Genomic DNA, 50,732 nt, shown 5'->3' with positions numbered 1-50,732 from the left:
TTAATGACTGAATAAGCCTCCGACAAACTTCGTCGGCCACATGAATCAGACAGGCCCAAAGAGGATCAGGACACAGTAAATATACGGACCCTGAGAACCAAATCTTCTAATCTAAAACAATTGAATCAATTATTGCCAGGGTATTCAGCATGGCACCGATTGTTTCAAGAGGGAGTATATGGTCGGCTTCCACCACCTCCAATGCAGCACGGGGCATCCTGTCAACAAATGCTGTTTCCGGATCCTGCACAATAGCAATACCACCCTCCTCCTTGATTTTTTTAAGACCGGCGCTGCCATCCTGATTTGCGCCGGTAAGAATTACACCTATCAAACCCGGGCAATACACATCGGCGGCTGATTCGAATAAAACATCGATTGCCGGACGAGCATAATTGACCCGTTCATCTCCAGAAAGAGACAAAATACCCTCATCATCCACCAGAAGATGATAATTGGGCGGAGCAAAATATACCACCCCTTCCCGCACCTTCTCCTTATCCTCGGCTTCTTTGACCTTAATATCTGACAATTCATTCAATCGTTCAATTAAATAGCTGTCGGAGTCCGGACTCATGTGCTGTACGATCAAAACCGGTACGGGCAGATCAGGGGACAATTGGGGAATAATAGTACTCAGCGCCTCCATACCGCCCGCCGAAACTCCTATTACGATTGCATTATATTTCATGATTGTGCTCGGGTGACAGACTTCAGATTTTGGATATCGGCCCTTGGGTTTCCGGCACCGGTTGCTTTTTCAAAGGAGCGATAATATCTCCGTATTTTTTACGATAAATCTTCTCTTTTTCCAAAACGGCAGTGAAACTATCATAATATTTTGAAAACCTCAGACTTTCCTTGGAACCAAGGCATAAAAAACCGCCGGGGCAAAGGCTTTCCAGAAAAAGTTTATGAACATTGCCCTGGAGTTCCTGATTGAAATAAATGAGAACGTTGCGGCAGATAATCATATTCATTTCACCGAATACACCGTCGGTGACCAGATTATGGTCGGCAAAAACCACTCTCTCGCGCAACGCCTTTTTCATGATTACATAATCATAATGTGCGCTGTAGTAATCTGAAAAGGAGCGGGTGCCGCCGGCCTGTTGATAATTGACCGTGTAATCCTTGATAAAATCAATGGGGTATATTCCCTCTTTCGCTTTTTCAAGAACAACTTCGTTAAAATCAGTGGCATATATCTGTACTCGGCCATAGAGACCCTCTTCCTGGAGAAGAATAGCGAGAGAATATATCTCTTCCCCGGTGGAGCAACCGGCATGCCATATTTTCAAAAAGGGATAGGTGCGTAAAACCGGTATGATCTCTTTGCGCACCGTCATGTAAAATGAGGGGTCGCGAAACATCTCGGTGACGTTGATGGAAAGGTCGAGAAGCAGTTTATCAAAAAAATCAGGGTGATACAGAACCTCCTTTATCATATCGGAAACGGTTTCAAGGTCGGTCATTGCAAGACGACGCAGTATTCGGCGTTTGACATGAGCCCGTGAATAGCTCCGGAAGTCATAACCGTACTTCTGGAAAATCGCGTCCAGTAATAACTGAATTTCTATGTTCTCTCTCTTAATATTTCCCATAGTAAAACGTCATAAATCACGTTGGGAATCAGGAAACAAGGCAAAGTATCGGTGACGCACACCGGCTCCTTTCAACGATTTTCATGCCTGCCCAGAGACTTAATTATAATTTCCAGCGGTCAGTGTTGTTTATACAGCCACACTCTCAACAACGAAAGAAGCTTGTCTATGTCCACAGGCTTTGCCAGATAATCATTGGCACCGGCTTCAATGCATTTATTTTTATCACCCTTCATTGCCTTGGCGGTGAGAGCGATAATCGGCAGATCCTTGAACCTTCCCTGCTCCCGAATGCGCTGCATGGCTTCATAGCCATCCATTTCAGGCATCATGATATCCATGAGCACCAGCTCAATCTCAGGTTTTTTGTCAAGCTTTTCAAGGCTTTCAATACCGTTTCGGGCGATAATGATTTTCATGCCCTTCTCTTCAAGCACACTTGCGATGGCAAAAATATTTCGCATATCATCATCAACAAGGAGAATGGTCTTATCATTGAGGACGGCTTCCTTGTCATAAGAAATTCGATGCACTCTCTGCTTTTCCGGAGGCAGATTTGCTTCAATACGGTGGAGGAAGAGGTTTGTTTCATCAAGTAGTCTTTCCGCCGACCGAACGCCTTTAACAATAATGCTGTCCGTGTAGCGCTGAAGTTTTGCTTCTTCTTCGCGGCTCAAATCACGGCCGGTATTGACAATAATCGGAATTTTCGACAGATTTTCATTTGTTTTGATCTTTTCAAGCAGATCAAAACCCGAAATATCCTTCAAGCCAAGGTCAAGAATCATACAGTCAAATCTTTCCTTGTTAAGCAACTCCCAGGCCCTTTCTCCGGTTGCGGCATCAGTTATTTCAACATCACCATTGCCGATGAGCGCCATAATGCTCTTCCGTTGAACATCATCATCTTCGACGATGAGCAGTTTTTTAACCGATTTCAGTGCAGTTTTTTTAATTTTCAGTAACGCCATGTTCAATTTATCCAAGGTCACCGGTTTGGTTAAAAAACCGATGGCACCCATCTGCATAGCTTCTATGATACTGTCCTCAGCGGAAATAAAATGAACCGGAATATGGCGGGTATCGGGGTTTTCCTTCAATCTCTCCATTACTTCCCAACCGTCAATGCCGGGCAGCCCGATATCAAGGATAATTGCGCATGGTTTATGAAAATCGGCAAAATGGAGGCCGGTTTCTCCGTCTTCAGCATGAAAGCATTTAAAACCTTTTGAATTAGCTTGTTCAATTAATACTTTTGCAAAATTGAGATCATCTTCAATGATCAATAATGTCTGGTCACCAGGCATCATGATTCGACGATTATCCTCAATATTTTGCTCGCCTGGACCTGATGTTACTTGAACCTCTTTTTCACGCGTATATGGCTTTCTGACAAATGATTTGTTTTCCTGTTTATTATCTTTCTCAGTTTCTTCCTGTATTTTTTCCGGCAGGTAGAGGATGAATACCGTACCCTGACCCTCCTCGCTCTCCATGTGCAATTCACCACCAAGAAATCGGGCAAATTCTCTTGAAATGGACAACCCAAGACCGGTGCCGCCGTATTGTCGGCTTGTTGTACCGTCTGCCTGCTGAAAGGGTTCAAAAATCAAATCCTTCTTATGTCCCGGCACTCCGATACCGGTATCCGCCACTGAAATGGCAATGGCGTTGTCACGCCTGAGTCCGCTTTTACTCAAATCCACATCTGCAGAAGGACGACCAATGGAAAGAGTCACTCCACCCTTATGGGTAAATTTGAAGGCATTTGACGCGAGATTCCTGACTATCTGCTGGACGCGCTGAACATCGGTTTTAATAATTTCCGGCACCGACGTTTCTATGTTGATGGTAAAATCAAGGCCTTTATCCTTGGCCACAGGCTTAAATAATCTTTCAATTCCTTGAGTGAATTCAATAAGATCCATATTATCAGGATGGAGTTCCATCTTGCCTGATTCCACTTTGGCGAGGTCGAGTATTTCATTAATCAATGTTAACAGATCACCTCCGGAAGAATGGATTGTTGAAGCATATTCCAACTGTTTTTCCGAAAGGGTGTGTTTTTCATCTGACGACAGCAGCTGCGACAGAATAAGGATACTGTTTAACGGAGTCCGGAGCTCATGGGACATGTTGGCGAGAAACTCTGATTTATAGGTGTTGGCAATCTCCAGCTCATTGGCTTTCTGTTTGATTTCAAGCTGGGCGAATTCAAGTTCCTTGTTTTTCGTCCTGATTGCGTCTCGTTGCTCTTCAAGAGCCTGAGTTCTTTCCTCAAGTTCTTCATTGGCAACCCGTAACTCTTCCTGCTGACTTTGAAGATGTTTTTCAGACTCCTCAAGGGCTTTGGTCTGTTCCTCAAGCACCTCATTGGATTTCCAGAGCTCATCCTGCTGTAACTTCAATTTTTCCGCCTGTTTGCGGGTCTGATCCAGCAATTGCGTCATCTTACGATGGGCGTTTGCCGATTCGATGGCAATGCCGATATTATCAACAACCCTTTCGAGAAACTCCATCTGGATATGGGAGAAACGATGAAAAGCGCCGAGTTCGATTACGCCGCTGACCTGCTGGTTATAGTAAAAAGGCACCACCGCAAGGCTGTGCGGCACGGAATCCCCGAGACCTGAATCAATCTTTATATAGTCGAGGGGGACCTCCTCAATGAGCATGGGACTGCCGTCCCGAGCAACCTGACCCACCAGGGCTTCGCCGATTTTGAATTCCTTCGGAAAATCAGCTTCCTGCTTGTGGGCATAGCCACCGGCGAGGACCAGCACCTTCTGGTCGTTGAGTACATAGAATGCGCCGACAAAGGCATTGAGGTATTCAGCGAGAAAGGCAATAATATTATTGCTGATGAGTTCAAGGTCATTTATGCCACGCATAACATCGTTAAGTTCATTGTAGCCGGCTTTGAACCAGTCCTGTTTTTCATTATCATCGGTCATTTCACTCAATCTGGTGGTCATGTTGAGCAACGCGATGGCCAGTTCATCCTTATCCGATTTAGGCAGTATTTCCGTTGAATAATCACCTTCTGCAACCGCATTTGCCTGGCGCACGACAGCCCGGAGATTCTCCGCCATCTGATTGACCGAGGTGCTGAGTGAATCCTTATCGCTCCTCAATTCGATGGACTTACTATAATCCCCTATGGCAATGGCCTGGCAGACATCAGAGATGCCCCGGAAAGAATCAACTACCACCTTGAAACTCTCGGCCAGTTCGCCAATTTCATTAGGTCCCGAATGAATGTCGGAATAGCTGAGATCACCTGAGGCTATCCGCCGCGACCAGCGGGATAATTCTCTCACCGGCACAATAATTCTTCTGGTAACGGTCAGTGCCAGAAGGACAACAAAAATACCGGTTCCGGTTGCAAGACCATAAACAATTTTTCGTAAAAGAGAGACGGGGCGAAAGGCTTCATCGACATTGATTTCCGCAATCATTATCCATTTGAGTCCAAGATTCTCAAGACTGTCGAGGCGGGTGTATCCGCCAAGGACATCATCGCCATATGGTCCTTGATAAATATCCATCTTTCCTTCGGTGGCGATTGCCGAATCTATTTCACCATTCTGGATGGCCTGGCGGTATTCTTCAGGGTTGGCGATTTCAGAAAAAACCTTTTCGGAATTCATCCAGTTCCGGACAACCTCAGTATCAATCCGGCGTTTCAGCATGGAGGATTGCTCTTCAAACCGTGAATCAGACCGCATGAGCAAATCTTTTCCAACGAGATAGGCCTGTCCTTTATTGCCGAGGCCGGTACTTTCCTGCATGATGTCATTGATCTGGTGGATCGGCATCTTAAAAGCCATCAAGCCGATCTTTTCACCATTGGCATCGACCATCGCCTTACCGAGAAAAAGAACCAGGGCATTATTTGTCGGGGCATAAAATTCAAGATCACCTGCCACTGGTTGCCCGGTTTCCAAGGTTTCCCAACATGCCCGGGAAAATTCAGTATCCGCAAATTTGTCCGTAAATATATTGGTGCCGAGATCGTCTTCTCCCATAACACTAAAAAGTACGCCGCCATCAACATCAATGAGAAGGACATCGTAGTAACCATAGATTGCCGCAAAATTGCCGATATCATAACTTCGGTTCGCGGTGATATTACGGTATTCAATGGTGTTGATGAATTCCTCCACCGGCAGACCGCTTTTCAGAAACGCCTGTCGCAGCTCAATTAAGAGTTCAATATTCACCTGGAGGTCTGTCTGGAGGGTGATGTCCTTCAAACGCTCGGAAAAATAGGCCGCAAAAAATTTTTTCTTGTCTTTCAGGGAGGCGGACAGGGACTGAATTGCGTCTTTTCTGAGGCTGGAATGGGCATTGCGGAAACTCACCAGGCTCATAATGGTGAGGGGCACGAGAGATATTGCCAGAAACCAGAGAAAGAGGGTTTTCCCCAACCCGCTGAACATCTTGCGGGAGGCAAACTTCATGCTTTCGCTGTTAATGCTTGAATCATCCTTGCCGGTCACAGCGCCCTCCTAAACCCGACAAAACCGGGTTTAATAATTATAAATTGTCGACATCGTATAAAGTAAGATGCCGACGCGTATCCCGCTTATTACTTATTAAAATTACTTGAGACGATAATTCAGCATCCAACTCCGTAGGCGTTCATCATTAAATGATAAATGATAATGACCTGCAGTAAACAAATCAGTCCTTGAGCAAATCTCGACCTGGGCAGGCGCCCAAAGACTTCGAAAATCTAAATGCTGTTGAAACAGGGTCTAATCAGGAACATGATGTACAACGACTTTGTTTCTCCCCTGGGCCTTTGCTTCATACATGGCCTGGTCCGCCAGGATAAGCAACTCTTCGGGGTCCATCTCTCCTCCCGGGGTACACGTTGCAATGCCTATACATACGGTCATCCGCCAGGTAGCGTTTCCTTCTTTGAAGACATGTTCCTCAACGCTTTTTCTGATTTTTTCGGCAACGTTCACAGCCCCTTGAAGATCCGTGTTAGGAAGAACAAGTTCAAATTCTTCACCGCCGTAGCGGCCCATGATATCAGTTTCACGAATAACCTTTAAGGTAACTCCAACAAATTCACGCAGGACGAAATCACCGAAAGAATGCCCGAATGTGTCATTGACCTTTTTGAAAAAATCAAGGTCGAGAAGCAATAAATGCAGCCCATGTTTATACCGTTGGGCAGATGATATTTCATGGGCAAGAAGTTCTCTGAAATGCCGGTGATTATAGAGGCCGGTCAAGCCGTCCCTGATCGCAAGTTCGTGCAAGGCCTTATTCTGTTCTTCGATGATCTTTTTTGATTTTTCAAGTTCTTTGACGGTCTGCAGCAAAGCCTGGGTGGTCTTTTCGACTTCTTTCTTGTGCCGGTCAAGTTCAAGAAACACCTTGACTTTACTTTTCAGCACATGAGAATCGAGTGGCTTGAACATATAATCAACCGCACCGATTTCATATCCTTTAAAAATGTATTTCTGTTCCTTGCTGATCGCAGTGACAAAAATTATCGGCACATTCCGCGAGCGCTCGATGCCTCTCATCAGTTCCGCAGTTTCAAATCCATCCATGTCAGGCATTTGAACATCAAGAAGGATGAGGGAAAAATCATGTTCAAAAACCAGGCCAAGAGCCTCATTCCCGGAAGTAGCCTCGATGATATGAACATTCTCTTCTTCAAGAATCCCTTTTAACACCATGAGATTAACTGGTCGGTCATCGACAATCAGAATATTTTGTTTCTCTGTTTGCTCCATTTGTTATCTCACAGCTGGCGGGAAATCGTTGACATATTCAGCCTGGAAATGTCAGGCTGGATCATATGAAAAATCATCATACATTTATTCTCTGTGCAAATAAATTCTGCACTCCGCTAATCGAACCGTTATATATTGATATTACTGTACTTCCTGCAACAAATCCCACTTTTTTTTATGATTTACCGGGTGTCACAACAATTTAAGCCGAATAGTTGATGAACAGTCTTGTAAAACGAGTCCAGATGTATGTTTTTGTGGTATTTATCATATGATTTCCTGATTACAGCTTGTGTCGAGTCATCGCATAGATTTTTCAGATAGCCCAGGCTTCAAAACTGTCATCCTTCGGGAAAAACAACCCATCCGTAAAGCCTGCAATGTAAGGCGTAAAATTTGTTTATGCCCGGTAGCTCTGGGTGCAGAATCAAAGTATTACAGCGAAGCGGTCATCAGGTGCCTTACGCTTTGTCTCTGAGGTGCTTCGACTTGTGAAATTTCCGGGTTAGAGTTCTTCATTGAGAAAACCAGGGACTGCCGGATTTATTTTACCCTGTAATGAGGATTTTCAGCCAAAGCACAGGCCACAGTCCGGACAGACATCCTGTGAAGTTGAAAAAACATTACCGCAGGCAGGACAGACAGCATCATCGCTTTCCGGATTAAAAACCCTGTCCGCATGAGCTGTGTCATGATCTGCGAGGAAGGTTAAACGCCTGAATTCATCTTCCATGATTCCTGCTGCGGCATATGCATCTTCCTGTCTGACACTCAAGAAGTGCATCGAAGGACAGCAGCCTTTTCCGCAGGAATTCTCGTCACCGGTGATCAAGGAGGCAATCCTCTGTTTTTCCAGGAGTTGCTGAATATTTTTCAGTTCCTTGAGCGGCGCTCTTTGAACGATCACCAGCTCATCACCTTCCTTAAATACTCCGGCGCGGTCATTGATCTCCTGCATTTCTTCCTTTTCTCTTGCCAGCATCAACCCGCCACTTACTAGCTCAATATCACAGGCGGCACAACGGGAAGCCTGCGGCATATATTCATCCCGGCATTTGGGGCAATAATTGTATTCTTCAGAAAACATGTATTTATCCTTAAAATGCATATTATAAAATAAAACGGCTCAGATCCTCGTCACCGGCTATACTGGCAAGCTGGTCTCTGACATACTCGGCAGTAACAACATAATTCTTTTCTTCAAGTTCCGGCGCGGTAAAGGAAAGTTCTTCAAGCACTCTTTCCATGACCGTGTGAAGTCGACGCGCACCGATGTTTTCTGTCTTGCTGTTTACTTCTGCGGCAATACGCGCCATTTCCCGAATGGCTTCATCATCAAAAGCCAGATCGATACCTTCCGTGGCCATCAAGGCGGTATATTGTCGGATCAGCGCGTTTTGCGGTTCGGTGAGAATTCTGTAAAATTCTTCCTCACCCAGCGCATTGAGTTCAACCCGGAGAGGAAACCTGCCCTGCAACTCGGGAATCAGATCGGAAGGTTTTGCAAAATGAAATGCGCCGCTTGCAATAAAGAGAATATGGTCGGTTTTTACTGCCCCATATTTGGTATTGACCGTTGAACCCTCAACAATCGGCAACAGGTCTCGCTGGACACCTTCCCGGGAAATATCGGCGCCTCGAGCCGAATCATGACGGGAAGCAATTTTATCTATCTCGTCAAGAAAAATGATTCCGGTCTGCTCGGTCCGCTGAATGGCAATCTTGGTTACCTGTTCCATGTCAATGAGCTTTTCAATTTCTTCTTTTAAGAGAAACTCCCTTGCGTCACAGACTTTCACTTTACGTCGCTGGGTTTTTCTCGGAAACATTTTCCCAAAGGCATCCTTGAGGCCGGAGCCCATATCATCCATGCCGGTATTTGAAAAAATTTCTACAATCGGCATATTCTGTGCCTGATCCACTTCCACTTCAACAAGACGGTCATCCAGTTTCCCTTGTTTGAGCATGGCACGGAATTTTTCCCTGGTGCTGTCTGCGGCGGATGAAAGTTCCTTGTCCTCTGGAGGGTTTGGCTCAACCGTTGAATAATTTGATTGGCCGAACCCCATGGAGGGGCTTGGTGGAACCAGCAGATCAAGAATTCTCTCCTCGGTGAGTTCCTTTGCCTTTTCTTCGCATCTTGCCCTTTCCTCTTCCTTGACGATATTCACGGCAAGCTGGGTCAGATCACGAATCATCGATTCCACGTCGCGTCCCACATACCCTACTTCGGTAAATTTCGACGCTTCAATTTTCAGAAACGGCGATTGAGCGAGATTGGCAAGCCTTCGGGCGATTTCGGTTTTACCAACACCGGTGGGGCCGATCATGATGATATTTTTCGGGGCGATTTCATCCCGCAATGGCGGTTCAACCTGCTGCCTTCGCCATCTGTTCCGCAACGCCACGGCAACGAACCGCTTGGCATTATCCTGACCTATAATATATTTATCCAACTCTTTAACTGTATCTCTTGGTATCATTGCATCCATGTTATTTCACTTTAAATAATTTATGATTATCATTAATTTTCAGCCGTTCTTTTCATCATTCGCGGCTTCGCTGGAATGACTCAGTCGTAACTGATCACTCCAATATATGTATTATAATTGACCCGGCAGATGCCTACGAGAATCATCACGATATTGACAGCTTTTGTCCGAATCAAAAAACGATTCCGACTGGTATCAAGTCGATGGCTTGACAAAGTAACAGGCCCCTTTAATGCCAGCGAACTCATCCAGGTATTGACAGCTTTTCAAGGACAATGTTCTGATTTGTGTAAATACAGATTGATCCGGCAATCTCCATTGCGGTACGGGCAATAGTTTCCGCATCCAGGTCCGTATGTTTGACCAGAGCCTTGGCCGCTGCCTGGGCATAGGGTCCACCGGATCCGATTGCCAGTATTCCGTCGTCAGGTTCTATCACATCCCCTGTGCCGCTCAAAAGCAGGGAACTGTTTTTATCAACCGCCACCAGGAGCGCTTCCAGACGTCGCAATACTTTATCCGTACGCCAGTCTTTTGCCAGTTCCACAGCGGATCGCAGGAGATTACCGTTATAGTGTTCCAGTTTTTGTTCAAGCCTGTCAAACAGGGTAAAGGCGTCTGCGGTTGCCCCTGCAAAACCGGTAATCACCCGTCCTTCATAAAGGGTTCTCACCTTTCTTGCTTCATGCTTCATAACCGTGGCACCCATGGTAACCTGACCGTCACCGGCAACCACAACCTGGTCCTTGAGCCGCACGGAAATGATTGTTGTTGATCGTATTTTCACAGCATTCCCCCATTAAAACAAATTATCATCCTATTGATATTCCGGTTATTCCTTTTTCCGGGACATCGGATGAGCCTTATCATAGACTTCCTTCAGGTAATCCATGTTGAGATGCGTATATTTCTGTGTTGTTGAAAGGCTTGCATGTCCGAGAAGTTCCTGAACCGATCGAAGGTCAGCGCCCATCTCAAGAAGATGGGTAGCAAAAGAATGCCTCAGGGAATGCGGCGTAACCCGGGCGGCAATTCCGGCCCTTTGCGCATACATTTTAACCAGTCGTTCAATGCTCCTGACCGTCAGTCTGCCGCCACGGGCATTAAGAAAAAAGGCTTTTGCATCAGACCGTTCCCCTTGTTTAAGCCCCTCGGCAATGAGTTTCTCACGCAACGGCTGGTAGGCATGCAATGCATCCATGGCCGGATTACCCATGGGGACAATCCTTTCTTTCTTCCCCTTGCCAATGACCCTTACAATCCCTTCTTCAAAATTAAAATTATCGAGTTCAAGGGAGACAATCTCAGCGACCCGCATTCCGGTGGAGTAAAGTAATTCAAGTATAGCCATGTCCCGCAGACAGAATATATCTCTTTCTCCCGGGGCATCCAGCAGGGAAAACACTTCGTCAACCGTCATAAAAACAGGTATGTATTTCCCCTGCTTGGGCATGGAAATACCGGCAAGCGGGTCGGCATCAACAGTACCATCACGCAACAGGAACCTGAAAAATGTCCTGAGAGCTGAAAGCTTCCGGGCCACTGACGAACTCTTATTCTTGCCGCTCAGGGAATAGACATATGCACGAATGGCCCGGGAATCAATCTTTTCGATATGATCTTTTTCTTTTGTCTGAAGGGCAAATTCCCGGATATCTCGCAGATAGCTTGAAAGCGTATTTGCTGAATACCCTTTTTCTGTTTCAATCCAGGTTCCGAAACGGTCGATAAGCTCTGAGATCGGTTCTTTCATTATGACATCTTCCTGGAATCAAAGAATTTGAGCGGCTGCAGAAAAACGCTTACTGAACAAAAGACAAGCAGTACTTTTTCATACAGCAAATTAGTGACCAGCGTGGGGAAAAGAAAATATTCCATTTTTACAAATAATCTTGTCATCATCCAACCACTAAAATGTAACCTGCTGAAAAAACTCACAAAACAACAAAGTAATACAAATTCAACTATTTGAATATATTTACCACACCAAGGATTTTTTTTAAAGAGATTGCCCTATAGGATTTGATCATTTAATATTATGAATTGGCAATAAACACGCTGGCGCTTAACACCCTGCAATCTTTGTTCGCACATCTTTTTGTTATTTACACTTAATGCTGGTAATTCTTTCCCGGATGGGAGGATGGGTCATGGCAAAAAAAACCTTTGAAACCGCACTGGAACAACTTGAGCTCATTACAGAAAAACTTGAACATGGGAACCTGTCTCTCGACGAATCCCTTAAAATATTTGATGAGGGTGTAAAACTTACTGAATTCTGCAATCAAAAATTAAATGAAGCCCAGGGGAAAATAAGTATCCATATAAAAAAAGGTGCTGAATCCACTTTGATACCATTTGAGTCCGAAAAAAACGACGATCCCTGAATCAACTCGCTTTTCCTGGTGATACAAATCGGATAAACCTCTCCGCAACCGGTAACCCTTAAAATTCCAGGTCATGATCCTTTCCAAAAAATATGATACGCTGCTCAGGTTAAGTAAAAAATCCCAAATCATGACCACGGATACTGTCTTATGAATTTTAAAGAAACATATGATCAAAAACGCACGGATGTGGAGCACGCGCTCGAGAAATTAATGCTTCGACCCGATGGCAGACTTGCAGACCATATCAAGGCCATGCGCTACAGCCTTTTTGCCGGCGGTAAAAGAGTGCGGCCGGTTTTATGCATTGCCGCATCCCAAACAATTGATCCTGCCATCGAACCTGTAATGACGGTTGCCTGCGCTTTTGAATGTATCCATACCTATTCTTTAATCCATGACGATCTGCCGGCCATGGATAACGATGACCTTAGGCGCGGCAAGCCCACAAACCACAAAGTATTCGGTGAAGCCGAGGCAATACTTGCCGGAGACGGTCTGCTGACGTATGCCTTTGAATTATTATCCGACCCCCATGTCTCTAGCCGGATTTTCCCAGAAAACCAGCTCCGCCTCATACGGATAATTGCTCAAGCCGCCGGTTCATTAGGAATGGTCGGTGGACAGGCAATTGATATGGATTCTGAAGGCAAGGAGATATCCTTTGATACACTTCAGTATATCCATAGTCGCAAGACCGGGGCATTGATCACCGCTTCAGTCCAGGCGGGGGCAATCTGCGCCAATGCCTCAAAAGATCAATTTGCAGCGCTTACCTGTTATGGCGAAAAAATCGGCCTGGCCTTTCAAATTGTCGATGATCTGTTAAATGTCGAAGGCACTACTGAACAACTGGGAAAAAGCGCGGGATCTGATGCAGAACTTGAAAAAGCCACCTATCCGGCCTATTTCGGAGTCGAGACAAGCCGCAGCAAAGCCCATGAAGCCATCTCTGCGGCAAAAGATATACTGGATATTTTTGGAGGGAACGCTGTCTTTTTACGTGAACTTGCGGATTACATTCTGACTCGAAAAAAATAAATGATGTAGACTTTTTGCAAAATCCTCTATAGTGGGCGGGCATTAATCAGACAAACTAATTAATATATCGATTTTTAAACGAACAATTCAAACTATTTTTAGATATTCATGTCATTATCAACACCTATACTGGACAGTATCGAGTCCCCAAAAGATCTGCGCATGCTCCGAGAGTCGGACCTTCCAGCCCTTGCTGCTGAAATCCGCAGGACCATCGTGCAAACCGTTGCCGAAACCGGCGGGCATCTTGCACCCTGTCTCGGTGTTGTTGAGCTTACCCTTGCCATTCACTATGTATTCAATACTCCGGACGACAAACTCATCTGGGATGTGGGTCATCAGGCATATGCCCATAAACTGATTACCGGCAGAAGGGATCAGTTTCACACCTTGCGACAATATAAAGGCATCAGTGGTTTTCCAAAACGTGAAGAAAGCCCCTATGACGCTTTTGATACAGGCCACAGCAGCACGTCGATTTCCGCGAGCCTCGGCATATCCCTGGCAAAATCTCTCAAAGGCGACACAAGCAGAGCCATTGCGGTGATCGGCGATGGATCGATGACCGGCGGCATGGCCTTTGAAGCGTTGAATCAGGCCGGTCATCTCGATAAAAACCTCATTGTTATTCTCAATGACAATGAAATGTCAATTTCACCCAATGTCGGCGCACTTTCAAGTTTCTTGAGCAGAAAACTCACTGGAAAATCCATGGTCCGTTTCAAAAGAGACATGGAACATTTCCTGAAATCCTTCGCAAATGTCGGCGAAAATATCCTGCAGGTACTCAAAAAGAGTGAAGAAAGCCTCAAAGGATTTTTCACTCCGGGAATGCTTTTCGAATCCCTGAAATTCGAATATGTCGGCCCCATACCGGGGCATCAGATCGAGGCACTTCTTGAAACCCTTAAAAACATAAAAAACTTCAGCCATGGTCCTGTCCTCGTCCATGTCATTACAACAAAAGGCAAAGGATATCCTCCGGCTGAATTGAATCCCGGCGATTATCACGGAGTCGCCCCCTTTGACATTGAGACCGGTACTCCGCTTCCCACCCCCCCCATGCCTGTTTCCTACACCCGCACCTTTGGTGACGCTCTGGTGCACATTGCAGAAAAGGACCCGAGAATCACTGCGATATCAGCAGCGATGACTAAAGGGACCGGTCTTTCACAATTCTCAAAACGTTTTCCCGACCGTTTTTTTGATGTGGGTATCGCCGAACAACATGCCGTGACTTTTGCCGCAGGGCTGGCAACGGAAGGCATGTTACCGGTGGTTGCAATTTATTCAACCTTCCTGCAGCGGTCATTAGACCAGATCATCCATGACGTCTGCCTGCCGAATCTCCCGGTGACCTTTGTCATAGACCGCGGCGGTCTGGTCGGTGACGACGGCCCCACCCACCACGGGGTGTTCGATCTGACCTTTCTGAGATTCATCCCGAACCTGGTCCTCATGGCCCCCAAGGATGAAAACGAATTGCAACACATGCTCTTCACCGCAATATTCTGTCCGGGACCTGCTGCAATCAGATATCCCCGAGGGAGTGGCGAAGGGGTGAAACTCTCCGCTGAACTCAAAAAAATCCCCATCGGCAAAGGCGAATTGCTCCGCAAAGGAAATGATGTCCTGCTTCTTCCCGTAGGAAACCGGGTTTATCCGGCCATGGAAGCGGCTGAAGGACTAAAAAAGATCGGCATAGATGCTGCAGTGATCAACCCACGGTTTATCAATCCCATTGATGGAGATCTTATCTCAAAGTGGGCTCTTAAAACCGGAAAGGTTATTACCATCGAAGAAAACACCCGCAAAGGCGGATTCGGCAGCGCCGTATTGGAACTTTTTGCACGGCGGGAAATTCTGAATATCAGGGTAAAAACCCTTGGGATTCCTGACCGGTTTGTAGAACACGGCAGCCAGGAAATACTGAGACACAATTGTAAGATTGACACTCCGGCAATTATAAACGCTGCCATCGAGATTGTGGAAAAAAAATCCTGAAACCATCTGACCCGGATATTTCACGAGTTGAGTGATTTCGATTAACTAACTTTTAGATTATCCGGCACAATTTTGTTGTTTTACAAACATGACATTTTTTTCGATTATTTCGCTCTGTTATCACATAAACAATTCCATCGAATGTCATGAACTATTCAAGCCGGCTATATACCGTTTTCATGATATCAAAACTGCCTGATTCATAACACTGGTATTCCTGGCAGGATAACCGCGTAGGGTATAGAAATCGAAACAAGACAGTCAATTCTCAAGCTCATAATCAGCCGCCGAATGCTCGTCGCGCTGATTATGGGTTTTGCCTGCGGACTTCCTCTGCTTTTGACAAAATCCGTACTCCAGGCATGGATGACGGAAAAAGGCGTTGATCTCACTGTAATCGGCTTGTTCGCCCTCGTCGGTTTGCCCTATTCGATTAAATTCCTGTGGTCTCCCCTGCTTGATCATATCCGCCTGCCTTTTCTAGGACGCAGAAGAGGCTGGCTCCTGATCTTTCAGGTCCTGCTTACTCTTTCCATCGCATGGCTTGGTTTTACGGACCCTGGGAAAAATACATTGTTCGTTGCCATTGCAGCTTTCCTGGTCACTTTATTCAGTGCTTCTCAGGATATCGTGGTTGATGCCTACAGAAGAGAGGATCTCAATGACCCGGAACTCGGGCTTGGTTCTTCATTGTATGTAAACGGTTATCGGCTTGGCATGCTCCTCGCCTCAGGTGGCGGGCTTATCCTCGCGGACCACATTCCTTACACCCTGGTTTATCTCATAATGGCAGCATGCATGTTGCCAGGAATCATCACAACCATCCTGACACCGGAACCTGAATTGACCGGCTCCCCTACGACGTTCATCAAGGCTGTTTATGAACCATTTGTTGAATATTTCAGCCGCAGGGGTGCGATATGGATTCTTGCCTTCATTCTCCTTTACAAAATTGGAGATACGATGGCCAGTGAAATGACCATACCCTTTTATCTTAATCTGGGATTCACCAAGACTGAAATCGGCGCTGTGGTGAAACTCTTTGGATTCTGGGCAACAATAGCCGGGGGACTCCTGGGTGGAGTAATCATGCTCAGGATAGGGATAAATCGATCCCTCTGGTATTTTGGTATACTTCAGGCTGTTTCAACTGCGGGCTTCGTAGTCCTTGCCCGGGCCGGACATAACATAACGGCCTTGACCGGAGTCATCTCGTTTGAAAATCTAAGCAGCGGAATGGGGACTGCGGCTTATGTGGCTTTTATGGCAAGTATCACCAACAAAAAATTCACGGCGACCCAGTATGCTCTTTTAAGCAGCCTTATGGCCGTCCCACGTGTATTTGTCTCTTCCATAACAGGTATACTCGCCAAACACCTGGGATGGACATTATTCTTTATCGCCTGTGTACTGATTGCAATTCCGGGTTTATTAATTCTCCGGCAATTATCTTCCAGGAAATTAGAAAATCAAGTTTAAAAAAAACAACCCCTTTCCCTGATTATTCCGGTTTTTCCGCAGCCGGCCCTTGAGAGTCTTTTGAACTTTGATTAAACTCTTTCATTTCACTTGCGGAACGATTGTCCAGAGCTTTTAAGACATCCTGGCTGATGTCTGTAGAAGGTGCGGCATAGATTAATTCATTTCCTGCAAGAAGCCCCGGGGCTGAATTATTCAATACAATGGTGAAGCCTTTTTGTATTGCAACTTCCCGCGTCACATCATTAATATCTTTCAGCACAGGTTCAATGATATTCTTTTCAAGTTTCTTCATCTCACGTTGAGAAACCATCTGAAACTGCTGGCCTCGGGCCATCAATTCCCTTTCCTTTTCGATCCTTGTGGCTTCACTCCAGACCGAGCTTTTCTTTTGAATATCACTTTCCATCTGCATAAGCTGTTCCTGCTCAGGACGGAGTGCCTCCTTGAGTTCTTCAAGTTTGGTGGTCATAAATTGTTGCGACGCCATTCCAAGCTTTGATTCGTTCATTATAATTTTCAAATCTATTGTGGCGATGGAAAGAGAATTCTCCTGGGCTAAGGCGGAAACTGCATTGCAGACAAACAACACAGTAAAAAAGGCTAATACGGTATTCAAAATATTTCTCTTCATTGATCTTCTCCTGATTTGTAATAATTGATTATAATCAATCAACAAAAAAAAACCGGAATAGGTCCAAATCTGGATCACTATCCCGGTTTTAATAAATACTATCCGAATTACTTGATTATTACAAAATCATCACGTCGATTCTGTGACCATGCAAGCTCGTCATGGCCATAGTTTAACGGTTTCTCTTCTCCATAGCTGATCGTACCAAGCAGATTTTCATCAACTCCGAGATTGACAAGGTATTTCTTGGAGCTGTTTGCGCGACGCATCCCCAGGGCCATATTGTATTCATTTGTCCCCCGTTCGTCACAATTGCCCTCTATGCGAATGGATTTATGGGATTCTTTAATGAATGCAGCGTTATTTTCAATCCGCACTTTCTGGTCTTCTCGTATATTGAAACGGTCAAAATCGAAGTAAACAGGAAGCATTGGTCCTGAAGAACGACCCTCAAGTATTGTATCTGCCTGGTTCATTTCAGAAGAACTGGCATCCAGAGACTCTTCCTGGCCTGCAGCAATATCCCCTTCAGACATTAATGACTCGGTGGATGTTGCGGTGCTCGCGGCTGTCGAAGGAGTATCAACAGGCTGTACTGTGACTGCTGGGGAATGGGACGAAGTCCCTGCATCAACCTTTTGCTGAGCACAGCCGCCAAGATAGAACGAGAGTGATACCAATAATACAGCCCCTACTAACAGTCTAATTACTTCTTTCTTCATTGTAATCATCCTCCTCTATTGTATATAGAATATTATTTTGCGTACTGAAATTACGGTGTTTTTTCTGTATGAAGTAAATCGGATACAGTTAGATTTTTTTCTTACCTTATAAGAAAATTGTGGGTTGCAGATTAGATAGACTACCTTAAAGAAAACATTTTGGAAATTCAATGTTTTTTTAAACAATAATAAAAAGTAAAAAAATTTGGGTGGATGCGCTTCAAGTAGAACATTTATTCCCCGCCCCAAAAAACTGACTGCACGTTTAATAATAATTTCCAGCTTTACCGGCAAGGAATAGAAACACTTGCGTAAACACAACTAAAATGAATAATATCATTTTTTGCATGAATTACGATGTGCAAAAAAACATCACCGTGATGTTAATGATTAAGTATTCGAGCACCAGAAATTGCAAACGTTTTCATACCTAGACTGAAATATATCTTTAGCAATTTGACAAATGCCCTGACATTTATGATTAAATAAAACAACATTGCTCGTGCAATCTTGAAATAGCATACAATCAATATCAACACCTAAAGACAAACACACAACCAAAAAAGATCCAAGTTCATGAAAAAAAAGAATCCACCGCTAATCGATAAAGACAAAGCCCTGCGCAACATGCTTTCCACTGACAAATTTGGAGAGTATTTCGGCGTATCGCAAGAAATCCTGGACAAGGTCTGGAAGGATCTCACCTCTCCTGACAGAAACTCCACCACCTATATCTCAATGGAAATCGGTGCAGACATTGATGTCTTTAATCCTGTGCGAAGAAGACTTCTGTCAATCGACACAACCGACAGCACGGATTCCAAGCTTGACTATTTTACCAAGCGGTTTTTATATGGCCCGGAGAAAATACCCAACTACAGCGGCGGGCTTGGGGTACTTGCCGGTGACACCCTGAAGAGTTTTGCTGATTGCAAAATTCCTGTTGCTGCGATCTCCCTGCTTTACAAAAAAGGCTATTTCTCCCAATTGGTCGATTCAAAAATCGGCCAGATTGTCTGGTCCCCTGAATGGCATCCGGAAATCACGCCATCCCTTTATCTGCTGAAGGATCCCAAAAACCCGGGCAAACCCCTGGAAATTGCGGTGCCTTTCTTCGACAGGAAAGACCGTAAAATCATGACCTATGCCAAATTATGGCTCAAGATGGAAATAAACGACAATCTGGATTTTTTCGTGCCGCAGATCCTTCTCGATTACAGCACAGAATCCTCACCAGACTGGATTCAGGAAGCGGCAGAACATCTGTATGACAGCACTTCCGAGAAAATAAAAGCCATCCAACGACGCTTATTGGGCGCAGGGATTATCCCGGCAATGAACATTCTCGGGATAACCTCAAAGACAATCCACCTCAACGAGCAGCACGGTGTGGTGGTGGTGCTGCATCTCATTGCTGAACAACTTCATAAAAAATATGGTGACGATTATCAGCTGCAATCATCCAATAAAGATATAACGGATGCGGCTGGCGAAGTTGCAAAACAGATCGTCTACACCATTCATACCCCGGTCAAAGCCGGCCATGATCGTTTCACCAAGAGTGTTTACAAGGAATTGGGCCATTCCTTCTGCCAGAGGGTGCTTCTCCTGCTCGCAGAAGACAAAGACTTCCCGGAAAGTTATAACTTCACCTCTCTGGCCATGACCGTCAATCGGGCGACCAACAGCGTCAGCAGATTGCACAAAGAGGTAACGAAAAAGCAATTTTCGCAATTCGCCGACAAAATAACCGCGATCACCAACGGGGTCCATCATTTGACCTGGATCAGCGATGCCAAGGCGGAATTATATGATGGATTTGCTGAACTTGACGACTGGCGCCAGGATCCCAGCGCATTTACCAATGCCCAGCTACTGCTCGACAACAAAAAATTCATAACATATTTTGAAGGGGCAATGGCCAAGGATAATGAAACCCTGATCAAATACGTCAATGAAATGCTGGTTCGGCACCGGAACCAGATGCAGGAAACCTGGATTGACCCGCCGAACTTTCTTTCCCATCTTGATGAAATCGAAAGTTCTCTTAAACCAGGGGTTTTCACCATCGGTTTTGCCAGGCGTTTTTCAACCTATAAAAGGGCCGACCTGATTTTTGAAGATATCGATGCCCTTGCAGAGATTATCTGCAAAGATTCAACTGCAGTGAATTTCATATTTGCCGGCAAGGCACATCCTTCCGACGAACCAGGAAAATACCTGATAAAAATGATTCTTGATTGTCAGAAAGAATTGTTTACGAAAACCAACGGCCTTGCAAAGCTTGTGTTTATTCCCGGGTATGACATGCAGATCGCAAAGATGATGGTCGCAGGAGTACATGCCTGGCTGAACAGTCCTAAAAGACCATTGGAAGCCAGTGGCACCAGCGGCATGAAGGCGGCGATGAATGGCATCCCCAATATCAGCATCATGGACGGCTGGTGGGAAGAAGGCTACCAGAACGGTAAAACCGGCTGGAAATTCGGCTATGAATCAGCCCTTGACGAAACGGCCCTGAGCGAAAGCCAGGATTCATTATTCTATGAGGAGGATTCCATTTCCTTTTATAAACTGTTTCCGAAAATCCTCCAGGCCTTCTATGACGACAACCATCGTCATAAATATATAAATAAATGTGTTATGAACCTGGTATTGAACGCCACGAAATTCAACACCCATAGAATGACTGCCGAATATGTATCACGATATAACCTTAATCTGCCACCTGCCACCGAAAAAATACTTAAAAAATTCAGAGGGTTGCACAAAAGCGACAAATGAAACCCGGATTCATTCCGCCTCAAATGGACGGGCAATGTATATCACTTTAATCTCTTAAGCGGTTTTTTCGTGGAAGTCTGCCAGGATCCAAGTTCACTGAACCGTTCCTTCTTTTTCGGCTGCGCTCCGCCGCCGAGCATTTGGATCATTTCTTCCACGGCCGCCTTCATTGACATGGCCTGAGCATTCAACTCTTCTGTGGCGGAGGCGGATTCTTCCGCTGCGGCGGCATTCTGTTGCGTGACGCTGTCTATTTCCGAAACAGAGGTATTTATTTCACCGACACCCTGGGATTGCTCATGAGATCCTTTAGCGATCTCATCCACCAAGGTATCTATTTTCTGAGAAATCTCATTGATGGTTTGAAATGCAACGGACGCTTCATTCACCAGCTTCGTTCCGGTTGTAACGCGGGCAACGGTATTTTCAATAAGATTCGAGGTATCCTTGGCGGATTGTGCGGCTCTCATTGCAAGGTTTCGCACCTCATCCGCCACAACGGCAAAGCCGGCTCCGGCTTCCCCTGCCCTTGCCGCTTCAACCGCTGCATTCAAGGCAAGCAGATTCGTCTGAAAAGCAATTTCATCGATGGTTTTGACAATTTTTTGGGTTTCATCGCTTGCCACCGAAATTTCCTTCATGGAATCGGTCAATTTCGACATGGATTGATTGGCGGTGGTATTTACCTGACTTGCTTCTTTCATCAAGCCGCTGGCAATTCCGGCATTTTCTTCATTGCGCTTCGACATTGCCGCGAGTTCTTCAAGGGCGGATGATGACTCCTCAAGAGAGGCGGCCTGTTCCGAAGCTCCTGTTGCCAGGGACTGACTCGCTTCTGATATATGCCCGGCAACCGCCGCGACTTCATCGGCTCCCGTTGAAATCCTGCCGGTCAATTGCTGAAGCATATCAACAATGCTCCTTGACATGAAAAAGGCAAACAAAAAACCAACCACCACAGCGATAAATCCGAAAATCATAACATTTTTCTTGGTAGAAGAAGCCGCCTCAAGCATGACGGTATCTGTCATTATCTTGCTCCTTGCTTCCGTGCGAATTTCATGAAGCATGGCCTGAACTGCTTTTAAGGCGGGGATGGTCTGCGCGGCATAGATATTTTTTGCCTTATTATAGCCTTGAAGTTCATGTTGCGCTTCGGTTTGCAGTTCCTTGAGGCTAAGGAGGGTTTGCTCAAGATATGGCAGTGTTTTGTCTCTGAACAGATTTACTGCAGCGATTTTATTATTAGAAAGCAGGTTGTCCAATTGTTCTGCTGTGCCGTGCATCAGACGATGCGATTCCTTCATCGCATCAAAAATTCTCCTGAAATCGGCATCTGCCTTATTATAAGTCGCAAGGGCCTTTTCAGACGCCATCCATTTGCCCATATTACATAGGGCTGGATCAGTCTGTACATTTGTGAGTTTATCCGCCTGGTTGATTATCGCATCGCGAATACGCCCGGCCCATTTCAGATGACCGGTCTCTATTTCAAGGAGAATGACCGGCAAATCCAAGTCGGCAGGTAAAAAGGCATCGCTGATTGCAATGGCTGATTCGTGGAGATGCAAATGAGGCGCTTCAATATTCTTAAAAAGAGGGGCAAGGCTTGGAACCAGTTTTTCCGCTTCCTTCCGGTCCTGGCCATAAATAAATTTCCCAAAAGCACATTTGTGATCATCGGTCTGCACCTCTAACTTTGTAACCGAATCATCGGCAATCAACTCTTCTACCTTGGATGCCCAGTTGAGGTGGTCGACCTCTTTCTGAGCAAGATTCGCATCCAGAGCATTTCCGTCAATTACCTGAGCGGCATTGCCGACGATACCGCTGACTCCGGTAAAGCTTAAAACCACGACAACGATAAGGAACAAAATGACGATTCCGAAACCAAGGATGATTCTTTTGTTAATTGTCAAATTTTCAATAAATGGTATGCCAATTTTCATCGTTCTGTCCCCCCCCTGAAAATTACTTCTTTTCTTGGATAACGTACAAAAAATTATTTCCGCTTATCTTACCAAGTAATATAACACTTTCAAAGCATAATATAAGCAAAACATAATTAACCACCAGATGGAGTTTCTCGAGTAATCACGGGTAATTAACAAAATCATTCTAGCAAGGTTATAAAAGAATTGCTACAGTGTTAAATGATATTTTATTATTAACAAATAGAGGTAAAACAGAGGCCAATCATGTGGAGTTCAAAAGACATTTATTACATATCCGACAGCACCGGCATTCTTGCTACAGGAATTGGCCAGGCACTGATTTGTCAATTCCCGGAAATAAATTTCCGGGAAGAAAAATTTCCTTTTATTCTGAACAAACAGGACGCCCAAAAAACCCTGCAATATATCCTCAAAGAATCCGGCGGCACCCGGCCACTCATCTTCAGTACCTTGATGGACCCGGAAATCAGAAACATCTTTGATGCTCCGGAAGTCGAACTCTTTGACGTCTTTGCACTCTTTCTTGACAGACTGGAAAACTGCCTGGAAGCAAGGGCCCTTCGTCTGCCAGGATATTCAAGGCATATTGATAATCTGACCATGGCAAAAAGGGTTGAGGCAATTGATTTCTGCCTGCATCATGATGACGGGACAAAAATAGGTGAGTTCGACGAGGCGGATGTAATCCTTTTAGGGGTATCCCGGGCGGGAAAGACACCGGTCAGTGTTTATCTGGCCACCCAGATGGGCTTGAAAGCTGCAAATTTCCCTCTGACTCCAGAATATCTCAACCTATATACCTTGCCCCAGGAAATGCACCTCAACATCAGACGCGCCGTCGGCCTGACCACTACTCCGGAATTACTGAAAAACGTCAGGGAAAAACGCTACCCGGACAGCAACTATGCAAAACTTGCAACCTGCACTAAAGAAATCCACCAGGCGGAACGAATTTTCCAACAGCATCAAATACCGATCATCTCCACGGCAGGCAAATCCATTGAAGAAATTGCCACACAGGTTTCACAGGAACTCGGGTTATCAATGAAGCAAAAAAATCTCGGAAATATTTGATGGACTTGTATTCATGCCATGTGGGTAAAAAGTCAAAACCTGATAATTTTGTCAAAATCGGAAACTTAATTATCACCTAATGATTTCAATAAGTTGAATGAGGAATAGACATCGGTATCGGCCGAAAAAACAGCCGCCAATTATCAGACAGCAAGACGTTCTGACGATTGACAGACTCTCGTGCTTTTCAACGTCTCGTTACTCTCGCTTGCCTGCGAGACCGACAATATTTGACGACGGATCAATTTTTCCGTCATTCTAAAAAAGATCGTGAAACGCCTTTATATTTATGGGGGTTCCGGCAGACACCACCATTTTCCTTGTGGTATCTTCTATGGAACCGTTGACAATACGTCTTAATCTGTAGACTTCGCTGAAAAGTATCTCCGGAAGATCCGCGCCGAAACCACTGAAAAACTCCGAACATCGCCTGGTGTTGTCCAGAAGTCTTGCCGGCAGAAAAAGATGAAAAGGGTGTCGTTGCATTTCCGTTTCATGACAGGCAAGAGCCGCGCACATCCGGGCAACATTTTCAGGAGCAGCTTCCACAAGCAGATTGGGTTCATACAGGGGATGCCAGAATTCTGTTTCAACCACCAAGATCTGTTTCCCTGAAGCGGTATGTGCCATTAACGCATCTCGGACTAATTGATTGGTGGCAATATGGGTTTTATGCTTATCCTGATTGTGCGGAAAAATCACCAGCTCAGGCGCATATCCTTTGAGAATTTCCACAAGGGTTTGTCTTTTTTCTTCCCAGGGTGATCCGCCATGGTCTTCGTTCTTGAGGTTAAGCCGGTCAAATGCGTCCGGCTCAATAACCGGCACACATTCAAACCCCAGGACTTCACAGGCGCTTTTCTGTTCTTGTTGACGGATTTTCCTGCGCGCCGGATTGCTTCCATAGGTCATGGAAATATTTATGATTCGATGACCTCCTTCATGCATGAGACGTAAAGCAAGGGAACCGGTGAGGGTTTCATCATCCGGGTGTGGTGAAAAGATCAGGATATTCTTGGCCGTTTTCTGCGTGGCGGCGGCAATATTGCGGTTGCGGCCTTCTTTATGCTCCGGCCTGTTTCCTGATGCAGAACTACCAAGAATCGCCTCGGTATAAATTCTGACATAATTCGACCACTTTTGGATATCAGTCAAATGAGTCGGGGTCTCTTTCATTGTGGCTGCTAAACTCCGGCATCAATAATTTTTAAGGGCTCCGCCAGGCCAAGTTCCCGATGCGCCCCGGCAATATGACCCACCGTATTCCATTTTATGCCAAGTAGCCCAGCGCCATATGCATCAATTGCCACTGGATCAAAAGACGCTGCGAGAATATTATGAGGCGGGTCGCAGGGCGGACCCCAGAGATGAGCCTCCTGCATGCCGACGGTGGCATCGAGAATGGTAAAATCCGCACACCGGTATCGATTCAGATCAAGGACCGAATCCTGCACCCGGCTATGAAATGATGCTTTCTTCCAATGACCACCCTGCTGATAATGGGAAGGCGGAGCGAGTCCCATCATGTTTTTCATGGTAAGGGTCACATCGGCAAGGGTATGTACCTTAAGAACCGGAACCGAAAGGAGAAAGCTTTCAAAAACAATTTTCGGCAGATACATTTCCGGCCAGCGCCGGCACCCGGGTTTCTCCAGACGAACAAGCTCTGCATCATTTAAATCCAGGAGTTCAATGCCTTCCTTTTCTGCCAGTTGCCGATACCCGAGATAATCAAAGGCATGACTGGTCTCGTACTCTTTGGCGCCCGAACCCTCGGCAATGACTATTTCAATATGCGGCGTCCGGGCTTTAAGATAGGACACTATAGCTGCAACAAGGCTTACCGGGGTGGTTATCGGCGGGTCAAGGGCCTCGACCAGATTAGGCTTGACAAGAATTTTTCTGACATCTGCAAGTGCATCCGGAAACTTAGATGCATCCAGCAGAGGCGGCAGTGAGTCAGACCAACTGGAAAAAACAACCTGATAAACCATACCGCTGTTTTTTTCTCTGATCCCATCCATCGGCATGAAATTTCCCCGAAAATCTTCTAGAAAATCACTCCCAGATAAAAAAGCAATAACAGAACAATCAGCAGATTTATCCCGATAAAATTCCGGAAAGGAATAAGCCCCTCGAAATCCTCAAGGCAGAATCTCCAGAAAATATAACATCCGGCAAGGGCACCGTTGAGCATGAAAAAAGCGGAAAGAATCTGCACAGGAAAATCCGGGATCACAAAGGCGAGTTTCACAAAAATATCCAGGCCGATCTGGCGACCGATAGTTGGTATAAAATTGCCGATTCCATGGGCAAAATAACCCATTCGGTAAACAAGTTCTCCGGTGAATGCCAGAGGAATCATAATCGGCACCAGGGGTGAAAATTTACCGAACATCGGATCTTCGGTAATCCCGAAGAGATGGGTCCCAATCCTTATGATGCCCATGACCATCAGAAAACAGATCACCAGCAATAAGCTGAATGCAAGGGCATCAGGAAAACCGCTCAAGGATTCAACCTGGGCATAAATCGGCTTGCTTCGCAGGAATCTTGCCAGCTGCGAGCCGATAAGAAAAGGAACGATATACGAGCAGGTGATATATCTGCCTTTATTTCTGACCAGTTCAGAATAGGGATTCCGTATTAATAATTGCGGAGAATCCCGATCACAGGCGGGCAGACAGTGGCCGCAGACCAGGCAATGCAGATTATTCTGTACATTATATGCACCGAGATACACCGGACATCCGCGGTTACCATCAATGCCGCTTTTGCAGGCAAATGTTTCACACCCTCGGCATTTATTATGATCAGGACGGAATTCGGTTATTGACAGGGTTGCAGCAGCTCCGGTAATTCTTCCCAGCGGACAAAGATGACGGCACCATGCCTGCCCCGGAAAAAAAACGGCTAAAATCGCCGAGCCGGCGACAATTGACAAAACAAGATAAGATGTTTCTAGGGGAGATTTATCAAGGCCGGCAACAATCTCAGTCCAGATAATCAAGGCAAGCAGAAAAACGGATGTATAAACGCCATATTTCTTGAGAAACCTGGGCACCGGAAGATTCAGGGTCCAGCCTTTGCGCTGCAGAAAAACACCCAATCCCGGAAAAGGGCAGATACCACACCACATCCTTCCGAGAAAAAACCAGGAAAGGACGATTGAAGGCCAGAGCAGTCCCCAGGTGAGGAACACCGCGACATTTCGGCCCGGATCACGTGGCCCGAAAAGCCCTGAAACGACAACCAGAATAAAAAGGATATCACCTGCGGTTCTTAAATATGCATAATGATGCCTGGCAGCTAAAAAACGACGGGTTCCGGGAAAAACCCTGAATATATCAAGTCGCTCGCCTTCCTCCGATGATATCAGGCTTTTAAGTGCTTTAGTCCACCACGTCAAAGTGACAATATCCTTTATTTATTTTATCCGTTTCACTGGCTTTACAATTTAGATGTGTTGAGTCCGTTTAACTTGTCACTTGTCACTTGTTATCCCACCCTTTCGAGCGCTACCTTGACTTCTATTTTCTTTTCATCACGTAAGATACCAAGAATGATCTCATCGCCGACATGATAACGGTCAAGGGCATTTCGCAGGTCATCATATGTACTGATCTTCCTGCCACCAATCTCCTGAATGATATCCCCCAGAACTATCTCGCCACCGACTTTCCTGGTGCCTCTTATCCCGGATGCTTCCGCAGTACTTCCCGGCTGAACATTGATTACCAGGACACCGTCAATACCAAGACGTTTGATAATCCTGTCATCGGCTATTGTCGTCACCCCAATACCCGGACGAATGACCTGCCCGTATTTGATTATTTCCGGAACAACGCGATTAACAACATCCACGGGCACCGCAAATCCGATGCCGGCACTGCCGCCGGACGGACTGTAAATGGCGGTGTTCACACCGATTAATCTTCCGGCGCTGTCAAGCAGAGGTCCCCCTGAATTACCCGGATTAATCGCCGCATCAGTCTGGATTACCCCCTGGATCGTTCTGCCGGTTACCGCCTTGATCTCCCGACCCAGAGCACTGACTATGCCTGCGGTTATCGTCTGGTCCAGACCGAAGGGGTTGCCGATGGCAAAAACTTTCTGGCCGACCTGAAGATTATATGCTTCGCCAACCGGTATCGGCTTCAACTGATCGGCAGGGGCTGATATCTGCAACACGGCCAAATCCTTATCCGGCGATACCCCCACCAGCGTCCCCTTCCAGGTCGAATGATCCGCTAAAGTCACTTCAACCCTGTTTGCATCGCCGATAACATGATAATTAGTGACTATGCGGCCGTCTTTATCCCAGACAAACCCAGAACCGGTGCCCTGAGGTATTTCATAAACATTGAGACTGAACAGGCTGCGACGGTATTCAATACTTGTAATGTATACAACCGCTCCGGAAGTCGCCCGAAATATATCAATGGTGTTCTGTTCATCAAGGGCAAGGTCGCCGCGGGCGGTAACCGGTCTTGGCACCGCGTCAGGGTCAAGCCTTTTGTCGGGAGCGATAAAAAACCACCAGAACCCGGCAAGCACCAGGACAAGGACCAGCAGAGGCGGAATTTTTCTTTTTATTACAGGAGGTTGCCTATCGGCATGATAATTCATAAATTTACCAGCTCATTTTATTTTATACGTAGATATCTCAGCGGAAGGTATGGTGTGTATCAGATATCAAGTAAAAGTTTAGCAATGAGAAAATATCCCATAACTCCAAGGATATCGATAGCAGTTGTAACAAAAGGTCCGGTTGCAACCGCAGCGTCGATGTCCAATCGACGCAGAATAAGCGGCACAGAGGTACCGATAGTAGCGGCAAGTGCCATGGCAAAAAGAATTGATATACCGATTACCAGACCGAAATTCGCCTGTTCCGGATAGCCGAAATGGGCAAGCACTCCAAGAAACAAACCGTAAACACTTCCCAGAATGATTCCGACGCGTAATTCCTTAAAAATAATTTTGGACAGCGCTTCCATGTTGACCCTGCCGGTAGCGATACCGCGGACAACAATAGTGCTGGACTGTGTGGCGATATTTCCTCCCATACCCATAACAATGGGTATGAATGCGGCCAAGGCTATGACCTGACGCAATTCACTTTCAAAGTAGGTAATAATAAAAGCCGCGATCACACCGCCGATCCAACTGGCAAACAACCAGGGAGCACGAGTCATGGCATTATCGATGGTAGATTTCAACAAAATCTCACGGTCCTTACCGGCACCGGCCATCTGGAGGAAATCCTCGGTTGCCTCTTCCCGGATAACATCAATAATATCGTCAACCGTTACAATCCCCATGAGTTTGAAATTACTGTCAACAACGGGCACTGCGAGAAAATTATATTGCGAGACGATATGGGCGACCTCTTCCTGGTCTGTATCGATTGATACCGCAATAACTTTGGGATTCATGATATTCTTGAGCAGCCGATACGACGGGTGCATGAGTAATTCCCGCAGGGACAAAACTCCTACCAGCTGGTCATCAGAGTGGATAATGTAAAGATAAAAAGACATCTCTTTTTCTTCACTCCGCTCCTGTATTTTCTGGATGGCATCGCCGACGCTTAATTCCCCATCAAGTGCCATGAAATCAGGTGACATGAGACCACCGGCGGTCTCGGAATGATACTGGAGGAGATCATCAACCTCGTCCCGATCATCCTTCCCCATGAGTCGACGGATCTCATTGGCAATTTCATCAGGCAAGGCCTCAAGGATGTCAGCAGCATCATCCGAAGCCATTTCGCGAATAACCGACTCCATGAATTTCGGCTTAAGATTTTCAACGACCTCAAGCATAACAGCCTGATCAAGTTCACTTAAAAAATCAGCCGCCTTATCCGTTTGCACAATAATGCTGAAAACATTTTTTCTTTCTTCCGGATTCAGATGCCTGAAGACCCAAGCCATGTCAGCCGGATGAGTTTTATTAACAAGTTTAAGGAGATGAACGACCGCGCTGCGCCGGTTGAGGCGGCGAACAGTATCAAGAATCACCTTCCCTTCATTTCCTATGAGTTCCCTTGGAGCTGCTCTTTTCATAGTATCATCCAAAATCCCTTGCCGGGTTATAGTGCAAATCGAGTCATTGCGGAGAATCCACTAAAAATACACAGTTACATTAAAATATACAGACTCTCAGTCTGTTCCTGTTCACCGCAAAAAAAAGCCGCGTCCTGAACTCGACGCGGCAATCAAAACATTTCCAAGAAAAGAGTAATTCCCCGTCGTCAATGCACCTGCGCCTCAATCAACGTTATGACCACAGGCCTGCCTTTCTTGCCGGTATATTTTTGAAGCCTGCCGCTGAACGAAATAGAATCACCGACTTTTAAACCGGCGGCAGCCTCAAGATCATAACTGATCAAAATCAAATTATATCCTTTATAAGTCATCGCATCAGGGTTGGCGACGTATATCTCCGCCTTGCCGCGACCGCCTTTTACATTTTGCACAACTCCTTTCCATGTTACTTGTGAGTCACGAATTTTTTGCCAATACATTTCCACATGAAGAGATGTTTGCTTGGAAAGACTCAGGTTGTCGAGAACCTCAACGTAATCAAGAGTGTCAGAGGCATGAGTGATTCCACTCCAAAGTAAAATCATGAATAGTACTAGAATACCATTATTTTTTTTCATGATGCATTCTCCTTGTTTAAAAAAATGAGTCATGGGCTGGGTTTGCATACTAACTGAATATAGTAAAAAATTACAGGAAATTTAGGGAGTTCTCAATATTTTCCTTACTTAAACCACCGCTCGTGGAAGATAAATATTGAATACCGAACCTTGCCCGTACTCGGAATCAACTGTTATCACCCCGCCATAATTCTTGATAATTGAATAAGTGACGGCAAGCCCCAGGCCGCTGCCCATCTGTTTGGTGGTAAAATACGGATCAAAAAGCTTGGGAATATTTTCTTCTCTGATGCCGAGACCCTCATCCTGAAAAGTGATCTGAACATAATCCCCTGCAGGCAGAGACAGGGTGTTATCGGATGTGATTTTCTTATTCATACCGAAAATCATTATGGTTCCATCCGTATCCAACACCGCTTCCCGGGAATTGAGGACCAGATTTTCCACAACCTGCCGATATTGCTCATCATCTCCCTTCACAGGCCATAGATCTTCGACAAAATCAAAATTACAGATGTTTTTCGCCCCCTTAAACACCGATTCAGTCGCTTGTCTAATCACTTTATCCAAGAGAACTATATTGTTTTTCGGGGCGCTGTTTTTTGAAAAAGCCAGCAATTGCTGAACAAGGTCCCTTGCCTGTAGAGAAGCTTTTTCCGTATCTACAAGCATGGCAACAAGGGATTCATCATTGATATTCTTTTTTACCAGAGCGACATTTGCAAGAATCGCGGTGAGAATATTATTAAAATCATGGGCAATCCCTCCGGCAAGGAGCCCCACGGATTCAAGTTTCTGGGCACGCTGCAGTTCTATTTCAAGTTTCTTCCGCTCGGTAGTATCCCGGACAAAGACCGCTACTTCATCACCGATTTTGGTAACCGCTACGGCAACCTCAACCGGCACCTCATGGCCATCACGATGCTCAATAGTCGCTTCAAGGCGTTTTCCAAAAATGTCCGTCCGGTTGCCGCGAAGAACTTCATTGAATACCTGCACATGCAGAGCACGATACCTGTCAGGAATAATTGTAAAAACAGATTTGCCGATAATTTCCTCTGCCTTCCAGCCGCTTAGTTTTTCCGCCTGATGGGTCCATTCGGTAATTATCGCATTACTGTTTACCATCAAAATTGCGTCAACCGCAGTTTCAACGATTTTCTTGAATCGCTTCCGGCTTGCAAGTTCTGCAAGCTCGGTTATCTTAAGGTTTGTGATATTGATGGAGGATATAATGGCGCCCCCTGAAAACGGCGACATTTTAATATGAAGATATTTATCTTTATATTGCAGCTCTGGATATTCTTTTGTCGTATTGGTCCTGATACAATCCATCAGCTCATCATACATTGATATTGAGTGTTTAGAGGCATAATCAACATACATGACCGAGCCGATATCAGGAAGCCTTTCACCGGATTTTTCCTTTGCAAGATTGTAGCCGGTCACCTTTCCTTCAAAATCCACAAAGACCGTATCGATGGGATTGTTGGCCACAAGTTCCCGATAGCGACCTTCACTTGCAAGCAGAGCACTCTCCGTTTTTCTCTGAATATCCAGGATTGAATGGAGTTCCGCGACCCGGCTTTCAAGTTTCTCGACAAGTTCAACAAGGTCTTTTTGGGAATGTTTTTGATAATCCATAATTTAAGGACTCATATTTATGCCCGGTGGGTAAAAAATCGCGGCAGAAAAAAATCTACCACGCAAAACAAACATGTATTACACAATAACTCGATGGAATCAGTCTTTTCGAAGTCTCATGCCTTCTCTATCCACGATTTCATCATAAATGCTAATTTCTCTTTTCAACACATTGCGCCACACCTGAAAGAATAATGCAGCAATCCAAAAAACTTACACCATAGAAAAAAAGGGCTCAAGCATAAGCTTGCGCCCTTATGATTATTTTATGTGGAAGTATTAGAAAATCAGACAGTCCTTATCCGAATTTGGCCATAAAGTTATTCAAGGCCGTTTTCAACCAGGTCAGGGAATCCTGACCGGAAATCAAGAACAAGGCGCCGCTGACATCCTTATCTTCAAACTGAAAAACAGTTTTCATGAAAATCGCGTGCTTTTCCGGATCAGCGAGACGCTCCAGGATCGGCTGTTTTGAAATTCTTTGAACCGTCACATTCGGAGGAGAATAAGAAACCACGTCGTCTAGAAGTTCGGCAATTTTTCCGACGCAGGCACCGATTAAAATATTGCCCACCTCAAGAAGGGTCTCTTTCTCAAAAACCAGTCTGTCGACGTTCATATTTTCATCAAAATCATCCTCAAACAAAGAAATCAGTCCCTTGCCTGATTCAGCCGGAAAAATCAGCAGCGCCGATCCTTTGAATTTTCCCCAGTAATTCTGCTCCACTATACGGATGTCCTTATACATTTTCACTTCTTCAACGATGCGTCGAGGCAAATCCGCCGCATTAAGCAGTTCCACATACGGCACATTTAAAAACACCCTGATATCGATTACTTCAGCCAGATCGGCGGACGCCTTACCAAAAGCGATATTCATTACTTCCTGAAGAATTTCAATATCATTATTATTCAACATAACGTTCCGATTATCTAACTCCATTGTCCTGCCCCATTATTGAAGTTGCTCTTCAGCTTTTTTTAACGCTTTTTGTACAGTTTCTTTAGACGGAGGTTTTTTAAGAACCGTTAAAGCCCCAAGTTTAGCCACCTCGCCAATTGTTTTTGATTGTATGTCAGCGGTAGAGACAATAACCAGTGCCCTTGGATTTATCTCTTTAATCTTTGCAAGAGCCTCCACACCATCCATAACCGGCATGGTCAAATCCATAAAGGTCACATCAGGATTAACTTCCAGATACTTTTCAACCCCGACTTTCCCGTCTCCGGCTTCAAATAGAGCAAAATCTCTGTCATCAGGCAGGCATTTTTTTAAAATTTGTCGAGCAATAGGCGAATCATCGACAATAAGTATTTTTTTAATCATCTTCCCCCCCCCGATTTAATACCAACACAGATAACGAATAAATTGAGATCTTAAAAAATTCTATCCATATATAAACCGCAGAATCGACCATATCATTTTTTGGATTTATCCTTGCCGCCGGTAAAATCAATGATTGAAGAAATTTCTTCAATCTGTTCGTGCACTGTCGTCTCAACAGGGATCGGCTTTGATTTTTTTATTTTCTTTTTCGAAATTTTCGGCAGTTTAGAGTTATCTTTCACAACTGACTCGAATTTGTTTACTTCCTTGTTTTTTCTTTCTTTAACCGACGTTTTTTCATCGATCTTTGATTTTTTTGTTTTATCTGTACCTTTTTTGGAAACAGCCGCAACTTTTTTGGGGACGGTTTTTTCAGTTTTCTTTCGAGCCGGTCTGGCAGTTGTCGCAGTGTCGTCAATCATCAAAATCAGTTCATCAATCTGCGTCTGGACAAAACTTTTTCCGGTGTGTTTTCGAACACGTTCCGACTCGGGGGCTGCTGGTTCCTCTTCAGAATCGTCCTGAGATGACGAGATCTGTTCAAGTTCCTTGACAATCATGTCCGCAGCTTCAGAAACCGGTTCATGGAATTGGGGTTCAACAGTGACTGCATTCAAGGATGAAAGAGGAGGAGAATCTCTTTTTGCAAACGGGTTATCATAGGAAGATGAAAATAGATCAGTCAGAATTGACTCGGGTTCCGTCCTTCTGCTCTCACCGGTATCAAGCATGGCAAACAATGCTTCAGTGAGTTTCTTTTCATAGATTGAAGCTTCGGTGACATCCTTTATGGAAATAAAAACGTAACGGATCGCTTTGCTTTCATCGCGGATCGGCCCCATGGTGCAACTTTGCTGCATATAATCAACATCGGACATGAAGGTGCTGTCAGGCTTGAATGGAAAGAGATAATCATATAATTTTCTAGGGAAAAAATAAAAATTACCAAAAGCGAAAACCGCCTTGAAATTTCGTCGGAATTTGGGGCTGTCAAGGTGGGGAAATGTCTCGAGAACAGAACGCCCCAGGATCATTTCCTTCTTGATGCCGCTTCTCGACTCGAGCCAATGATTCCAATATCGAACCCGGAGGTCTTTATCAAGAATGATAAGACCGAGATCGATCATTTCAATTATCTGACTAAATACTTTCATTTCAAAAGATAAAAGATATCAACCTGAGAGGCTTTTTTAAAAACAATCATTTTCTTGGAAAATTACCAAAAAATTTCTGCTATTCTTATTTTTTTTTCATGAGTTCTGAAAACCGTTTAGTCATTTTCTGAGCCATCATGCCAATTGATACCGGGCTTTCATAAATCACATCCTTGAAAAACTCTCCCGGTATTTCAATAACATTGCACCCACCGCGGGAAACAACATCAGCAGTGGCAAAATCCCGCTGAAACACGGTCATTTCCCCGAATATTTCACCGGGCCCCAGAAAGGCAACATGTCGCTTCTCCTTCCCCTTCTCAACTATGACCTCAACCTTGCCCTTGCATACCACCCAGAGATTGTCCGGTTGTTCGCCCTGCCTGGTTATATATTGTCCATCCGGATAGGATACTACTTTTGATACATCAGCAATACGTCTAACATCTTCAGGAGTTATTTTTTGAAATATTTCAACTTTAAAGAGATATTCTTCGATGTTCATTACCGGCCTCATTTGTATCTGAATTGAACTCTTGGTAAATTTTCTCTTACCATCTGTTAATATACTCCAATTGAAAGCAAGAAATAAATAGAAATATTGGAAAACTTAGAGCAAATCCGATTGATTATCACAAAAAACGGGCTGGATGCTCCTTAGGCTTCGATGATTTCGCGGATCTGTGAATTAACCAGAATTGTCGCAGGCATATCATGAAGCACTTTCTGATAAAAGCCGTGCCAGCTTCTTTCGTCTTCTTCTTCAGGGAGTTCATAACCCAGAAATATGCAATCAGCGCTTGCTGAATATTCCCGAAATATATTTTCAAAAGGGTCGCGGCTCACGATAACTTGCGGAAAAGCCTTTACCCGGGCAAGACTGATTATCCCGACAAGATCCTCTGACGCAGGAATCCGCCCCTCCTCGTTTTCAACCACCCGCAGCAGACGAATCTCGGTGTTTTCCCATTCCCAGTTTTCGGTAATCAGGTGGGCCGCCAGCATCATCATCTCGCCGTTTTTTCTTCCACGCCACCAGATGTCTATCCGTTTATCATTGGTTTGAAGCGGCAGGCCTTTTACTGACACGAGGAAAATGCTCATCTCCAATGCGGCTGCAACCTTCAGCTGGCGAAGATAAGCGGGCAGATGTTCGTATTCAGAAGACCAGCCGAATATTGCGACATTAGGATGAATCGGTCCGGTTTCTGTTGCCTGAAGCAGCATGGAAACCCCATCTTCAATTGTGTCTGCGGTCACAACCGACGGAAAGGCGTCGATATTTTTTTCCTCGCAGAACTTCTGTAATTGCCGGAGAGCCCCCGGTCTTCTGGACGCAAGTTCCATGAAATCCCCCTCAAGAATGTCTGCCAGATACACCAGTCCACGTTTAGCCGCAATCCATGTGGCATATTTAACCAGTGGTTCACGAAGAGCAGGAATTCCTGAAAAAACCAGCATGGTGGGCCGCCAGTTCTTGGGATCCTCCGGCATCCGGCTCAGACGGAGAAGGTTCTTGCGGATGGAATTATAGACAAATCCCCGCCTGGCATCACCAAAAGCCGCTTTAAGCTTTCTGGTCTTGATAAACCAGAAAAAGAGAAAAATAATAAGGATTGCACCGATTGCCGCAATCCAGTTAATGAGAATGGAAACCACCATACAGGCAAAAGCGCCAAGCAGGGCGGTTGACCAGTGATAAAAACGGAATCGCGGCCGGAAAGAAGGGTTGTCGCCGAAATCCTCGATAAACGCCGACAGATTAATCATCCCGTAACTGTATAAAAAAAACATCGCAATGATCGCCGCCATGGCGTTAAGTGCATCGCCGCCGGATTCATTCCCGGCCCAGAGCAGCACGATTACGCTGATAAAATAAGTCAAGATAAGTGCCCGCCTGGGCTCATCACCTTTTTTTGCCCCTTTTGCATAAAACGTCAAAAACTTCATTATCCGATCACGTGACACAGCCTGCAGCACACGAGGCGCTCCGAGAAGGCTGCCCAGGGCAGAGGAAAGAGTTGCGGCAATAACTCCTGCAACTACAATCCATGAAAAACCGAACAGAGCGTTTTCCTTTAACAACCCAAAGGGATTGGTAATAAGGTCCGCTCGTTCCCAGGCGCCACCGCCGATTAGTATCTGCGCCAGATACACCAGAAACCCGACGATCACCGCCGCAAAAGTCCCCCGGGGAATACTTGTACCGGGGTCCTTGAGATCGCCACTCATATTGACCCCTGCATCAATACCGGTGACTGCCGGAAAATAAATCGCAAATATCAACCAGAAGCCATACTGCATTCCGGAGGATGTCCGGGCCACGTCCAGCCCATAACCGGGAGAAAGATTACTCATAAAGCGTGCCGATGAAAATTGCAGGATACCGCCGCCCAGAAAAGCGGCAATAGCCAGAAACAGAACAAACATGACCACAAACTGTGCCTTTATGGCCAGGCCTGCGCCATAATAAGCAACCAGAAAAAGCACTGTGGCGGTTACCAGGCAGATACTTAAAAAATGCGGGGCGATTCCTGGATATGAAATAACCAGCGCTTCGGCAAATCCCAGAATATAAAAAGGCACGGAAAGGGCCAGGGCAAAGAAAAGCGCAATGCCGATTGCGCCGCCGAACTCAACGCCCATTACTCTTGATATGAGAAAATACGAACCGCCGCCCCGCACCTGAATATTTGTACTGATTGCCGCTATGGAAAAAGAGGTCATCAGGGTGATGGACTTGGCAATAATCAGGATAATCACCGCGCCGATGATCCCTGCCTGGCCGACGACGAAATTGGCGCGCATGAACATTATGACGCCGAGGATTGTCAGTATCGCCGGAGTAAAAACGCCCCCAAAGGTACTGAAAAGATTTTTTTCTTTGCCTGTGGTCCCGGGATCTGTTTGATTCGACATTAATGAATTACTCCGAAAACCGCTTAAGCAGGGGATAAGGCCTCAAACCCTGAAATTATATCCAGGAGTTCAGCGGTAATGGTGTTCTGTCTGGTTTCCCGGAACTTGCCCTGCAGGGCTTCCTCCATTTCCAGAATATTCTTTTCGGCGGCCTGCATCGACGCAAGCCTTGCTGCGTTCTCACTGGCCAGGGACTGCGAAAAGGCCTTATAAATCGTCCCGAAGATATGCTGATTGAAAAGCTGCTCAAAGAACAATGCATGATTGACGCCGATCATCGGCAGGCAACGATTGGGCCATGACTGGCGGCGTTTATCCTCGCCGTATTGCGGATCAAGGGGCAAAACCCGTTGGCTTGCCGAAGAATATGCCCCGCCCCTTTCAAGCCTGTTGTAAAAAAGGTGAAAGGTCTCAACCCTTTCTGTTTCATGCAAAATGGCGAATTTATCAACGATTTCGAACATGAGATCGCCGATTGCCGATGGCGAGGATGGCAGATAATAATGTTCGTGTATTACCACTTCCTCTTCAAGGCCAGCCCGGACCCGTTCGCCGGCGGACCAGAATATTTTTTCATAACCGATCATTTCTTCAGAATTAGCGATGTCCAGGGCATACTGCATGATATTTTCATTAAACTGCCCGCACATCCCCTGGTCCGAACCAATGACCAGAAATACCGCCTGATCAGACATTTTCTTTTTCTGGAGATGGGGCCGGTTTTTAAAAAATACCTGCCAGGCCTTTTCTATCACAACGGTATACTCATCCATTGCCCCGGCGGCGGTTTCATATTGACGAATATTCACCGCAGCCAGGCTTTTCATGGTTTTTACCACCGACAACAGGTCGTGTGATGTTTTTATCTTTCTGCCGAGAATCTCTAAGGTTTCCATGGTTCACTTAAAATTGGATCTCATTGTCATAAACTGAAGAGATTTTTTCAATACGAACCGCAGAATGTCGAACAAGGAATGTCGAAGTGTTTTTTTACTTCTGCGGTTCAAAATTCCCTGTTCAACATTCGATATTCTCTCTTAAAATGACAACCGCCATTACTTAAACGTCATTGAATTATATGTTATTACTCACCCAAAAGAATCATTCAGTCTTATCCGCAGCTTCCGATTCAGTCTCAGGAATCATATCAGCCTGCAGGCCTGAGACAATTTTCTCAAGCTCCCGCTGAAGTTCATCCCAGATCGGATCATCTTTGCCGGCGTTCACAATCCGCTCACTCAGTCCGGAAATTCCCTGAAGACCGGCAATAATTTTCTCTTCAGCCTCAAAGATTTTTTCAAGGGGTATGGAGTCAAGCATGCCCTTATTGGTGGCCATCAATATCGCCACCTGGTCAGATGCGGTAAGCGGTGAGAACTGCTGCTGCTTCAGCACTTCACGGACGCGGCGGCCATGTTCCAGGGTTTTACGGGTTGCATCATCAAGCCTGGTGCCGAAGCGGGCGAATGATTCAAGTTCCTGGAACTGCGAATAGGAAAGCCTGAGATCACCGGCAACCTTACGGTATGCTGCAAGCTGCGCCTTGCCTCCCACCCGGGAAACCGATTTTCCTACTTCAACTGCCGGGAAAACCCCTTTCTGGTAAAGATCGGGAGAGAGATAGATCTGCCCGTCGGTAATGGAAATAAGATTGGTCGGGATGTACGCCGAAATGTTCTGGGCCTCGGTCTCGATGATCGGCAGCGAAGTGATGGAGCCGCCGCCTGCCTCATCCCGCAGACGGGTTGAGCGCTCCAGAAGCCTGCTGTGCACGTAAAAAATATCGCCGGGAAAGGCCTCACGGCCGGGCGGGCGTCTCAACAGCAGGGATATCTGCCGATAGGCAATGGCATGCCGGGTAAGATCATCATAGATCACCAGCACATCCCGACCCTTATTCATGAAATACTCGGCCATGGACGTTGCGGCATAGGGAGCGATAAACTGCAGACCGGGCGGATCGCTGCCTTCCGCCACCATCACCAGGGAATATTCCAGGGCATTCCGTTCTCTGAGCTGGGCAATTATCTTGGCAACAGAAGAACTTCGCTGGCCGATGGCACAGTAGATACAAATCACATCCTTATCAGCCTGATTGATGATCGTGTCCAGAGCAACCGCGGTTTTACCCGTCTGCCGGTCTCCGAGGATCAACTCCCGCTGGCCGCGGCCGATGGGAATAAGGGCATCAATCACCTTGATGCCGGTCTGCAGCGGTTTGTTCACCGGGCCACGCGCCATAATCGCCGGAGCTTCACGCTGCACCGCCAGATGCTCGATGGCCTGAATCGGCCCTTTCTCATCAAGGGGCCTGCCCAGGGGATCGACAATCCGGCCGATCAGCGACGCATCAACCGGCACTTCAAGAATCCGGCCGGTGCGGGTTACTTCGTCCCCGGATTTCAAATCCATATCGTGGCCCAGCAAGACAATTCCAGTCCTGTCCGGCAGGATATCAAGGACAACTCCCATGACGCCGCTGGGAAAGACAACCAGTTCCTCGGATTTGACGGATTCAAGCCCCTTGGCCCAGACAATCCCCTGCCCCACAGAAAAAACATGGCCGATCTCTTCGCGGCTCACCGAAGCGGAATAGGAGCCCGTGCCCTGCTTCAATTCCCGGGCGGTCTCATCAAGAAGATTACTGAGTTTTTTTTTGTCGGTCATTTTATTCTGCTCAATGTTGATGGCTTCACAAAAAGCCGGATGCTGAATTATCGCCTCTTGTAATTTCAATAAGTTACAGGAGAAATACGCGTCCGACGAGGGCTTTTTGCGAGTCCGACAATGTTGGTGGACATATGAAAATCCAGTGCCACTGATTAAAATCGCTCTCTTAAAAGGTTTGAGATTCTGTAGATCATTTTTTTACGACGCCATCATGGTTCGGATGATTTCATCTTCCATGTCGTTCATGTAACGGCTGAGGTTCCATTCCCATTTCCGGTCACCGACCAATAAACGAATTCCAAAGCCAAGTTCCCCTTGCTCCCGGAAATCAATCGTCTTTTGCCCTGGAAAAAATTTCTTCAGTCCATCCTGCAGATTTGTTTTTTGAGCATTTCCCAGAGGAAACCCGGAAATAATTGTCAGGTGCTCATCCTGCTCAGGGGGGGACGAGATCTCACGGTTAATTTTATCTAAAAATATCTCAATAAGGCGGGATTCGAGGTTATTGTCGGCCAGATCAGCCAGAACCTTTCTTGAAATATCAAACACCTGCCTGCTGATGGTGACCTTCAATTTCTTAAGAAATGCTTCCTGTTCATCCTCAAGGTTCTGCTGCCAGTTTTTCTGCTGGGCGGCAATTTCAGCTTTCAGCCGATCAACACTTTCCTGCTTCCATTGTTCTATCTCACGCCCTGCTTCCTGCTGCATCAGCTCACGTTTCCCGCCAAAATCCTTTTGGTCTGCCGCCAGACGAAGGGCATAATCACGCCCCTCCTGTTCCGCCCGTGCTGCCGCGGCGATACCTGCGGCAATCGTCTTTTCACGGGCATCCATGGCCTTGATGATCGGGCCGTACAGGAACCGTTTCAACAAGACGATGAGAATCAGAAAATTGACTATCTGAAAAAAGACTGTGGTCCAGTCAATCAACATCAATCATCCCCCGACCTTTGTTAAAAAATATTTCCAGAAAGGGTTGGCAAAAATCAGAATCATCGACACCACGAAACAATAAATTGCAGTGGACTCAACCATTGCCAGCCCCACAAACAAAGTGCGGGTTATGGTGTTGGTCTCGTCAGGCTGCTGGGCAATTGACGCCAGGGCCTGGGCAAGAGCGCGGCCTTCGCCCAGGGCCGGGCCAATGGCGCCGATACCGATGCATATACCAGCGGAAATAATCGAAGCTACCGCAACCAGTGCTAAATTATCCATACCTTCACTCCTTCTTTATGTTTGTTCCCGTAACTACTCAGGGTTGTTTATTCCCTTCCATTAATTTCAGCCCTCTCATCATGGATGACTGGCCATGGGTTAATCACCCGTTTGAAACTACAATAAAAAATCCATAAGCAATCACAGGGTGCTGTAGATTTGCACGATCAGGACTGGCCGCTATAGTCCGCTATGCGGGCTGTCCTGATCGTGCGAAGGTGCAGTGCCCTGTGATTGCTTACTTTCGTGAATTTTCAAGCCGGCAGCGATATAAACTGCGGCAAGAATTGCAAAAATATAGGCCTGGACAAGGCCGGTAAGCAGGCCCAGAAGCTGCATGATAACCGGAAATATAAGCGGCGCGATGGCCAGCAGAATGCCGCCGATCATGCTGCCGCTCATGACATTGCCGAACAACCGGACCGCCAGGGCAAGGGTGCGGCTTATTTCCCCGGTAATGTTAAAAGGCAGCATCAAAGGCGTGGGCTGAATATAATTCTTCAGATAAGCGCCGAAGCCGGAATCGGCAATACCGTATATCGGCACCGCCACCAGCACGCACAGCGCCAGTGCCGTGGTTGTTGAAAGGGAGCCGGTGGGCGGTTGAAATCCCGGGACAACCGACAGCAGATTACAGGTGGCGACAAAGAGGAACAGGGTGCCTAGGAATCCAAGGAAACGCCTTGGATTCTGCCTGGTTACATCATGGATCTGGCCGAGAATCATGGTTATGACGCTTTCGAGAAAATTCTGCCAGCGGGAAATTTCCGGTCCGGTGGAAAGACGACTGGTAACCAGCCATGACCCAAGGGTGATGATCAGCATGACCAGCCAGGTAAAGGCCATGGTGGCATTAATCGAGAATAATTCAAGTTGAATTAAAATGATGCTGTCTGGGCTGAGCTGCATTATTTTTTTAAAATGCCTCGATTGATGTTTAGATTGCCATTCTCCGACAAACTCCTGGTCAAAATGAATCGGACCATGAAAAATCCAACAAGAAAAGTTATCAACATCCCCGGATTTATTCTCGCAATAAAAATCATTCCAAGCAGCACAGGAAATAGCCGGATCAAATAACTCATTACCAGAAGCCGCGTCGGATGCCTGCTCACCGGCACTCGCCGGACCGTGAGCAAAAGTCCGTAGAAATAATACAAACCGCCGATACTCCCGAATATGAAACCGATTATATACGGCTGGCTATTCATCATTTTTTTTCTCAGGGGTATGCTTTCCCACAAGTTCCTGCCGTTCTTTCTGCACCCAGTACCAGGCATTGTAACAACCCAGACAAAGGCCACCGATAATCAACATCAAGGTCCAGGAATATCTCCCTGGCCAGTGTGCATCTATCCATATACCTAGAAACCCGGCCGCCACTGTGGGTAATGCAACGGACCAACCGACCATGCCGAACATGCCCAGCCCGAACCAGATCTTTTTAGCTTCCCGTCTGGATTCAATTTTTTTCTTTTCCCGATCATGGACCCGCTTGGGAAATTCGTCATGCCTTTCCATAAGTTTAACTCCGATGGCTGAATTCCAGGAAACGTTTAATAAAGCCTATTTCCAGTTTGGCAACCGCGGAACGGCCCTGCTTTTCACGTTCCTGCTTTTCAATGAGCATATTTTCCACTTCCCTGTTCAGTTGGCCCAGTTCACCGGCAACGGTACTCCTTGTCGCGATCATTACCTCATCCCCCTGTTTTACGAGGATTCCCTGATCTATGGCCAGAAAATGTTCCTTGCCGTTTGCGGTAATATAGGAAAAAATCCCCGGACTCAGCGCTGTGGAATAATCTATGTGTCGCGGCTTCAGGCAGAATTCCCCTTCCAGTCCTTCCCCTTTGATTTTCGCAACTTTTTCTTCAAGAAACTTTGCAGTCGGCAGAAGAATTCTAAGGATGATCGAGTCGTTATCCATTTGCACCTTTCACTTCATCAATGCTGCCGATCATATACAGGGCGCTTTCAGGGATCTCGGAAAATTCATCATTGAGAATCCGCTCACATCCGTCAATTGCGTCTTTCAGGTCAACAATCCGGCCCTCTAAACCAGTAAAATGCTCAGTGGTAAAAAACGGCTGGGTCAGAAACCGTTCAAGTCTTCGGGCGCGATACACCGTTTTCCGGTCTTCCCTGGATAATTCCTCGATTCCCAGCATGGCGATGATGTCTTTCAATTCATCATAGGTGGCAAGGGTCTTTTTCACATCCCGGGCAATTGAATAATGTTTATCACCGACAATGCGCGCATTGAGCATCATGGACTTGGATTGCAGAGGATCAATGGAGGGATAGATTCCTTCGGAAGCAAGCTTCCGCGAAAGCACGATACTCGCCGAAAGATGACCGAAGGTGTGCACTGCAGCCGGATCAGTCAGATCATCGGCCGGCACATACACCGCCTGGATTGAAGTGATCGCAGCCTTTTTGGAGCTTGAAATGCGTTCTTCAAGCTCGGCAAGCTCCGTTGCCATGGTGGGTTGATATCCGAGGCGCGACGGCAATCTGCCCATGAGGCCCGAAAGCTCCATGCCGGCCTGGATGAAACGGAAAATATTATCGATAAGCAGCAAAACGTCTTTACCCAGATCGTCACGAAAATATTCCGCCATGGTCAGGGCGCTTCTGCCCACCCGGAAACGGGCCCCCGGGGATTCATTCATCTGGCCGAAAACCATCACGGTATTTTTTAGGACCCCGGCGGCGTCCATTTCGCGGTACAGTTCTTCGCCCTCCCTGCACCGCTCGCCGATGCCGCAGAAAATACTTAATCCTTGATGTTTGCCCACCATATTATTAATAAGCTCGGTAATCACCACGGTCTTGCCCACCCCGGCGCCGCCGAACAAACCCGCCTTGCCTCCGCGTTCAAGGGGTGCAAGCAGGTCAATGGCCTTGATGCCGGTAAGAAATATTTCTTCGTGGGTAACGCGGTCAGCCAGGGAAATAGGATACTGATGAATGGATTTTCTCAGCTGGGCCACCGGTTCTGTTTTCAGGTCAATTGTCTCGCCGAACACATTGAACATCCGCCCGAGATTTTCCTCGCCAACCGGCACCATTATCGGCGCGCCTGTTCCCTGCGCCAGATCACCCCGTCCCAGCCCTGCGGTGGGGGTCAAGGCAATGCAGCGGGCGGTATGCTCATCCACATGATCCATGACCTCAAGGGCAGTCTGCTGGTTTTCGCCGGCATAGAGCAATCCGTAAACCGGGGCAAGTTCCTCTTCAAAAAACACGTCAACAACCGTCCCGCGCACTGATTTCACCCGGCCGGAGTATCTGCTCTTATTTTCCTGAATTTCGGTTGTCCGCACCATTAATCCTCGATTTTCTCAGTATCACCTATTGATTAAAGACTTGTTAAAAAGATGCTTTTCAACACTTTTTCTCTCTTCACCCTTCCAGCGTTTGGTTGCCTTCTGGAAAAACGTATTATTGGGGATTCGAATGAGTGCTTTTTCTTCCTCTGGCATTTCCCCGTGTTCAAGGATGGAGGTATACATGATATTGAAATCAACAACCTTGCCTCGAAGGCCAGAACCGCCGACTAACTCGGTAATCTCAATATCATCGCCGATCCGAAACGGCTTGAACAGGATTATCAGAAAAGAACATAAAAAATTACTCAACACGCTCCACACCGCGATGAATCCTACGGCAATCATTGCCGACACGGTGAGCAATGATGCGACTATGGCTGAAATCTTTACCCCCAGCTGCTGCATGGAGAAAAGAATGACCATAACAAAAACAAGGATTTTCGTTATATTTTTGAATACACGGAATAAAGATTCGGAAAGAGCCTCCTGTTTAAACAACAGAGAATAAAAACGACTTAAAGCCGCATAAACAAGGATACCAGCAAGGAAAATCAATACTATCGCAATAAATTTTGCGTCCTGCCACATCATTAATTCATTAACATTGAAGCGGTTCATCATCATACCTCATGGCTGCTATTGCAGGATTGAATCCCGCAGCTTGACCTGTCATTGGTGTTATCTGATTCTTGTTTGCACTGATTACAATGTCAAGCAATGATTGGATTTATCAAAATTGTTTTGCATTTGAACTCTTGCTTTTAAATGTGTTTTGACACTACATTAAAAAATCTTTTAACTGCCTGATCTGATTTTTTTATTTTTCAACTCATAAATATAGGAGACAAATGTTTATCTGGCTCGGTATTCTTTTCTGTATTTCACAATCCGCCCTTTTTTCCGGACTCAATCTTGCCGTATTCAGCGTAAGCAGATTGAGGCTTGAAGTTGAAGTCTCATCCGGCAACGCCGATGCGGAAAAAGTAATCAAACTCCGTGAAGATGCAAATTTTCTGCTTACAACCGTTCTTTGGGGAAACGTCGGAATAAACGTCCTGCTGACACTGTTATCGCATTCGGTTCTGGCCGGGGTCAGCGCTTTCATTTTTTCAACTGTGGTGATCACCTTTGTGGGAGAAATCTTTCCCCAGGCATATTTTTCCAGAAACGCATTATTTCTGGCATCGCGCCTGTATCCGGTGATCCGCTTCTATCAATACCTGTTATACCCCCTTGCCAAACCGTCCGCCCTGCTGCTTGACCTGCTGCTGGGGAAAGAAACCATATGGTACATGCAGGAAAAGGATATCCGCAATCTGCTTAAAAAGCATATGATCTCGGATGAAGCTGATATCAACAAACTGGAGGGAATAGGCGCCTTAAATTTTCTGGATATTGACGATATGATAGTCTCCCATGAAGGAGAGGTGATTAACCCGGACAGCATTATTCAATTGCCGATTGTTCATGGAAAACCTCAGTTTCCGGTGATTAACAAGTTGTCCACCGATCCTTTTCTGCTCAAGGCGCAACTTTCCGGCGAAAAATGGGTAATCATCACCGATACCGATGAAAAGCCATTATATGTTATGGATACTGACAAACTGGTGCGGGATGTGTTTTTCGGGCATGACCCGATAAATCCCCTGATCTGCTGCCATCGACCGATCATCGTCAACGATCCGCACATGCCCCTTGGTGAGGTGATTTCAAGGCTGAAGGTTTTTGCCGAACATCCTGAAGATGATGTCATCGACCAGGATATTATCCTGGTCTGGGCAGAAGAAAAAAGGGTGATAACCGGTGCGGATATTCTCGGCCGCTTATTACGCGGAATAGTAAAATAGTGGCCATTCTCCTCGCCGCCATGCACTGAGGACCTTCATGGCAACGCCTGTGTGCAGATTACTGGACTTTGAGAGGTCGGATGATGACTGAAATCAAACTTTCCAAACTCGCCGAAGATGTATTGAAAAAAAGGTATTTCGGTAAAAATTACCGAGGAGAAATTCTCGAAACCCCACAGCAATTATTTGAGCGGGTTGCACGAGCGGTTGCCGAGGCGGACCGCTTGTTCGAGGCGGGAGCGCCGGTGACCAAGACCGCCCAGGCCTTTGAGGAGGCGATGACCTCCTTTGCCTTTTTACCCAATTCTCCATGTCTGATGAATGCCGGCAGACCACTGGGCCAATTGGCCGCCTGTTTTGTCCTTCCCATAGAGGACAGTCTTGATTCCATTTTCCAGACATTGAAGCATACGGCAATCATCCATGAAACCGGCGGCGGTACAGGGTTTTCCTTCAGCCGCTTGCGCCCCAGAGGAGATACCATTCTTCCGGCCATAGGTGTGGCCGGTGGGCCGGTGTCATTTATCGAATTATTCGACAAGGCAACCTATCTAATTGATCGCAACCGAATTCGCCCGGGCGCCAATATGGCCGTTCTCCATATCAATCATCCGGATATAGAGGAATTTATCACCGCCAAACTTATCCCCGGCAGTCTGTGTAATTTCAATCTGTCAGTAGCAGTGGATGATTTGTTTATCAATTGCCTGCGGAAAAACCGAAAATACACCCTTGTACACCCGAGAACCGGGGGGTCGGTGAAAAAAATTGCCGCTACCAAACTCCTTGATTTAATCGCCGAATGCGCCTGGAAAACCGGCGATCCGGGAATCATTTTCATCGACCGGGTAAACCGAGCCAATCCTCTGCCGAAGATGGGCTGGATAGAGGCCACCAACCCCTGTGGCGAACAACCCCTGCTCCCCTATGAATCATGCAATCTTGGGTCGATTAATCTCACAAAAATTATCGACAACGGTGAAATAAATTACCCTAAGCTCGATCATCTTGTCCATCTGGCAATCCACTTTCTCGACAATGTCATTGAAATCAACCGCTATCCATTACGACGGATCGAGGAATTGAGCAAGAGCAACCGCAAGGTCGGCTTAGGAGTCATGGGTTTTGCCGATATGCTGATCATGCTGAAAATCCCCTATCAAAGCGAACAAACCATCAGCCTTGCCCGGACGATCATGGCCAGAATCAAGACCGTGGCGGAACAGACATCTGCCGAGCTTGCCGAAAAACGCGGCAATTTCCCGAGTTTCGACCATAGCATCTATCCTTCGCAGGGCGTAAAAAAGCGGCGCAACGCCACCCTCACCACCGTGGCACCAACCGGCACCATCAGCCTCATAGCCGGCGTCAGCAGCGGCATAGAGCCGGTCTTTGCCTTTGAATTGCAACGCAAAGTCGTGGACAAAATCTGGGTGGACACTCATCCCCTTTACACTGAATTAATCGCCCAGAAGAAAAAAATCCCCAGCGAAATCTTCCAGACCGCCTGGGATGTATCCCCCCAATGGCATCTGAGAGTTCAGGAAGCCTTTCAGCAGTTCACCGATAATGCGGTATCAAAAACCGTCAACCTGCCGGAATCGGCAACTGTTGCAGATATCAGCAAATTGTTTCTCGACGCAGTGGGAAAAGAGGTGAAAGGGCTGACCGTTTATCGGGACAAGTCTCTGGACAACCAGATTCTCGGGGCCTGCAGCCTGAAAAGGGATGAGTGCAGTTGAGAACTCTATTCTTCAGTCACTTTGGTTGACTTCTTCTCTGGAAGGTTTGACATCTATAGTCAAACTATGATAGGCCAAACTAGAAGCAGACAATACGAGTATTTTTGAATTCTTCCACTCCAGACTCTCAAAACCATTAAAATTAATGGATTCTCCCACGGCCGCCTCTTCCCTCCCGTGGGAATCATCTCATCAGGCGCTCTGAGCAACTGCTTCTTCAACGGTCTTATCTTTTAAAAAAAATTGAGGAGAATGGCAATGACAGGACAGGCATCAAACGACATTTCCATCGTTTTAGGAGGAGAGGCCGGTCAGGGAATCCAGACCATCGAGCAGTTACTGACCAAGATCCTGAAACTGGACGGCTATCAGGTTTACGCCACCAAGGAATATATGTCCCGGGTGCGGGGCGGCACAAATACCACCAGCATCCGGGTAGCTTCCCGTCAGGTTCGGACACCGGTCCGTCGCATCGATCTTTTATTTCCCCTTGATAAAAACGTCATCCCCCATCTGCAATCGAGAATATCGGATCAAACGGTAATTATCGGAGATGGATCAGTTCTCGGAACGGATATGCAACTGGTTGATATTCCTTTCAATGCAATGGCCAAGGAGCTCGGCAATGAGATGTATGCCAATACTCTTGCCCTGGGAATGCTTCTCGGCCTGCTGCAGACCGATCAGCAGGTTACGGAAAAATATCTCCACAATCGATTTACCGACAAAGGCGAGGAAGTGGTTGCCAAAAATATCGAGGCGGCCAGGCAAGGATATGGCAAAGGACTTGAGCTGCTTCAAAGCGGGGCCGTCAGTGTTGCGCCAATCGAACGCTCGGATATCAGTAATGAAATCATGGTGAACGGCTCCGAAGCCATTGCCATGGGCGCCATAGCCGGAGGGTGCCAATGCATAACCTCCTATCCCATGACCCCGGGTACCGGAGTGATTACCTTCATGGCCGGGCATATGCATGATTTTGATCTGCTGGTTGAACAGGCGGAAGATGAAATTGCCGCAATCAATATGGCTTTGGGAGCCTGGTATGCAGGAGCCAGGGCCATGGTGACCACTTCCGGCGGCGGTTTCGCTCTGATGACCGAAGGAATCAGCCTGGCGGGAATGATGGAATCCCCAGTTGTAATCCATCTTGCCCAGCGCCCCGGACCTGCCACCGGGCTTCCCACCCGCACCGAACAGGGGGATCTGGAACTGGCGCTTTATGCAGGGCACGGTGAATTCCCCCGCATCATCCTGGCCCCTGAATCTCTCGACACCGCATTTCACCTGACCCAAAAGGCCTTCAATATGGCGGATAAATACCAGGTGCCGGTCTTTGTTTTGTCTGATCAGTACCTGGTGGATACGTATTATAACACGGCTGCTTTTAACTTGAACGGATTGAAAATAGAACAACAGGTCGTCGAGACCAAGGAAGACTATCAACGCTACCGGCTTACCGAAGACGGTATTTCTCCAAGGGGTATTCCCGGAGGAATTGGCTTGGTCGGCGCTGACAGCGATGAGCACGATGAAGCCGGCCACATTACCGAAGATCTGCAGCTGCGGCCCAAAATGGTGGATAAGCGCCTGAAGAAACTTGAAAAAATAAAAACCGATACAATTCCATCACCCTTGTTTGGACCCCAGGATTACAAAATCCTTGTTCTGAGCTGGGGGTCCACCAACCTTATTGTCAAAGAGGCCCTTGGATCTTTGGCAAGAAAAAATATTGCAGCGTTGACCTTCACCCAGGTTTATCCATTGCCGGATGATCTCTCCAGTCAATTAGAAAGAGCGGATCAAACCATCATTATCGAGAATAATGCCACCTCGCAGCTGGGGAATTTGATTCTTCGGGAAACCGGACATCGTATCGATCAGGCAATCCTGAAATATAACGGCCTGCCCTTCACGGTAGAGGAATTAATTGAAGAAATAGGTAAATGTTTGCCCAGGGAGGAGACCCGATGAATTACGAAACAGATAATATCGATATAGCCTGGTGTCCCGGTTGCGGCAATTACGGAATTCTCAAAGTCCTGAAAGATGCCCTTACGGACCTGAGTATCAACCCCAGGGAGTTGGTACTGGTCTCCGGAATCGGCCAGGCGGCTAAAACCCCGCATTACATCCCGGCTAACTTTTTTAATGGCCTGCACGGACGGGCATTACCGCCTGCCACTGCAATCAAGGCGGTAAATCCCGGACTGAAAGTGATCGTCACCAGCGGTGACGGAGACATGTACGGTGAGGGCGGCAATCACTTTATCCATG

43 protein-coding genes are annotated in these 50,732 nt (G+C 46.4%); 10 read left to right on the top strand and 33 right to left on the bottom strand.

Annotation, left to right across the window (positions count from 1 at the left end):
* Window positions 1–106: 106 nt before the first annotated feature.
* The 8 genes from KKE17_15095 to KKE17_15060 all read right to left on the bottom strand — a co-directional run bounded on the left by KKE17_15095 (window position 107) and on the right by KKE17_15060 (window position 11,608).
* Window positions 107–691, bottom strand: coding sequence for a chemotaxis protein CheB (locus KKE17_15095; GenBank protein MBU1711325.1), 585 nt, complete (start codon window positions 689–691; stop codon window positions 107–109).
* Window positions 692–713: 22 nt separating this feature from the next.
* The gene (locus KKE17_15090) at window positions 714–1,604 is read right to left on the bottom strand and encodes a protein-glutamate O-methyltransferase CheR (GenBank protein ID MBU1711324.1); all 891 of its coding nucleotides are present in this window, start codon (window positions 1,602–1,604) and stop codon (window positions 714–716) included.
* Between the two features lie 119 nt (window positions 1,605–1,723).
* Complete coding sequence (locus KKE17_15085) at window positions 1,724–6,106, bottom strand: response regulator (GenBank protein MBU1711323.1); 4,383 nt, start codon at window positions 6,104–6,106, stop codon at window positions 1,724–1,726.
* A 258-nt stretch (window positions 6,107–6,364) separates the two neighbouring features.
* Entirely contained in the window at window positions 6,365–7,363 is a 999-nt protein-coding gene (locus KKE17_15080; protein MBU1711322.1) for a diguanylate cyclase, read from the bottom strand.
* Window positions 7,364–7,931: 568 nt separating this feature from the next.
* Complete coding sequence (locus KKE17_15075; GenBank protein ID MBU1711321.1) at window positions 7,932–8,450, bottom strand: hypothetical protein; 519 nt, start codon at window positions 8,448–8,450, stop codon at window positions 7,932–7,934.
* Between the two features lie 22 nt (window positions 8,451–8,472).
* Window positions 8,473–9,855 carry an ATP-dependent protease ATPase subunit HslU gene (gene hslU / locus KKE17_15070; GenBank protein ID MBU1711320.1) on the bottom strand — a complete coding sequence of 461 codons (1,383 nt, stop codon included), beginning with the start codon at window positions 9,853–9,855 and terminating at the stop codon, window positions 8,473–8,475.
* A 244-nt stretch (window positions 9,856–10,099) separates the two neighbouring features.
* Window positions 10,100–10,642 carry an ATP-dependent protease subunit HslV gene (gene hslV, locus KKE17_15065; GenBank protein MBU1711319.1) on the bottom strand — a complete coding sequence of 181 codons (543 nt, stop codon included), beginning with the start codon at window positions 10,640–10,642 and terminating at the stop codon, window positions 10,100–10,102.
* A gap of 45 nt (window positions 10,643–10,687) precedes the next feature.
* Window positions 10,688–11,608, bottom strand: a complete 921-nt coding sequence (locus KKE17_15060; protein MBU1711318.1) for a tyrosine recombinase XerC — start codon at window positions 11,606–11,608, stop codon at window positions 10,688–10,690.
* 397 nt (window positions 11,609–12,005) lie between these two features.
* Between KKE17_15060 and xseB the strand changes: the two genes are divergently transcribed.
* From xseB to KKE17_15040, 4 genes are all read left to right on the top strand, one after another.
* The gene (gene xseB, locus KKE17_15055) at window positions 12,006–12,242 is read left to right on the top strand and encodes an exodeoxyribonuclease VII small subunit (protein ID MBU1711317.1); all 237 of its coding nucleotides are present in this window, start codon (window positions 12,006–12,008) and stop codon (window positions 12,240–12,242) included.
* 150 nt (window positions 12,243–12,392) lie between these two features.
* The gene (locus KKE17_15050) at window positions 12,393–13,283 is read left to right on the top strand and encodes a polyprenyl synthetase family protein (protein ID MBU1711316.1); all 891 of its coding nucleotides are present in this window, start codon (window positions 12,393–12,395) and stop codon (window positions 13,281–13,283) included.
* 108 nt (window positions 13,284–13,391) lie between these two features.
* On the top strand, window positions 13,392–15,287 hold the full coding sequence (dxs, locus tag KKE17_15045) for a 1-deoxy-D-xylulose-5-phosphate synthase (protein ID MBU1711315.1): 1,896 nt from the start codon (window positions 13,392–13,394) through the stop codon (window positions 15,285–15,287).
* A gap of 291 nt (window positions 15,288–15,578) precedes the next feature.
* The gene (locus tag KKE17_15040; protein MBU1711314.1) at window positions 15,579–16,766 is read left to right on the top strand and encodes an AmpG family muropeptide MFS transporter; all 1,188 of its coding nucleotides are present in this window, start codon (window positions 15,579–15,581) and stop codon (window positions 16,764–16,766) included.
* Between the two features lie 22 nt (window positions 16,767–16,788).
* On the opposite strand, the gene KKE17_15035 is transcribed toward KKE17_15040, so the two are convergent.
* Window positions 16,789–17,400, bottom strand: a complete 612-nt coding sequence (locus tag KKE17_15035) for an OmpH family outer membrane protein (protein MBU1711313.1) — start codon at window positions 17,398–17,400, stop codon at window positions 16,789–16,791.
* Window positions 17,401–17,507: 107 nt separating this feature from the next.
* Window positions 17,508–18,122, bottom strand: a complete 615-nt coding sequence (locus KKE17_15030) for an OmpA family protein (protein ID MBU1711312.1) — start codon at window positions 18,120–18,122, stop codon at window positions 17,508–17,510.
* A gap of 576 nt (window positions 18,123–18,698) precedes the next feature.
* On the opposite strand from KKE17_15030, the gene glgP reads away from it, so the two are divergent.
* Window positions 18,699–20,906 carry an alpha-glucan family phosphorylase gene (glgP, locus tag KKE17_15025; GenBank protein MBU1711311.1) on the top strand — a complete coding sequence of 736 codons (2,208 nt, stop codon included), beginning with the start codon at window positions 18,699–18,701 and terminating at the stop codon, window positions 20,904–20,906.
* Between the two features lie 41 nt (window positions 20,907–20,947).
* Here glgP and KKE17_15020 read toward each other — a convergent pair whose 3' ends face one another.
* Window positions 20,948–22,855, bottom strand: a complete 1,908-nt coding sequence (locus KKE17_15020; protein ID MBU1711310.1) for a CZB domain-containing protein — start codon at window positions 22,853–22,855, stop codon at window positions 20,948–20,950.
* A 249-nt stretch (window positions 22,856–23,104) separates the two neighbouring features.
* Between KKE17_15020 and ppsR the strand changes: the two genes are divergently transcribed.
* Entirely contained in the window at window positions 23,105–23,935 is an 831-nt protein-coding gene (gene ppsR, locus KKE17_15015; protein ID MBU1711309.1) for a pyruvate, phosphate dikinase/phosphoenolpyruvate synthase regulator, read from the top strand.
* 258 nt (window positions 23,936–24,193) lie between these two features.
* Here the strand turns inward: ppsR and KKE17_15010 are convergent, their stop codons facing one another.
* The 22 genes from KKE17_15010 to KKE17_14905 form a co-directional block, all read right to left on the bottom strand.
* Window positions 24,194–25,111, bottom strand: coding sequence for a PIG-L family deacetylase (locus KKE17_15010; GenBank protein ID MBU1711308.1), 918 nt, complete (start codon window positions 25,109–25,111; stop codon window positions 24,194–24,196).
* An 8-nt stretch (window positions 25,112–25,119) separates the two neighbouring features.
* Window positions 25,120–25,959 (bottom strand): DUF362 domain-containing protein, encoded by an 840-nt coding sequence (locus KKE17_15005; protein ID MBU1711307.1) that lies wholly within the window; start codon window positions 25,957–25,959, stop codon window positions 25,120–25,122.
* A gap of 26 nt (window positions 25,960–25,985) precedes the next feature.
* Window positions 25,986–27,344, bottom strand: a complete 1,359-nt coding sequence (locus KKE17_15000) for a 4Fe-4S binding protein (protein MBU1711306.1) — start codon at window positions 27,342–27,344, stop codon at window positions 25,986–25,988.
* Between the two features lie 89 nt (window positions 27,345–27,433).
* Entirely contained in the window at window positions 27,434–28,564 is a 1,131-nt protein-coding gene (locus tag KKE17_14995) for a trypsin-like peptidase domain-containing protein (protein MBU1711305.1), read from the bottom strand.
* Between the two features lie 59 nt (window positions 28,565–28,623).
* A complete protein-coding gene (gene mgtE / locus KKE17_14990) occupies window positions 28,624–30,006 on the bottom strand; it encodes a magnesium transporter (protein ID MBU1711304.1) in 1,383 nt (460 codons plus the stop codon).
* Window positions 30,007–30,194: 188 nt separating this feature from the next.
* Entirely contained in the window at window positions 30,195–30,605 is a 411-nt protein-coding gene (locus KKE17_14985; protein MBU1711303.1) for a hypothetical protein, read from the bottom strand.
* Between the two features lie 108 nt (window positions 30,606–30,713).
* On the bottom strand, window positions 30,714–32,249 hold the full coding sequence (locus KKE17_14980) for a PAS domain S-box protein (GenBank protein ID MBU1711302.1): 1,536 nt from the start codon (window positions 32,247–32,249) through the stop codon (window positions 30,714–30,716).
* A gap of 298 nt (window positions 32,250–32,547) precedes the next feature.
* The gene (locus KKE17_14975) at window positions 32,548–33,168 is read right to left on the bottom strand and encodes a chemotaxis protein CheC (protein ID MBU1711301.1); all 621 of its coding nucleotides are present in this window, start codon (window positions 33,166–33,168) and stop codon (window positions 32,548–32,550) included.
* 36 nt (window positions 33,169–33,204) lie between these two features.
* Entirely contained in the window at window positions 33,205–33,576 is a 372-nt protein-coding gene (locus KKE17_14970; GenBank protein MBU1711300.1) for a response regulator, read from the bottom strand.
* A gap of 92 nt (window positions 33,577–33,668) precedes the next feature.
* Window positions 33,669–34,703, bottom strand: coding sequence for a PAS domain-containing protein (locus KKE17_14965; GenBank protein MBU1711299.1), 1,035 nt, complete (start codon window positions 34,701–34,703; stop codon window positions 33,669–33,671).
* A gap of 112 nt (window positions 34,704–34,815) precedes the next feature.
* Window positions 34,816–35,235 (bottom strand): cyclic nucleotide-binding domain-containing protein, encoded by a 420-nt coding sequence (locus tag KKE17_14960; GenBank protein ID MBU1711298.1) that lies wholly within the window; start codon window positions 35,233–35,235, stop codon window positions 34,816–34,818.
* 152 nt (window positions 35,236–35,387) lie between these two features.
* A complete protein-coding gene (locus KKE17_14955) occupies window positions 35,388–37,649 on the bottom strand; it encodes an amino acid permease (protein MBU1711297.1) in 2,262 nt (753 codons plus the stop codon).
* Window positions 37,650–37,672: 23 nt separating this feature from the next.
* Window positions 37,673–38,545, bottom strand: coding sequence for a F0F1 ATP synthase subunit gamma (locus KKE17_14950; GenBank protein ID MBU1711296.1), 873 nt, complete (start codon window positions 38,543–38,545; stop codon window positions 37,673–37,675).
* A 205-nt stretch (window positions 38,546–38,750) separates the two neighbouring features.
* The gene (locus KKE17_14945; protein MBU1711295.1) at window positions 38,751–40,316 is read right to left on the bottom strand and encodes an alternate F1F0 ATPase, F1 subunit alpha; all 1,566 of its coding nucleotides are present in this window, start codon (window positions 40,314–40,316) and stop codon (window positions 38,751–38,753) included.
* A gap of 201 nt (window positions 40,317–40,517) precedes the next feature.
* Complete coding sequence (locus KKE17_14940; protein ID MBU1711294.1) at window positions 40,518–41,252, bottom strand: hypothetical protein; 735 nt, start codon at window positions 41,250–41,252, stop codon at window positions 40,518–40,520.
* 3 nt (window positions 41,253–41,255) lie between these two features.
* Window positions 41,256–41,534: a F0F1 ATP synthase subunit C gene (locus KKE17_14935; protein MBU1711293.1), complete on the bottom strand. Its 279-nt coding sequence runs from the start codon at window positions 41,532–41,534 to the stop codon at window positions 41,256–41,258.
* Window positions 41,535–41,714: 180 nt separating this feature from the next.
* The gene (locus tag KKE17_14930) at window positions 41,715–42,443 is read right to left on the bottom strand and encodes a F0F1 ATP synthase subunit A (protein ID MBU1711292.1); all 729 of its coding nucleotides are present in this window, start codon (window positions 42,441–42,443) and stop codon (window positions 41,715–41,717) included.
* Window positions 42,443–42,748, bottom strand: a complete 306-nt coding sequence (locus KKE17_14925; protein MBU1711291.1) for an ATP synthase subunit I — start codon at window positions 42,746–42,748, stop codon at window positions 42,443–42,445. The genes KKE17_14930 and KKE17_14925 overlap by 1 nt, the downstream gene beginning before the upstream one ends.
* Window positions 42,738–43,055 carry an AtpZ/AtpI family protein gene (locus KKE17_14920; GenBank protein ID MBU1711290.1) on the bottom strand — a complete coding sequence of 106 codons (318 nt, stop codon included), beginning with the start codon at window positions 43,053–43,055 and terminating at the stop codon, window positions 42,738–42,740. Before KKE17_14920 ends, KKE17_14925 begins: the two co-directional genes overlap by 11 nt.
* Window positions 43,056–43,059: 4 nt before the next feature.
* On the bottom strand, window positions 43,060–43,446 hold the full coding sequence (locus KKE17_14915) for a F0F1 ATP synthase subunit epsilon (GenBank protein MBU1711289.1): 387 nt from the start codon (window positions 43,444–43,446) through the stop codon (window positions 43,060–43,062).
* Window positions 43,447–43,453: 7 nt separating this feature from the next.
* A complete protein-coding gene (gene atpD, locus KKE17_14910; GenBank protein MBU1711288.1) occupies window positions 43,454–44,863 on the bottom strand; it encodes a F0F1 ATP synthase subunit beta in 1,410 nt (469 codons plus the stop codon).
* Window positions 44,864–44,884: 21 nt separating this feature from the next.
* Window positions 44,885–45,490: a mechanosensitive ion channel family protein gene (locus tag KKE17_14905; GenBank protein MBU1711287.1), complete on the bottom strand. Its 606-nt coding sequence runs from the start codon at window positions 45,488–45,490 to the stop codon at window positions 44,885–44,887.
* A gap of 224 nt (window positions 45,491–45,714) precedes the next feature.
* Here KKE17_14905 and KKE17_14900 point away from each other — a divergent pair, with 224 nt between their 5' ends.
* From KKE17_14900 to KKE17_14885, 4 genes are all read left to right on the top strand, one after another.
* The gene (locus tag KKE17_14900) at window positions 45,715–46,713 is read left to right on the top strand and encodes a DUF21 domain-containing protein (GenBank protein ID MBU1711286.1); all 999 of its coding nucleotides are present in this window, start codon (window positions 45,715–45,717) and stop codon (window positions 46,711–46,713) included.
* A gap of 80 nt (window positions 46,714–46,793) precedes the next feature.
* Window positions 46,794–48,455, top strand: a complete 1,662-nt coding sequence (locus KKE17_14895) for an adenosylcobalamin-dependent ribonucleoside-diphosphate reductase (GenBank protein ID MBU1711285.1) — start codon at window positions 46,794–46,796, stop codon at window positions 48,453–48,455.
* A 258-nt stretch (window positions 48,456–48,713) separates the two neighbouring features.
* A complete protein-coding gene (locus KKE17_14890) occupies window positions 48,714–50,429 on the top strand; it encodes a 2-oxoacid:acceptor oxidoreductase subunit alpha (protein ID MBU1711284.1) in 1,716 nt (571 codons plus the stop codon).
* Window positions 50,426–50,732, top strand: a 307-nt coding sequence (locus tag KKE17_14885) for a 2-oxoacid ferredoxin oxidoreductase (protein ID MBU1711283.1), incomplete at its 3' end; no start/stop codon positions are given. The genes KKE17_14890 and KKE17_14885, both read left to right, overlap by 4 nt.

Source organism: Pseudomonadota bacterium, assembly GCA_018823135.1.
Lineage (GTDB): Bacteria > Desulfobacterota > Desulfobulbia > Desulfobulbales > CALZHT01 > JAHJJF01.
The sequence above is the reverse complement of the archived record's forward strand: the minus strand, read 5'-3'. Positions and strand labels throughout refer to the sequence as shown.

Bases quoted from the DNA above. Each gene is read 5' to 3' on its own strand.
- KKE17_15095 (MBU1711325.1), bottom strand. From the start codon at position 691: ATGAAATATAATGCAATCGTAATAGGAGTTTCGGCGGGCGGTATGGAG.
- KKE17_15090 (MBU1711324.1), bottom strand. From the start codon at position 1,604: ATGGGAAATATTAAGAGAGAGAACATAGAAATTCAGTTATTACTGGAC.
- KKE17_15080 (MBU1711322.1), bottom strand. From the start codon at position 7,363: ATGGAGCAAACAGAGAAACAAAATATTCTGATTGTCGATGACCGACCA.
- KKE17_15075 (MBU1711321.1), bottom strand. From the start codon at position 8,450: ATGTTTTCTGAAGAATACAATTATTGCCCCAAATGCCGGGATGAATAT.
- hslU (MBU1711320.1), bottom strand. From the start codon at position 9,855: ATGGATGCAATGATACCAAGAGATACAGTTAAAGAGTTGGATAAATAT.
- KKE17_15060 (MBU1711318.1), bottom strand. From the start codon at position 11,608: ATGAAAGAACCGATCTCAGAGCTTATCGACCGTTTCGGAACCTGGATT.
- xseB (MBU1711317.1), top strand. From the start codon at position 12,006: ATGGCAAAAAAAACCTTTGAAACCGCACTGGAACAACTTGAGCTCATT.
- KKE17_15050 (MBU1711316.1), top strand. From the start codon at position 12,393: ATGAATTTTAAAGAAACATATGATCAAAAACGCACGGATGTGGAGCAC.
- dxs (MBU1711315.1), top strand. From the start codon at position 13,392: ATGTCATTATCAACACCTATACTGGACAGTATCGAGTCCCCAAAAGAT.
- KKE17_15040 (MBU1711314.1), top strand. From the start codon at position 15,579: ATGCTCGTCGCGCTGATTATGGGTTTTGCCTGCGGACTTCCTCTGCTT.
- KKE17_15035 (MBU1711313.1), bottom strand. From the start codon at position 17,400: ATGAAGAGAAATATTTTGAATACCGTATTAGCCTTTTTTACTGTGTTG.
- KKE17_15030 (MBU1711312.1), bottom strand. From the start codon at position 18,122: ATGAAGAAAGAAGTAATTAGACTGTTAGTAGGGGCTGTATTATTGGTA.
- glgP (MBU1711311.1), top strand. From the start codon at position 18,699: ATGAAAAAAAAGAATCCACCGCTAATCGATAAAGACAAAGCCCTGCGC.
- KKE17_15020 (MBU1711310.1), bottom strand. From the start codon at position 22,855: ATGAAAATTGGCATACCATTTATTGAAAATTTGACAATTAACAAAAGA.
- ppsR (MBU1711309.1), top strand. From the start codon at position 23,105: ATGTGGAGTTCAAAAGACATTTATTACATATCCGACAGCACCGGCATT.
- KKE17_15010 (MBU1711308.1), bottom strand. From the start codon at position 25,111: ATGAAAGAGACCCCGACTCATTTGACTGATATCCAAAAGTGGTCGAAT.
- KKE17_15005 (MBU1711307.1), bottom strand. From the start codon at position 25,959: ATGGATGGGATCAGAGAAAAAAACAGCGGTATGGTTTATCAGGTTGTT.
- KKE17_14995 (MBU1711305.1), bottom strand. From the start codon at position 28,564: ATGAATTATCATGCCGATAGGCAACCTCCTGTAATAAAAAGAAAAATT.
- mgtE (MBU1711304.1), bottom strand. From the start codon at position 30,006: ATGAAAAGAGCAGCTCCAAGGGAACTCATAGGAAATGAAGGGAAGGTG.
- KKE17_14985 (MBU1711303.1), bottom strand. From the start codon at position 30,605: ATGAAAAAAAATAATGGTATTCTAGTACTATTCATGATTTTACTTTGG.
- KKE17_14980 (MBU1711302.1), bottom strand. From the start codon at position 32,249: ATGGATTATCAAAAACATTCCCAAAAAGACCTTGTTGAACTTGTCGAG.
- KKE17_14975 (MBU1711301.1), bottom strand. From the start codon at position 33,168: ATGTTGAATAATAATGATATTGAAATTCTTCAGGAAGTAATGAATATC.
- KKE17_14970 (MBU1711300.1), bottom strand. From the start codon at position 33,576: ATGATTAAAAAAATACTTATTGTCGATGATTCGCCTATTGCTCGACAA.
- KKE17_14965 (MBU1711299.1), bottom strand. From the start codon at position 34,703: ATGATCGATCTCGGTCTTATCATTCTTGATAAAGACCTCCGGGTTCGA.
- KKE17_14960 (MBU1711298.1), bottom strand. From the start codon at position 35,235: ATGAACATCGAAGAATATCTCTTTAAAGTTGAAATATTTCAAAAAATA.
- KKE17_14955 (MBU1711297.1), bottom strand. From the start codon at position 37,649: ATGTCGAATCAAACAGATCCCGGGACCACAGGCAAAGAAAAAAATCTT.
- KKE17_14950 (MBU1711296.1), bottom strand. From the start codon at position 38,545: ATGGAAACCTTAGAGATTCTCGGCAGAAAGATAAAAACATCACACGAC.
- KKE17_14945 (MBU1711295.1), bottom strand. From the start codon at position 40,316: ATGACCGACAAAAAAAAACTCAGTAATCTTCTTGATGAGACCGCCCGG.
- KKE17_14940 (MBU1711294.1), bottom strand. From the start codon at position 41,252: ATGTTGATTGACTGGACCACAGTCTTTTTTCAGATAGTCAATTTTCTG.
- KKE17_14935 (MBU1711293.1), bottom strand. From the start codon at position 41,534: ATGGATAATTTAGCACTGGTTGCGGTAGCTTCGATTATTTCCGCTGGT.
- KKE17_14930 (MBU1711292.1), bottom strand. From the start codon at position 42,443: ATGCAGCTCAGCCCAGACAGCATCATTTTAATTCAACTTGAATTATTC.
- KKE17_14925 (MBU1711291.1), bottom strand. From the start codon at position 42,748: ATGATGAATAGCCAGCCGTATATAATCGGTTTCATATTCGGGAGTATC.
- KKE17_14920 (MBU1711290.1), bottom strand. From the start codon at position 43,055: ATGGAAAGGCATGACGAATTTCCCAAGCGGGTCCATGATCGGGAAAAG.
- atpD (MBU1711288.1), bottom strand. From the start codon at position 44,863: ATGGTGCGGACAACCGAAATTCAGGAAAATAAGAGCAGATACTCCGGC.
- KKE17_14905 (MBU1711287.1), bottom strand. From the start codon at position 45,490: ATGATGATGAACCGCTTCAATGTTAATGAATTAATGATGTGGCAGGAC.
- KKE17_14900 (MBU1711286.1), top strand. From the start codon at position 45,715: ATGTTTATCTGGCTCGGTATTCTTTTCTGTATTTCACAATCCGCCCTT.
- KKE17_14895 (MBU1711285.1), top strand. From the start codon at position 46,794: ATGATGACTGAAATCAAACTTTCCAAACTCGCCGAAGATGTATTGAAA.
- KKE17_14890 (MBU1711284.1), top strand. From the start codon at position 48,714: ATGACAGGACAGGCATCAAACGACATTTCCATCGTTTTAGGAGGAGAG.